This window comes from Alishewanella maricola (assembly GCF_016343785.1).
Lineage (GTDB): Bacteria > Pseudomonadota > Gammaproteobacteria > Enterobacterales > Alteromonadaceae > Alishewanella > Alishewanella maricola.
Map to the genome: position 1 here is coordinate 288,108 of NZ_JAEINI020000005.1, position 49,038 is coordinate 337,145.

At 46.7% G+C, this 49,038-nt stretch carries 47 protein-coding genes (1 of these 47 cut by a window edge); 14 read left to right on the forward strand and 33 right to left on the reverse strand.

Going from position 1 to position 49,038, the window contains the following annotated elements; all coding sequences use genetic code 11:
* From JAO78_RS10125 to leuS, 10 genes are all read right to left on the reverse strand, one after another.
* Positions 1-85, reverse strand: the 5' end (the start) of a protein-coding gene (locus JAO78_RS10125) for a serine hydrolase (RefSeq protein ID WP_226751226.1). The gene continues 1,079 nt to the left of window position 1, outside the view; only the first 85 of its 1,164 coding nucleotides appear in the window; the start codon lies at positions 83-85; its stop codon lies off the left edge, out of view.
* Between the two features lie 39 nt (positions 86-124).
* Complete coding sequence (locus JAO78_RS10130) at positions 125-985, reverse strand: septal ring lytic transglycosylase RlpA family protein (protein WP_226751227.1); 861 nt, start codon at positions 983-985, stop codon at positions 125-127.
* 1 nt (position 986) lies between these two features.
* Positions 987-2,108, reverse strand: a complete 1,122-nt coding sequence (gene rodA, locus JAO78_RS10135; protein ID WP_226751228.1) for a rod shape-determining protein RodA — start codon at positions 2,106-2,108, stop codon at positions 987-989.
* Complete coding sequence (gene mrdA, locus JAO78_RS10140; RefSeq protein WP_226751229.1) at positions 2,101-3,972, reverse strand: penicillin-binding protein 2; 1,872 nt, start codon at positions 3,970-3,972, stop codon at positions 2,101-2,103. The genes rodA and mrdA overlap by 8 nt, the downstream gene beginning before the upstream one ends.
* A 2-nt stretch (positions 3,973-3,974) precedes the next feature.
* Positions 3,975-4,445 carry a 23S rRNA (pseudouridine(1915)-N(3))-methyltransferase RlmH gene (gene rlmH / locus JAO78_RS10145; protein WP_226751230.1) on the reverse strand — a complete coding sequence of 157 codons (471 nt, stop codon included), beginning with the start codon at positions 4,443-4,445 and terminating at the stop codon, positions 3,975-3,977.
* A 6-nt stretch (positions 4,446-4,451) separates the two neighbouring features.
* A complete protein-coding gene (gene rsfS / locus JAO78_RS10150; RefSeq protein WP_226751231.1) occupies positions 4,452-4,772 on the reverse strand; it encodes a ribosome silencing factor in 321 nt (106 codons plus the stop codon).
* A gap of 63 nt (positions 4,773-4,835) precedes the next feature.
* On the reverse strand, positions 4,836-5,474 hold the full coding sequence (gene nadD / locus JAO78_RS10155; protein WP_226751232.1) for a nicotinate-nucleotide adenylyltransferase: 639 nt from the start codon (positions 5,472-5,474) through the stop codon (positions 4,836-4,838).
* A complete protein-coding gene (holA, locus tag JAO78_RS10160; protein ID WP_226751233.1) occupies positions 5,464-6,504 on the reverse strand; it encodes a DNA polymerase III subunit delta in 1,041 nt (346 codons plus the stop codon). Before holA ends, nadD begins: the two co-directional genes overlap by 11 nt.
* Positions 6,504-6,917 (reverse strand): LPS-assembly lipoprotein LptE, encoded by a 414-nt coding sequence (locus JAO78_RS10165; RefSeq protein WP_229586371.1) that lies wholly within the window; start codon positions 6,915-6,917, stop codon positions 6,504-6,506. The genes holA and JAO78_RS10165 overlap by 1 nt, the downstream gene beginning before the upstream one ends.
* A 64-nt stretch (positions 6,918-6,981) precedes the next feature.
* Positions 6,982-9,567 carry a leucine--tRNA ligase gene (gene leuS / locus JAO78_RS10170; protein ID WP_226751235.1) on the reverse strand — a complete coding sequence of 862 codons (2,586 nt, stop codon included), beginning with the start codon at positions 9,565-9,567 and terminating at the stop codon, positions 6,982-6,984.
* A gap of 152 nt (positions 9,568-9,719) precedes the next feature.
* Here leuS and JAO78_RS10175 point away from each other — a divergent pair, with 152 nt between their 5' ends.
* From JAO78_RS10175 to JAO78_RS10200, 6 genes are all read left to right on the forward strand, one after another.
* Complete coding sequence (locus JAO78_RS10175) at positions 9,720-10,184, forward strand: zinc ribbon-containing protein (RefSeq protein WP_226751236.1); 465 nt, start codon at positions 9,720-9,722, stop codon at positions 10,182-10,184.
* Positions 10,185-10,425: 241 nt separating this feature from the next.
* Complete coding sequence (locus JAO78_RS10180) at positions 10,426-11,910, forward strand: SulP family inorganic anion transporter (RefSeq protein WP_226751237.1); 1,485 nt, start codon at positions 10,426-10,428, stop codon at positions 11,908-11,910.
* A gap of 13 nt (positions 11,911-11,923) precedes the next feature.
* The gene (locus JAO78_RS10185) at positions 11,924-12,772 is read left to right on the forward strand and encodes a universal stress protein (RefSeq protein ID WP_226751238.1); all 849 of its coding nucleotides are present in this window, start codon (positions 11,924-11,926) and stop codon (positions 12,770-12,772) included.
* Positions 12,773-12,938: 166 nt separating this feature from the next.
* Complete coding sequence (nhaD, locus tag JAO78_RS10190; protein ID WP_226751239.1) at positions 12,939-14,390, forward strand: sodium:proton antiporter NhaD; 1,452 nt, start codon at positions 12,939-12,941, stop codon at positions 14,388-14,390.
* Between the two features lie 56 nt (positions 14,391-14,446).
* A complete protein-coding gene (locus tag JAO78_RS10195) occupies positions 14,447-14,797 on the forward strand; it encodes a putative quinol monooxygenase (protein ID WP_226751240.1) in 351 nt (116 codons plus the stop codon).
* Complete coding sequence (locus JAO78_RS10200) at positions 14,742-15,185, forward strand: DCC1-like thiol-disulfide oxidoreductase family protein (RefSeq protein ID WP_226751241.1); 444 nt, start codon at positions 14,742-14,744, stop codon at positions 15,183-15,185. Before JAO78_RS10195 ends, JAO78_RS10200 begins: the two co-directional genes overlap by 56 nt.
* On the opposite strand, the gene JAO78_RS10205 is transcribed toward JAO78_RS10200, so the two are convergent.
* The 6 genes from JAO78_RS10205 to JAO78_RS10230 form a co-directional block, all read right to left on the reverse strand.
* Positions 15,182-16,138 carry a hypothetical protein gene (locus JAO78_RS10205; RefSeq protein ID WP_226751242.1) on the reverse strand — a complete coding sequence of 319 codons (957 nt, stop codon included), beginning with the start codon at positions 16,136-16,138 and terminating at the stop codon, positions 15,182-15,184. The genes JAO78_RS10200 and JAO78_RS10205 overlap by 4 nt on opposite strands.
* Positions 16,139-16,711: 573 nt before the next feature.
* Entirely contained in the window at positions 16,712-17,494 is a 783-nt protein-coding gene (locus JAO78_RS10210) for an HvfC family RiPP maturation protein (RefSeq protein ID WP_226751243.1), read from the reverse strand.
* Entirely contained in the window at positions 17,491-18,330 is an 840-nt protein-coding gene (locus JAO78_RS10215; RefSeq protein ID WP_226751279.1) for an HvfB family MNIO-type RiPP peptide maturase, read from the reverse strand. Before JAO78_RS10215 ends, JAO78_RS10210 begins: the two co-directional genes overlap by 4 nt.
* A 13-nt stretch (positions 18,331-18,343) precedes the next feature.
* Complete coding sequence (locus tag JAO78_RS10220; RefSeq protein WP_226751244.1) at positions 18,344-18,898, reverse strand: HvfA family oxazolone/thioamide-modified RiPP metallophore; 555 nt, start codon at positions 18,896-18,898, stop codon at positions 18,344-18,346.
* Between the two features lie 149 nt (positions 18,899-19,047).
* Positions 19,048-19,770, reverse strand: a complete 723-nt coding sequence (locus JAO78_RS10225; protein ID WP_226751245.1) for a cytochrome c biogenesis CcdA family protein — start codon at positions 19,768-19,770, stop codon at positions 19,048-19,050.
* Between the two features lie 15 nt (positions 19,771-19,785).
* Positions 19,786-20,190: a thioredoxin family protein gene (locus JAO78_RS10230; RefSeq protein WP_226751246.1), complete on the reverse strand. Its 405-nt coding sequence runs from the start codon at positions 20,188-20,190 to the stop codon at positions 19,786-19,788.
* A gap of 175 nt (positions 20,191-20,365) precedes the next feature.
* Here JAO78_RS10230 and JAO78_RS10235 point away from each other — a divergent pair, with 175 nt between their 5' ends.
* Complete coding sequence (locus JAO78_RS10235; RefSeq protein ID WP_226751247.1) at positions 20,366-20,884, forward strand: sigma-70 family RNA polymerase sigma factor; 519 nt, start codon at positions 20,366-20,368, stop codon at positions 20,882-20,884.
* Positions 20,885-20,902: 18 nt separating this feature from the next.
* Positions 20,903-21,532, forward strand: a complete 630-nt coding sequence (locus JAO78_RS10240) for an NrsF family protein (protein WP_226751248.1) — start codon at positions 20,903-20,905, stop codon at positions 21,530-21,532.
* Positions 21,533-21,546: 14 nt separating this feature from the next.
* Here JAO78_RS10240 and JAO78_RS10245 read toward each other — a convergent pair whose 3' ends face one another.
* Positions 21,547-21,822: a hypothetical protein gene (locus tag JAO78_RS10245; protein ID WP_226751249.1), complete on the reverse strand. Its 276-nt coding sequence runs from the start codon at positions 21,820-21,822 to the stop codon at positions 21,547-21,549.
* A gap of 131 nt (positions 21,823-21,953) precedes the next feature.
* Between JAO78_RS10245 and JAO78_RS10250 the strand changes: the two genes are divergently transcribed.
* A complete protein-coding gene (locus JAO78_RS10250) occupies positions 21,954-24,344 on the forward strand; it encodes a Lon protease family protein (protein WP_226751250.1) in 2,391 nt (796 codons plus the stop codon).
* A 129-nt stretch (positions 24,345-24,473) separates the two neighbouring features.
* Here the strand turns inward: JAO78_RS10250 and JAO78_RS10255 are convergent, their stop codons facing one another.
* From JAO78_RS10255 to JAO78_RS10305, 11 genes are all read right to left on the reverse strand, one after another.
* A complete protein-coding gene (locus tag JAO78_RS10255) occupies positions 24,474-26,138 on the reverse strand; it encodes a S8 family serine peptidase (RefSeq protein ID WP_226751251.1) in 1,665 nt (554 codons plus the stop codon).
* A 300-nt stretch (positions 26,139-26,438) separates the two neighbouring features.
* Positions 26,439-27,983, reverse strand: a complete 1,545-nt coding sequence (gene lnt, locus JAO78_RS10260) for an apolipoprotein N-acyltransferase (protein ID WP_226751252.1) — start codon at positions 27,981-27,983, stop codon at positions 26,439-26,441.
* Between the two features lie 5 nt (positions 27,984-27,988).
* Positions 27,989-28,858: a CorC family transporter gene (locus JAO78_RS10265; RefSeq protein WP_226751253.1), complete on the reverse strand. Its 870-nt coding sequence runs from the start codon at positions 28,856-28,858 to the stop codon at positions 27,989-27,991.
* 33 nt (positions 28,859-28,891) lie between these two features.
* A complete protein-coding gene (gene ybeY, locus JAO78_RS10270; protein ID WP_226751254.1) occupies positions 28,892-29,353 on the reverse strand; it encodes an rRNA maturation RNase YbeY in 462 nt (153 codons plus the stop codon).
* On the reverse strand, positions 29,350-30,384 hold the full coding sequence (locus JAO78_RS10275) for a PhoH family protein (RefSeq protein ID WP_226751255.1): 1,035 nt from the start codon (positions 30,382-30,384) through the stop codon (positions 29,350-29,352). The genes ybeY and JAO78_RS10275 overlap by 4 nt, the downstream gene beginning before the upstream one ends.
* 29 nt (positions 30,385-30,413) lie before the next feature.
* Entirely contained in the window at positions 30,414-31,838 is a 1,425-nt protein-coding gene (miaB, locus tag JAO78_RS10280; protein WP_226751256.1) for a tRNA (N6-isopentenyl adenosine(37)-C2)-methylthiotransferase MiaB, read from the reverse strand.
* A 96-nt stretch (positions 31,839-31,934) separates the two neighbouring features.
* Complete coding sequence (locus tag JAO78_RS10285; protein ID WP_226751257.1) at positions 31,935-32,783, reverse strand: DMT family transporter; 849 nt, start codon at positions 32,781-32,783, stop codon at positions 31,935-31,937.
* Positions 32,784-32,889: 106 nt separating this feature from the next.
* Positions 32,890-37,383, reverse strand: coding sequence for an EAL domain-containing protein (locus JAO78_RS10290; RefSeq protein ID WP_226751258.1), 4,494 nt, complete (start codon positions 37,381-37,383; stop codon positions 32,890-32,892).
* Between the two features lie 141 nt (positions 37,384-37,524).
* Positions 37,525-38,472 carry a cobalamin biosynthesis protein CobD/CbiB gene (locus tag JAO78_RS10295; RefSeq protein WP_226751259.1) on the reverse strand — a complete coding sequence of 316 codons (948 nt, stop codon included), beginning with the start codon at positions 38,470-38,472 and terminating at the stop codon, positions 37,525-37,527.
* A 12-nt stretch (positions 38,473-38,484) separates the two neighbouring features.
* The gene (gene mtnN / locus JAO78_RS10300; protein ID WP_226751260.1) at positions 38,485-39,195 is read right to left on the reverse strand and encodes a 5'-methylthioadenosine/S-adenosylhomocysteine nucleosidase; all 711 of its coding nucleotides are present in this window, start codon (positions 39,193-39,195) and stop codon (positions 38,485-38,487) included.
* A gap of 100 nt (positions 39,196-39,295) precedes the next feature.
* Positions 39,296-40,180: a pirin family protein gene (locus JAO78_RS10305; protein ID WP_226751261.1), complete on the reverse strand. Its 885-nt coding sequence runs from the start codon at positions 40,178-40,180 to the stop codon at positions 39,296-39,298.
* Between the two features lie 187 nt (positions 40,181-40,367).
* On the opposite strand from JAO78_RS10305, the gene JAO78_RS10310 reads away from it, so the two are divergent.
* A complete protein-coding gene (locus JAO78_RS10310) occupies positions 40,368-40,907 on the forward strand; it encodes a porin family protein (RefSeq protein WP_226751262.1) in 540 nt (179 codons plus the stop codon).
* A gap of 136 nt (positions 40,908-41,043) precedes the next feature.
* Positions 41,044-41,394 (forward strand): HopJ type III effector protein, encoded by a 351-nt coding sequence (locus tag JAO78_RS10315; protein WP_226751263.1) that lies wholly within the window; start codon positions 41,044-41,046, stop codon positions 41,392-41,394.
* A 60-nt stretch (positions 41,395-41,454) separates the two neighbouring features.
* Here the strand turns inward: JAO78_RS10315 and JAO78_RS10320 are convergent, their stop codons facing one another.
* Both JAO78_RS10320 and JAO78_RS10325 read right to left on the reverse strand, forming a co-directional pair.
* Positions 41,455-41,649, reverse strand: a complete 195-nt coding sequence (locus JAO78_RS10320) for a hypothetical protein (protein ID WP_226751264.1) — start codon at positions 41,647-41,649, stop codon at positions 41,455-41,457.
* Between the two features lie 150 nt (positions 41,650-41,799).
* Positions 41,800-42,462, reverse strand: a complete 663-nt coding sequence (locus JAO78_RS10325; RefSeq protein ID WP_226751265.1) for a DUF2726 domain-containing protein — start codon at positions 42,460-42,462, stop codon at positions 41,800-41,802.
* 189 nt (positions 42,463-42,651) lie between these two features.
* On the opposite strand from JAO78_RS10325, the gene aceB reads away from it, so the two are divergent.
* On the forward strand, positions 42,652-44,253 hold the full coding sequence (gene aceB / locus JAO78_RS10330) for a malate synthase A (RefSeq protein WP_226751266.1): 1,602 nt from the start codon (positions 42,652-42,654) through the stop codon (positions 44,251-44,253).
* Between the two features lie 40 nt (positions 44,254-44,293).
* Here aceB and JAO78_RS10335 read toward each other — a convergent pair whose 3' ends face one another.
* Complete coding sequence (locus tag JAO78_RS10335) at positions 44,294-45,232, reverse strand: LysR family transcriptional regulator (RefSeq protein WP_226751267.1); 939 nt, start codon at positions 45,230-45,232, stop codon at positions 44,294-44,296.
* Between the two features lie 196 nt (positions 45,233-45,428).
* On the opposite strand from JAO78_RS10335, the gene JAO78_RS10340 reads away from it, so the two are divergent.
* Entirely contained in the window at positions 45,429-47,021 is a 1,593-nt protein-coding gene (locus tag JAO78_RS10340; RefSeq protein WP_226751268.1) for an isocitrate lyase, read from the forward strand.
* A gap of 120 nt (positions 47,022-47,141) precedes the next feature.
* Here the strand turns inward: JAO78_RS10340 and JAO78_RS10345 are convergent, their stop codons facing one another.
* Positions 47,142-47,834: a tRNA-uridine aminocarboxypropyltransferase gene (locus JAO78_RS10345; protein WP_255654558.1), complete on the reverse strand. Its 693-nt coding sequence runs from the start codon at positions 47,832-47,834 to the stop codon at positions 47,142-47,144.
* Between the two features lie 126 nt (positions 47,835-47,960).
* Between JAO78_RS10345 and JAO78_RS10350 the strand changes: the two genes are divergently transcribed.
* A complete protein-coding gene (locus JAO78_RS10350) occupies positions 47,961-48,869 on the forward strand; it encodes a pseudouridine synthase (RefSeq protein WP_226751269.1) in 909 nt (302 codons plus the stop codon).
* Positions 48,870-48,878: 9 nt separating this feature from the next.
* Here the strand turns inward: JAO78_RS10350 and JAO78_RS10355 are convergent.
* On the reverse strand, positions 48,879-49,038 hold a 160-nt coding region (locus tag JAO78_RS10355; RefSeq protein WP_226751281.1), incomplete at its 5' end, for a DUF188 domain-containing protein.

The window sequence follows — 49,038 nt, forward strand, 5'->3', positions numbered from 1 at the left end:
CCGTTTGTGCTGTTAATGAGGCAGTAAAACAAAGGCTGCTAATAGCCAGCGTAGCGGCAGTAATAAATTGTGGGTAACTAGTCATGGCACCTGTTCTTTGAGTTGGGTTTCCGGGTTACACATCTTAGCCGCATTGGCGGCCATCGATAAAAAAGGCTTCCGGGTAACTTGCTGACCGGAAACGGTTAAGCCAGTTTTGCGCTAATTGCAGATCAGCGGTTGGGCCAACTAACAGTCGATACAAGCCATTGCCGGCTCGCACTTCAGTAGGTACTGACCATTGCTTTGCTACCTGCTGCTGCAATTGTGTCGCTTTTTTGTTATCACTGCTGGCAAACAGTTGAATATAACATTGACGGTTAAGTACAACACCCGTGCTAATAGCACTGCTTGATTGCTGCGCCAGCATCGCCGGCGATTTTAACAGTTCAAGCTTAACCCTAGCTGTACCGCGCTGCAACATGCCTATTTTATAAGCAGCGGAATAAGACAAATCAATCACACGGTCTTGATGAAATGGGCCACGATCATTCACTCGAACAATTGCACTTTGTTTCGTGTCTAAATTAGTGACTCGAACATAAGAGGGTAAGGGCAGCGTTTTATGTGCGGCGGTCATGGCAAACATATTATAAGTTTCACCATTTGACGTGTAATGACCATGAAACTTGTTGCCATACCAAGAGGCAATACCGATCTCTTCATGCTCGGTGGCTTGTGCCATCGGTAAGTAATCGATGCCAAAAATGTTGTACGGTTTATTCCCCCCGCGACTTAATGGTTCCGCATTGGGGGTGGGATCGGTCATTTCTAATAGCGTCGGTAACCTATCGGGTTTGCTGTCGCTATCTTGCTGATAACGGCCGGCATTCGGCGACATTTGTTTTTCGATGCCGGATTGATTGGATGGCGGCGACTTGCTGCTACAAGCATTGAGCAGCAAGCTGCTTAATATTATTAAACTAACTAGGCGAATAGTGTTCATATTAGGTCTTGGCTATACTACGTTTATGCGTACTAACGGACATGATAATACCGAATGCGGCCATCATGGTTACCATGGATGTTCCACCGTAACTCACCAGGGGTAAAGGCACGCCGACTACGGGCAACAAACCTGACACCATCCCGATATTTACAAAGACATAAACAAAGAAGGTGAGAGTAAAGCTGCCTGCGACTAACTTACTGTAATTATCCTGTGCGCGGGCTGCGATTAGCAAGCCCCGGCCAATAATAAAAAGATAGATGGCTAACAACACTAAAACGCCAATTAAACCAAACTCTTCACTGAGTACTGAGAAGATAAAGTCGGTATGGCGCTCGGGTAAAAATTCCAGTTGCGACTGGGTTCCTTGCATCCAGCCTTTACCATCCACACCGCCAGAGCCAATCGCGATTTTTGACTGGATAATATGATAGCCCGAACCGAGCGGATCGCTTTCGGGGTTGATAAAAGTCAGTACGCGCTTACGTTGATAATCATGCATTAAAAATAGCCACATCACTGGGGCAAAAGCCGAGATCAGGGCCGCAATAAAACCGATTAATCGCCAGCTCATACCGGCCATAAACAACACAAAAATGCCCGCGGTAGCAATCAGGATCGAAGTGCCGAGATCCGGTTGTTTCGCGATCAGTAGTGTAGGGATCAAACACATCAGAAAACCCACCAGCAAATGATGCAATCGTGGGGGTAAGTTATGCGACGAAATAAACCAAGCAATAGCCATTGGCACTGCCAACTTCATAACTTCTGAAGGCTGAAACTTCATAAAACCCAAATCTAGCCAACGTTGCGCACCTTTACCCACGTGGCCAAACAACAATACACAAACCAATAGAAGGGTGCCGAAGATAAATAATGGAAATGACCAGCGCCGAATAGTTTGAGGGTTAATTTGTGCAAATGCGATCATCACGGTTAAGGCTAAGCCAAGCCGAATTAACTGACCTTCTAGCATGCCTTCGTTTTGCCCTGAGGCGCTGTAAAGTACAATCAAGCCGTAGCTCATTAAGGTCAGCAAGCCTAACAATAACGGCGTATCAATATGAAAAAAAGCCAATTTACTGATGCGATTAGGTGGATTCACTAAACTATTATTCATCGTTATTATTCACCTCAGCGCTAAAATAATAGTCGAGCATTTGCCTAGCGATGGGCGCTGCGGTACTGCCACCACCACCGGTATTTTCTACTGTTACCGCAATGACGATAGTGGGTGCGTCCGCAGGGGCATAACCAATATACATGGCATTATCGCGCAGCCTTTCGTCTAACTTATTCGCATCGTATTTTGCATCTTGCGCGATGCTAACGACTTGGGCGGTACCGGTTTTGCCCCCTGAGGTATAGGTGGCACCTTTAAAAGCATTAAAAGCCGTACCTTTTTGTGTGGTCACAGTTTGCTGCATGGCATCGCGTACCACTTGCCAATTACGAGGGTTCACAACCTGCATCACCTCTTGTGGTGTAGTGTCGATCGATTCTGTGCCCAAATCATTACTAAGTTCCCGCACAATATGTGGTGTGGGCTGCAGGCCATTATTGAGCAGTACGGCAGTCGACACTAATAGCTGTAGCGGTGTGATGGTCCAATAGCCTTGGCCGATACTGATGGCCACGGTATCACCATGGTACCAAGGTTGGTTATGCCGGGCGCGTTTCCAACCGCGAGAGGGCATTATCGTGTTTGATTCTTCATGAATATCAATACCACTTTTTTCGCCAAAGCCCATCTTTTGCATATAGTCAGATACCCGATCAATACCTAACTTAACGCCCATGTCATAGAAAAAGGTATCACAGCTTTCGACTATCGCGGTATAGACATCAACCCAGCCGTGGCCCCAACGTTTCCAGTCGCGATAGCGATGTTCCACGCCGGGTAATTGAAAGAAACCCGGATCCCAAATGCGCGTGTTGGCTGAAATCGTATTGGTTTCTAGCCCGAGTAGTGCTAAATGTGGTTTGATGGTCGATGCTGGCGGATAGACACCTTGGGTAACACGGTTAATCAGCGGCCGATCGGCTGAGTTGAGCAAAGCATTATAGTTTTTACTGCTAATGCCATGCACAAATAAATTCGGATCGTAACTTGGGTTACTGTAAAAGGCCAAAATAGCGCCATCTCGCGGGTCCATGGCCACAATGGCGCCACGTTTTTCGAGTAAAATTTGTTGTGCGGTTAATTGCAAGCCAACATCGATATTCAGCTTAATGTTTTTACCTGAGCTTGCGGGGACAGAGCGCAGCACGCGGATCAGTCGACCACGGTTATTCACTTCAACTTCTTGATAACCCATAATGCCGTGCAATTCTGTTTCGTAATAGCGCTCTAAGCCGATCTTACCAATATCACGAGAAGCAGCATAATTGGCCAGTTGATCGTTTTCTTCTAACTGTTTTAAATCATTGGTATTAATGCGGCCGATATAACCGAGTGCGTGGGTAAATAAATCGCCGAAAGGATAATAGCGGCTTAAGCGGGCTTCAACGGTCACCCCGGGTAAGCGGTGCAGGTTAACCGAGATGCGCGCTACTTCTTCGTCATTTAATTGCTCTTTTAAGGTAATGCTATTAAATCGACGTTGTTGGCGAACCTCTTTTAAAAAATTCGTTTGTTGCTCTTCACTGATTTCAATTAAGGCACTGAGTTCTTGCAGTGTGGTCGGCATATCACTGATTTGCTCGGGCACTAGCTCTAACGAGAATACTGGGCGGTTTTCTGCCAATAAGATGCCATTTCGGTCGGTGATTAATCCGCGATTGGGTGCCAGCGGCAATACTTTAATGCGGTTGCCTTCTGAGCGTGTTTGGTAAGCTTGATAAGAGGTGACTTGCAAGTGATACATATTGACCACGATCACCGCGAACATCAGCACCACAAACACCATAGCAAACACGGCTCGATGATTAAACAAGCGATGTTCAGCTTCGACATCCTGCATGGCCACGCGTTTTTTTAACATGCTTACTCGCGATGATAAGGGTGGTTGGTACTGATACTCCAAGCGCGGTACAAGGCTTCAGCCATAACCACACGCACCATGGGATGGGGCATGGTTAGCGCCGACAATGACCACTTGGCTTCACTGGCATCGATACAGGCAGGAGACAGACCTTCAGGTCCGCCGATCAGAAAACAAACATCACGGCCATCATGTTGCCATTCTTGTAGTTTGCCCGACAACTGCGGGCTACTCCAGTTGGCACCGGTAACCTCTAAGGTCACAATCCGACTACCTTTAGGCACGGCAGCCAGCATTTTTTCACCTTCGAGTTCTAAAATACGTTTGATATCCGCGTTTTTACCACGCTTGCCGGCACTGATCTCAATTAATTCAAAAGGCATATCACGCGGAAAGCGCCGCGCATACTCCTCAAAGCCGCTTTGCACCCAACTCGGCATTTTGGTGCCAACGGCGATCAGGATTAACTTCATACTAAGTTAACCGCCCCAGAGTTTTTCCAGTTGATAAAAGTTACGGCTTTCTTCCAACATAACATGGACGACAACATCTCCAAGATCGAGCAGCACCCATTCGCCTGATGCTTCACCTTCTATGCCTAGTGGCTGCACGTCGATTTTTTTCACTTCGGCGGCCAAGTATCCAGCAATAGACTTGGTATGGCGGCTAGAAGTTCCTGAACAAATTACCATAAATTCAGTGACGCTTGATTTACCGCGTACATCTAACGTGACAATGTCACGGGCTTTCATGTCGTCGATTTTGTCAGTAACAAAAGCAACCAGTTCGTTTGTTTGCACCCTTGATCCTCAGTAGCAATGAAAAAGCGGCATTTTACCACATTTTATCCAGGTAAACAGAACTCAACAGCCATAGAGTGCGTGTTGACGAATATATTCTAGAACTTCGGCAGGTAACATGGCTTGCACACGACGATCACTGGCAAGTTGTTGTCTGACAAAGGTGGCGCTTTCGTAAAAATCAGGGTTATCTAAAAGTAAAATTTTTCCGGCATCTTGTTGTTGCAGCTGGCTCAGCGTGGCGCCATAGCGTGCGAGTAACATGGGGGCATCACCTTGATCGGCGCTATACCCTGGGCGGCGACAAACAATTAAATGCGCCAGCTCGAGGATTTGCAACCATTGATGCCATTTCGTGAAATACTGTAAAGAATCCATGCCAATAATAAATGCCAGCGTGGTATCGGGTTGCTGTTGTTTCAACGCTCTTAAGCTATCGACGGTGTAACTTGGGCTAGTGCGGTTGAGCTCTAAGCGCTCCAGACGCATAGTCGGTTCGTTAGCAATAGCCAACTTTACCATAGCGGCCCGTTGTTCACTGCTCACGCCGGGGGTCGCACGATGCGGCGGCAAATGGCAAGGCATCAGCGCTAATTGCTTTAAAGCACAATGTTCAACAACGTAGCGGGCACAAGCCAGATGGCCTCGATGGATCGGATCGAAAGTGCCACCAAAGATACCGAGTAGGGGCTTAGTCATCATGCTGCTGCAAAGAAAAAGCGCGTGAAAGTGGATGACAGAATAAGGTGGCCAGATGGGCCAGCGCTAAACTGGGATCGCTCATTTTGCCGGCTTTATATAAACGATCAAAGGCTGCCAGCTCTTGCAGTAAATAATCTTGCCAGCGCAGCGTCAGCCTTTTTATCGCTTGCAGATACAAAGGTTGGCGTTTTGGCCAAATAGCGAGTTGTTTAAACATGGCGTTAGTATGACCACTTTGCTGTGCTACCGAGAGTTGGCGTAACTGCAGTAACTCTTTTTGTAATTGCCAGGCAATAATCACTGGCTCGGTATCTTGATCGAGCAGCCGAGTTAAGCGATGTAAGGCATCGGCACTGTGCCCTGTTAGCAAAGCATCGACCAATTGAAATACGGTAAAACTGGAGTGGTCAGCTAAAAAGCGACTAAATTGCTCGGCATCAATCCGTTCATGGGGATGGGTAAGGCAAAGCTTTTCTAATTCCTGGCGAGAAGCCAGTAAATTACCCGCACAATGTTGTTGTAATAATTGCAGGGCGTCACTGGTCAGTTGCAGATTTAACTGCTGGGCTCGTTGTTGTAACCATTGCCGCTGCTGCCGCTCATCTAAAGCATATATCGGCACTTGTACTGCGCTGTTCTGGAGTTGTTTAAACCAAACCAGTTTACTCACTTCACTATGATTACGATTGCCGTGCACGACTAAAATAATATCAGGGTGCAATTGTGCCGCGAGCTGTTTTAAAGCGTCATTGGCCGCAGCCGCTAATTTATTTTGCGCCAGTTCAAGCTCAATCAGTCGCCGCTCGGCAAACAGCGACATCGCGCTTAATTCATTTTGTAAATCTTGCCAATCAAATTGCGCATCGGCACTAAAGCTCAAGCGTTCTAAATAGCCTTGCTGTTTAGCGGCAAGACGGATTTGCTCGATGGCTTCGAGTTTTTGCAGTGGCTCTTCACCAAACAACAAATAACAGGGTGCGAGACCCTGTTGCAGTTGTGCTGGCAGTTGATTCGCGTAGAGTTTTTGCATTAGCCCAAACGCGCAAGCTGACGAATAATCCGGTTAGCCGCTTGTTGTCTCAGCTCCTTAAGCAGCAACTCAAGCTCTTGCGCTTTGGCTAAAGCCTGATTCGGATCGTCTTGATAATCGCGGAACAGTTCAAACTGATATTTTTGTGGTTCTTGATCTGGTAGTTGGATCTGATACTCCACTTTGTAGATCAGTTCGTATTCGGCAACCTGACCATTGGCAAACAGCGATAGGGTTCGACGCTCAAGTGTGTCTTGCTGTAAAACCAATGACGGCCGATTGCTTTGATAGCTGCTCAGCAGTTCAACGTCGTTTTGTTGAAAACGCTGATTAAGCAAAGCGGCTAACTCAGAATGCGCATCGCTTTGCAGGTAAATAGCCGGAAATTGACTTAACGGCAAGTTACCGCGCAAGTGAAAACCGCAGCCCGTGAGCAGACTTGCGATGAAGCAAAGGCACAGCAGACGGGCCCACATATTACGCTACCACCAAGTTAAGTAACTTACCGGGAACGTAAATGATTTTACGCGTTTCGCCTTCCGCTAAGTAACGTTGCACATTGTCATCTAACTTGGCCATCTCGAGCACTTGCTGTTGGCTGGCATCGGCAGGCACGGTGATTTTTGCCCGTACTTTACCGTTTATTTGTACCACTACCAGTTTTTCATCTTCAACCAGAGCCGCGTTATCAACTTGTGGCCAAGCGGCTTGCTCAATAGCTTGCTGATGGCCCAACTGCGCCCACAAGTATTGTGCAACATGAGGGGTGATCGGGTTAAGCAGTTGCAATAACGCAGTGCAGGCTTCGCGCATAACGGCGCGGTCTAGCGGGCTGGCTAAACTGGCTTTTTGTAATTTATTGGTCAGTTCCATTACCGCTGCAATTGCCGTGTTAAAGGTATAACGGCGGCCGATATCATCGGTCACTTTGGCAATGGTTTTATGCAGTTCACGGCGCAGTAGTTTTTGTTGGTCATTCAACGCACTGATCTCTAATGCACCTGGCTCCCCAGCCGCTTGCACATCGCTAATTAAGCTGTATACCCGTTTAATAAAACGGTGCGCACCTTCAACGGCCGAATCAGACCATTCTAACGTTTGCTCTGGCGGGGCGGTAAACATCATAAATAAGCGCACGGTATCGGCACCATATTGGTCGATCACTTTTTGCGGATCGATGCCGTTGTTTTTCGACTTTGACATCTTGCTCATACCGGCAGATAACACGGGCAGGCCATCGGCTTTTAGTGTCGACTGAATGATCCGGCCTTTTTCATCCCGCTCAATGAGCACATCTTGCGGTGAGAACCAGATTTGGCCGCCATTTTCAGCTTCGCGATAAAAGGTTTCAGCCAGAACCATACCTTGACATAACAGGCGTTTGAAAGGCTCATCACATTGCACTAAGCCAACGTCACGCAACAGTTTATGGAAGAAACGCGCATACAATAAATGCAGGATAGCGTGTTCGATACCGCCAATGTATTGATCGACGGGCAGCCAGTAGTTGGCTTTTGCAGGATCAAGCATGGCTTGATCGTAATCAGGGCTGCAATAGCGGGCGTAATACCAGCTCGATTCCATAAAAGTATCGAAGGTATCGGTTTCATGAAACGCAACCTGACCCTGATAATCGGTTTTTGCCCACTCGGCGTCAGCTTTGATGGGTGAGGTCACACCATTCATTACCACGTCTTCGGGCAAAATAACCGGTAAACGATCGGCCGGAACCGGCACAACAGAACCGTCTTCTAGGTTCAGCATCGGGATCGGTGTGCCCCAATAACGTTGCCGTGACACACCCCAATCGCGCAGGCGATAGTTAACCTTAACATCACCCTTACCCAGGGTGGCTAACTTGGCAGCAATGGCGTTAAAGGCTTCTTGAAACGCTAAACCATCAAACTCGGCTGAGTTTACCAAAATGCCTTTTTCAGTATAGGCTTGGCTGTTTAGATCGGTCACACTGCCATCGGCAGCCGTGACAACTTGTTTAATTGGTAGTTGATACTTGCTGGCAAATTCATAATCGCGCTGATCATGCCCTGGCACTGCCATGACAGCCCCTGAACCGTAGTCCATTAAAACAAAGTTAGCGACCCATACTGGGACTTGCTCGCCCGTTAACGGATGTATCGCGAAAATACCGGTTGCGCAGCCTTTTTTCTCCATGGTTGCGAGTTCGGCTTCGGCCATCTTGCCGCCTTTGATTTCTTCAATAAAGGCTGCCAAGGTGCTATTAGTTTTAGCGGCTTGCTGCGCTAAAGGATGCTGTGCCGCCACAGCCACGTAGGTAACGCCGTAAAGGGTGTCTGGGCGTGTGGTGTAAACTTCTAATTCACCGTCTTGACCGGCAATATCAAAACGAATGTTGATACCTTCAGAACGACCAATCCAGTTTTTCTGCATGGTGCGCACTTGCTCAGGCCATTCGGTCAGCTGCTCTAAATCTGCTAATAACTCTTCTGCATATTCGGTAATGCGGATAAACCACTGAGCCAGTTCGCGTTGCTCTACCAGCGCGCCTGAACGCCAACCGCGACCGTCAATAACTTGTTCGTTAGCCAATACACATTGATCAACGGGATCCCAGTTAACCGTGGCCATTTTTTTGTAAACTAAACCTTTTTCATATAGCTTGGTAAAAAACCATTGTTCCCAGCGGTAGTAATCCGGTTTACAGGTCGCCACTTCGCGATCCCAGTCGTAGCCAAAACCTAAACGCTTCAGCTGCGTTTTCATATAATCAATATTTTCGTACGTCCACTTAGCCGGTGCCGTTTTATGGTTAATCGCGGCATTTTCGGCCGGTAAACCAAACGCATCCCAACCCATAGGCTGCATAACGTTTTTACCTTGCATCCGCTGAAAACGGCTGACAACATCGCCGATGGTGTAGTTACGCACATGGCCCATATGCAAACGACCACTGGGATAAGGAAACATCGAGAGACAGTAAAACTTTTCTTTATTAGGGTCTTCCGTTACTTTAAAGGCGTTAGTGTCTTGCCACTGTTGTTGCAAGGTGGTCTCAATTTGCTGAGGATTATATTGCTGTTGCATTTACGTCTTCCAGAAAAGTCTTAGTGCGGGCCTGAGCGGTTGCAGTTCGCAAGGTTCGGGCAAAATTCGCTATAGCATACCTTAGGCGGGTTTTGACAACAATAACCAGCATCTTGTCTATACTTGATTTAACGCGCTAAAAGGAGTTTGAAATGGCTGAATTTAAAAAGAAGTACCAACAATGGCTGGCCGAGCTAACCGACACCCTTGAACAAGCCGGTCAACGTCAGCTCGATAATATGCTGGAGTTCAGTGAAATATTGCAGGCCTATCTTAAAGCCGGTAAGGATCTCAGTGCTTATGAAAGCCAATTGTTTGTCGAAACACTGAAACAACAATGGCAAGCGGCGAATACAGCGGAGCAGGCGCCATCGATGTGGAGCGAGGAATTATGGCAGCAACTTAGCCAAATTACTGATCGCACTCAGGTCGAATGGGTTGAATTGTTAGAAGATTTCAATCATCAAGGTGTTTATTATCAAGGAGAATATGTTGGCATGGGGCGCTATCGTTGTAGCCAGTGTCAGCAGAGTATTGATTACACTCACCCAGCTGAATTGCTGTGTTGTGCCACGTGTGGTGGTGTGCAATTTTTCCGAGATGGCTTGCCAGTTTAACCCGTATGGTCATGCCATAGCCTTTAACGGCAAAAAACGGTACAATCTCGCCCCTATTTTAATCTTGAGCTGCGTGTTACATGGGGCGAGCGAACGAGGATAGACCGGTGTAACACAGATCAATTGAAGCTAAGCAGCGCTAATCTGCTGTTTCAACGTTAACACTCGCCATAGGTGGCGCGACATTGTTACAACAGACAACTTAGTCTGTTCCCTCTTATTATTTCTGTTGGATATTTCTATGCTAAGTTCAATTCGTCAAAACTGGTTTTCGAACACCAGAGGCGATGTGTTATCTGCGTTAGTGGTTGCACTGGCTCTGATCCCTGAGGCGATCGCCTTTTCTATTATTGCCGGTGTGGATCCTAAAGTCGGTTTGTATGCCTCTTTTTGTATAGCGGTAATAACGGCTTTTGCCGGTGGTCGTCCGGCGATGATTTCTGCCGCTACCGGTGCCATGGCACTGTTAATGATTACCTTGGTGCGTGAGCATGGTTTGGAATATTTGCTGGCCGCCACTTTATTAACGGGTGTACTGCAAATTGCCTTTGGCCTTTGTAAGTTAGGTGAGTTGATGCGTTTTGTCTCGCGCTCGGTGGTGACCGGTTTTGTGAATGCCTTAGCTATTCTTATTTTTATGGCACAACTGCCTGAGCTGACTGGCGAGCATGGCACCACCTTGGTGTACGGCATGACTGCGCTGGGCTTGGCGATTATTTATTTGTTTCCTTACGTTACCAAGGCCATCCCCTCGCCATTAGTTTGTATCGTGGTATTAACCGCCATTGCTGTGTACTTTGGTTTAGATATTCGTAATGTGGCGGATATGGGCGAACTGCCAGACAGCTTGCCTATTTTCTTATGGCCTGATGTACCGCTAAATATTGATACGCTGGTTATTATCTTCCCATACGCGTTAGCCTTGGCCATTGTCGGTTTATTAGAGTCACTGATGACGGCCACCATCGTTGATGATTTAACCGATACCAGCAGTAACAAAAACCGTGAATGTGTCGGCCAAGGTGTGGCAAACATTGGTGCAGGTTTATTAGGGGGTATGGCCGGTTGTGCGATGATTGGTCAATCCGTTATTAACGTCAAATCAGGTGGGCGCACTCGTTTATCTACCTTATTAGCAGGTGTTTTCTTATTGATTTTTATCGTATTTCTGAGTGATTATGTTGGCATGATCCCAATGGCAGCCTTAGTGGCGATTATGATTATGGTATCCATTGGTACCTTTAGTTGGGCTTCGGTAAAAGATCTGCAAAAACACCCGAAAAGCTCATCAGTGGTGATGATTGCCACGGTTTTGGTGGTGGTATTTACCCATAACTTGGCTTACGGTGTGTTAGTGGGGGTGTTGTTAAGTGCGCTATTCTTCGCTAATAAAGTGGGGCAAATTCTGGCGATTACTGCTGAGTTATCAGCCGATGGTCATCAGCGTACTTACCGTGTTGTTGGCCAAGTGTTCTTTACCTCTGCGGAACAATTTATTGCCGGTTTTGACTTTAAAGAAGCCATAGAGAAGGTGCAGATTGATGTTAGCCGCGCGCATTTTTGGGATATTACCGCCATAAGCTCTTTAGACAAAGTGGTACTCAAATTCCGCCGTGAAGGGACTGAGGTCGAGTTGCTCGGTTTAAATGCTGCCAGTGCGACACTGGTTGATAAATTTGCGGTACATAATCGTCCTGATGCCATAGAAAAGTTGATGGGTCATTAACAGGAGTAATTTCATGACACAATTTGTTATCGCTTGTATCGATCCTTCGCCTTATGCTGAAGCCGTTTGTGATTATGCCGTCTGGGCCGCCAAACAACTGCAAGCACCCTTAACGATGTTGCATGCCATTGATAAAGCGCAGCATACGCAAACGCCTGATCTGAGTGGCAGTATTGGTTTAGGTTCGCAAGAAGTGTTATTGCAGCAATTAGCTGAGTTAGATGAAAAACACAGTAAGTTAGCGCTAGAGCGTGGCCGTTTAATGTTAGATGCGGCCAAAGCCCGTGCAGAGCAAGCCGGCGTTGCCAGCGTTGATGAACGTTTACGTCATGGCAGCTTAGTCGAGTCGTTAAAGGCAACTGAAGACGACACGCGGCTAGTGGTGATGGGTAAGCGGGGCTTAAGCAGCGCCGATGCGCACGGTCAATTGGGCTTACATGTTGAGCAAGTGATTCGCAGTTTGCAGCGGCCTATTTTGCTCACCCAACAACACTTTAAAACGCCGCAGCGCATTATGTTAGCGTTTGATGGGAGTGCCACTGCGCAGAAAAGTTTAGACATGCTCGCTGCTAGCCCATTGTGTAAAGGTTTACCGGTGCATTTAGTGTTTGCCGGTATGCCTGAGCAGGCCCCAGCGTTAGACGAAGCCGCAATCTTGCTGCAACAAGCGGGTTTTGAGACGAAAACCGCACTGGTTGCTGGGGATCCAGAAGAAGTACTGCACCAATATCAGCAAGAGCATCATATCGATTTGTTGATTATGGGTGCTTATGGTCATTCGCGGATCCGTCAGTTTATCGTCGGCAGTACCACGACCGCGATGTTAAGTAAGGCGAAATGCTCGCTACTGATCTTGCGCTAAGGGTGAGAGATCAAATCCGTTAAGACTAAAAGCTAACTACAATTTAGCGTGCAGAGCAGAATAAGCTCTGCACGCTATGAAAAAAGGGCGTATCATATGTCCTCAATACCAGCGCTGAGGCGCAGGTAGAGACCACCCGCATAAATTGACCTAAATAGAAGCCATCATGTTAAACCTCAGATCCCTTTTGGTGTTATTGAGCTGCCTTGCCCTTTACCCATCCACAGCGTTAGCCGAGACAGGACCCATAAATTTAACTGCAAGCCCGATTGGTATTATTGCCTTAGGACTATTCTTTTTAGCTTATTTACTTGTTATGGCTGAAGAGAAAATTCAATTACGCAAATCGAAACCGGTATTAATAGCTGCTGGTGTTATTTGGGCCATGATTGGCTGGCGCTACATGGAAGCTGGTTTGGCTGTTGAATCGGAGTCTGCGTTTCGACATACCCTATTAGAATTTTCAGAGTTAATGCTGTTTTTATTGGTGGCGATGACTTACATCAACGCCTTAGAAGAGCGACGTTTATTCGATGGTTTACGCGCTTGGCTTATTCGCTCTGGCTTTAGCTATCGCACCTTATTTTGGATCAGTGGTATTTTAGCCTTTGGTATCTCTTCTTTTGCCAATAACATGACTACCGCTATGCTGATGTGTGCCGTGGTAATGAAGGTGGCTGAGGGTGATAAGCGTTTTATCAACTTGTCCTGCGTGAATATCGTAGTGGCCTCTAATGCCGGTGGTGCGTTTATTCCGTTTGGTGACATTACTACGTTGATGGTGTGGCAGGCGGGGATTATTACGTTTAATGAATTTTTTACCTTGTTTATTCCGGCCGTGGTCAACTTTTTGTTACCTGCGGTCATTATGAGCTTTTTCGTCGAGAAACGTTCGCCCAGCGGCCACTCTGAAGCGGTAGAATTAAAGCGTGGTGCTTTACGTATTATGTGCTTGTTTCTACTCACCATCGCTACTGCGGTGGCCTTTCACTCATACTTCGGTTTACCACCGGTACTTGGCATGATGACGGGTTTGGGTTACTTACAGTTTTTCGGTTTCTTTTTACGTAAAACCTTACCAGGTTCTTTGGCCCGCAAAAAAGCTATGGCGGAAAGAGCCGGCGATATCGAACGGATCCGTTCACTGGGTCAAGTCGTACCTTTTGATGTGTTTAGCCGGGTTGCCCGCGCCGAATGGGACACGTTACTCTTCTTCTACGGGGTAGTGGTATGTGTCGGTGGTTTAGGTTTTATTGGTTACCTCGAGTTATTATCGACGGCACTTTATACTAACTGGGATCCAACATCGGCTAACGTGGTATTAGGCCTGATGTCGGCCGTAGTGGATAATATTCCAGTGATGTTCGCTGTATTAACAATGAACCCTGAGATGTCGCATGGTCATTGGTTGCTGATTACGCTAACAGCGGGGGTAGGCGGTAGTTTATTGTCTATCGGCTCTGCGGCAGGGGTAGCGTTAATGGGCCAAGCTCGGGGTAATTATACCTTTGTTGGTCATTTAAAGTGGGCGCCAGTCATTTTATTGGGCTACGCTGCCAGCGTGATGTGCCATCTATGGCTTAATGCTGAGTTGTTTACTATTTTCGGTCGGCCTTAATGTTAGCCGCCTCGCCTGATGTTGCGGGTGAGGCGGTTTTTTACAGCGAGTGAGTTATGTCAAAAAAAGTTTATTGTGTGGCACAGTTTCTGCCAAAAGCGGGTAAAGAAGCTGCTTTATTTAAGGTATTACAGAGCCTTGAGCCAAACACGCTGCGTGAGGATGGGTGCTTGCAATACATTGTGACACGTCAATTAGCTAGCCCCTTTGCTGAAGGTAAAAGTTTCCCTATTGCCTTTAATGAAATTTGGGCGGATATAGCCAGTTTTGAAGCGCATTGTCAGCGAGCAGAAATCAAACATTTCTTTGAAACCTACTGTGTTGCAGATGATGGGTTAGCCGCAGATTGGAATGTCTGTATTTATACCGATGAGCCTGCTGAGTATGACGCCCCCCAACTTGGCTGAAGCAGTGCTTGCTGAGTCAGTTTCAAGCTTAGCACTGTTTTATGATGAAGGCTGCCCGGCGTGTCGGTTTTACAGTCGGCGTGTGCGGTTACAAGCTACTTTGGGGCAGTTGCAGCTCATCGATGTAAGAGCTGAACCCCACTATGCACAGTTGTTAGCTGGCGCGGGGTATCAGATTGAGCAGGGGATGGTGCTACGCGTTGCTGACAGTTGGTATGGTGGGGCAAATGCCTTGCAGATGCTAGCACTACTCAGTAGCCGTAGTAATGTTTTTAATCGGTTTAATTTTTGGTTATTTAAATCGCCACGTCGCGCCAAAGTGTGGTACCCCGTGCTGCGCAGTGCCCGTAACAGCTTGCTTTGGCTGTTACGGTTGCCAAAAATTTAGGCCACTTGCTTTTCTGCTAAATGTAACTCCATCATCGCTTTCAATAACCGGAATAAACGAATAGCGGCATCAATTTCTTCGCGACGATTGGTTAGGCTTTCCACGTTCAAACCCAAAGGTAGGTCAAGTGCTGCACAGTGATGCAGGATTTGTTGCAGGTTATCGCGGCAAATTTTAATCGATTCGTTCAACGGATTGGCCGCATCTAAAATACGATACTTACTGCCCTCAGGCACAGAAATACCTAGCCACTGCATAAATGTTAAAGTTTGCTCACCGCCACAGGGGGTAAAAGTCAAAATAATACGTTTGGGGCTGATACCTTGTTGCTTACAGCTTCTGGCATAGCTGGTGAGTAAATCAATAGTGGCTTGCGCGTTATACACCGCTTGCGAAATAAAGAACTGACAACCTTGTGCCGATTTTTCAATCAGCCGCAAATGTTCGTTGCCTTTTTTAGCATGGCGCTCAGCAATGGCCACACCGCCTAAATGAAACTGGGCATCGTGTGCGGCTAACTGCTGATAAGCTTCTGGCAAGCTGAGTTTGATATCACCATTAGAAGAGGGACTACCCACTAACACAAGATTACGTAAAGCATATTGCTGCTCTGTTTCGGTGAGCCAGGTATGAAATTCCGCCGCATCACGCTGGGCCACACTTTTATAGGTGATCACATCTTGCTGTGCGAGTTCACGTAGTAATACGCTGTAATCGCGCGGATCTAAGGTACTGTGAAAAGGAAAAGGCCGCTCTGCAGCTACGCGGCTGCTTTCATCTTGAATATCATAAACAATTAACCCGTCGTACTCGATTTCGTTTAAACGGGCCAACAGCTTTTTAGCGATACGTGTGGTTTTTTCGATATCCGTACCGGCTTTTGGCGGTGTGGTGCCAATCAAATAGACACCCTGTGCCGGATCAGTGATTTTTTGCTGTAAGGATAATGCCATGGTACTTATACCCCAAATTGCGATACCGTTAGTATACACCTATATGGACGTCTGGCCATCTAAATTTCTAGGTTTTTAACTTTTGATATCATTAGGCTGCGAAGGTTTGTATTTACGTTTGTATCTGACAGCGAAGCTTGCAGCTTGCAAAACGTTAAACGCTGCGTAAAGCTTCGGCTGGAGCACGCTGTAAATACCTCCTTGTACGCTCCTCTTTTTCATCCTTGAAAAAGACGTCTCCAGCCAAAGTTTACTTCGCTATTAACTCGTTCAGCATCAATCCGAAGTGTTTGTGCTTTTAATCCCATTACGTTGCAAGCCGGGCAACCTGGCGCGGCTAAGGTTTTAAGACGAGGGGTGTTTGAGCGAGGCAAGGTAGTGCCGAACGAGTTACCTCGTCGCCTTGGTCGTGTTAGGTTGAGCCGGGCTTTCGCCGCAATGTAGGGTCGCATTTTCTTTGGATACTTTCTTTTGGCGACGCAAAAGAAAGAATCTCGCCGCAAGGTGAAATACTGACTAGCAGTTAAGGCTTAGTTATTGAAATTATTAAATTAACAGTTAGAAACTGAGTATTCAGCTGATTTGCTCGGAATCTGACCCCGAAGCTATGTCTGGAGCACGCACAATTGCGCCAGCCGCTGCCCATTGCTGCATTAACGGCAAAGCCGCTGCCGTTAACTGGGTAGGGCTAAGTTGCGGCAGCATTGGAGCAAGCTGCTGAATATGCTCGGATAGGGACTGCCCGGGTTGTTGTTGGATATTATGTAATAACAATAAGGTAGCCTGATTTAAACTGACAAAAATCACCTCATCAGCCAAATCGCGATAGATCAAAAAACACTGTAGCTCAGCTGGCGTGCTGGGTTGAAAGTCTTTACTAATTTGCTGTACCGGAAATTGATAGGCGCTCAGTAGTACCAGTTCTGACAAGGCCAGTGCTGCCGTACCGACGTCATCTGCAGCAAGTGGTTCAACCGTTTGGGTGGCTTTGACGGTGCCGACATAGAGTTCTGCCCATTCATAATGCGCTAGCTCAGCCAGAAATGGCGGATCCTCGGCAGTCAGTGTGTATTGTTGTAAAAAGCTGACAAATTGCTCGGCGATATGCAAAAAATAAGGTGAGTGACAGGCATAGTCACGAAAAAATGCGGTTTGTAACGCCAGCCAGGCTTTAGCTGGGTACAGGCTGTGTAATACCGGGAAGGCATTATCAATAAAGCCGCGCACATTATTAAAAAACAATTCTTGGTAAACCTGTAAGCGCTCAGGCGCTAAGGTTGCTACGGCACTAGGTGGTTTATCAGGATTGCGGATCGCCTTAGCAAAATCTCGTTGCGTTTGAGCTAACTGGCTCATGAGGCTTGCCGCTCTAATTGACGCTGTGTGTGTTGCAATTGTTTGATATAGCGTAGTTCCTGACAAAGCTGTGTTATGGCCGGTACGTTAAAATCACGTTCATATAACGTTGGTTTTACCCCATGGTGTTGATAAGCCGCTTGCAGCAATTGCCATACTGGATCGGGCACATCGGCGCCATGGGTATCAATTAATAGGTTTGCTGTTTGCTGGTAGTGCCCGGCTACATGATAATAGGCAATGCGCTCAGTTGGCATCATTTGTAAAAAGGTATTGGCGTCATAACCATGATTAACCGCATTAACGTAGATGTTATTCACATCCAGTAACAGCTGACAGTCGGCTTCTTCTAATACTGCCTGTAAAAAATGCTGCTCGCTTAATTGCTGATCGGGTGCAACATAGTAAGAGACATTCTCTAAGATCAGCGGGCGCTCTAAAATATCTTGCACCTGCTTGATGCGGCCAGAAACATAATGGATGGCTTCTTCAGTAAAAGGGATTGGCATTAAATCGTACAGATGGCCATCGGCAGAGCAATAACTCAAGTGCTCGCTATACTGCAAAATCTGATGTTCATCCAAAAACTGTTTTACTTGCTTAACAAAGGCCACATCTAAGGGATCGGGGCTGGCAATCGATAGCGATAAGCCATGACAAAAAAACGGATACTGTTCGGTTAAGCGCCGAAAATCGCGTTGCAGTTTACCACCGTAAGGTAACCAGTTTTCTGGTGCCACTTCAAAGAAATCAATGTCTGCCGGTTTTAGCTGAAGCAATTCCGGCAGCATTTCACGGCGCAGGCCAAGGCCCGCGCTGTGCTTGTCGAGTGACAAGGGCAGGCGTGACTTAGATAGAGCCACACTTACCTTCGCCACATTTCATTTCTTGTGCTTTATCACTGGCTTTTTTCTTGGCATCCATGGCCTTGTCAGCACCCGCCGCTTTCGCTGCGTCAGCTTTATCATGGGCGTGTGCTTTCATCTCTGCACCACACTTGCCTTCACCACACTTCATTTCTTTGGCTTTGTCGGCCGCGGCTTTTTTCATGTCGCCACCACATTTGCCTTCACCACATTTCATTTCTTTGGCTTTATCAGCAGCGGCTTTTTTCATGTTTTCGCCACATTTACCTTCGCCACACTTCATTTCTTTGGCTTTATCGGCCGCGGCTTTTTTCATGTCTTCGCCACACTTGCCTTCTCCGCACTTCATTTCTTGCGCTTTATCTTTAAGTTTAACCTTTACGCCTGTGCCGGTTTCGGTGTGATTGTGCAGTTGATAGGCCATGGTCAGTTGTTGTGCTTGAAACGGGTTATTGTTCGTTTCGGCATTTACAGTAGCGGAACCCAGTGCTAAAGCACCTAGGGCTAGGGTAAGTTGTGTTTTGGTTAAGCTGTTCATGTGAGATCCTTGTTGTGTGTTTCATCAGCGCCCGTTGCGGCACTTTTTATCGCCACTCTGTTTTGTCTTAGCCTAAACAGAAGCGGGTTATCTGTAAAGTATAGCTTGATCGTGTCTCAATGGTTTTGCTGTGCCACGATTCAAACCAATTAATAGGTGGTAATTAAATTTAACCAGGTGTCAGGCAGGTTATCCGTAGCCCAAATCAGTATCATTTGATCGGCTCCCGTTAAAATCAGTAGACCCACCAACAATAAACTGTAGCCAAGAACTTGCCGTGCTTTTTCTCCACCAGCGGCGATTTTGGGTAAAAAACGTCGTGCGGAACCGGCAAACAGATAGGCGATAGCAATTAGCGGCAGTGCGGCGCCAATACCAAACACCAGCATTTGCACGCCCGCGTTAACTAAACTACCGGAGTTACCGGCGAGGCCCAATGCCGCACCGAGAATGGGGCCTGCGCATGGGCTCCAAATGGCGCCCAGCATTAAGCCTAACCAAAAGGCACCACCGGGTTTTTGTTCCAAGGTTGTAGCCAGTTGGTCCGCTTTAGCGGCTAAGGGCGCAAAAAAGCCGCTGCTGCCTTGCTTGAACCAAGGCAATACTAAGGCTAAACCAAATAATACCAATAAACTGGCAAACAATGGCCGGGTAACACTATCACTTAGCCCAAGCACACTGCCAAGACCATGCAGCAGCATGCCCATCAAAGCAAAACCAATGGCCAAACCCATACCCGTAAATACGGGAGCCAATTTATGTTTTGCTAAGCCAGAACTGGCCATTACGGGCAGCACCGACAAAATGCACGGTGATAACGTAATTAACATACCCGCCAGTAATAGCAGTGGTAACAGGCTAAAATCAATCATTAACCGACTCCCGTGTTATAGCGCTTTTAGCATTTCAGCTTTAATCGCTTGTTCGTCAGTTAAACCGCGAGTGAGTGACACTAATTCCCCTTTATTCACGACGATAATGGTGCTTTGTCCGGTAACGCCAAAGCGATTATTTAATGCCTTCTCTGTTACTTGGTTATATTGCAGCACTTTTAGATCGCTAAATGCAGGGTCCTTTAACAGCGCTTCAATGACAGGAACTTGTTTCGCACACACTGGGCAACCGGGTTTAGTAGCAACTAGTACAAAGCTACCTTGTTTTTCTGCCTCGACTAATTGTGCTGCAGAGTAAGCGGGTAAGACAAAGTTAGTGGCATTCACTTGCGGAGCGGTGAATAGCGCTACGGCGAAAGTTGCAGCTAGAGCAAAGGTTTTTAATGAAGTACTTAACATAATAACAATCCTATTGTGAGAGTAAAAACCGCAAAATGCGATGTGTTCAGGGGTAATTGGTGAGAAAACTAGAAAAGGTTACAGAAAAATAATTTTTTTTTGCTGTAACTTTTTGTCGTGTTATCGTCAATAACAAAGCAGTGGGCCGTCGATAGCCATAGAAACAGGATTAAACATGAACGACTGGCAGGTTCTGTTAGAACGAGCCCAGCAGGGAGATAAGCAAGCTTACAGTGCTTTTTTAAGCGCCATTGTACCGTTTTTGCGCATGCGAGCACGGCGCTATGTACCCGCGCAACATTTAGACGACTTTGTGCAAGAGACGTTATTAACGGTACACCGTATTTTGCATACGTATCAAGTTGGCTTACCCGTTGAACCCTGGCTTAGTGGCATTTTGCGGCATAAATATTTTGAAAGTCGTCGTCAAATTGCGGCAAATGAACATCAATCGTTAAGTGATGAAGACAGCTGGCAGCCTAGCGTGCCTTTGGATGAAGATGAACAATACCAAGCCGTTAGTCATTTACTGGCGCCGCTGAATGCGGCACAAGCACAGGTGTTGTATGCCACCAAGGTAGAAGAGTTGTCGATAGATGAAACCGCCAACCTGATGCAGCGCAGTTCGTCTTGGGTTAAGGTTAATGTGTTTCGAGCTATTCAGCTGTTACGCAGCGAATTACATGAAAAATAAATAAGGTTAATTAGTCAGATGGCTGATAAAACAGAGCAACTTATCGCGAAACTGGTCGACTCACATCAAGCGGTGCGGCCATTTCTAGCACCGCAAATTACCTATTTAACCTTGGGCATGGTGTTGATGTGCGCATTGCTATTGATGCTGCCTTTTGGTTTACGTTTTGATTGGCCGCTGGCGGGGATGCTGAAAACCGCTTCCTTATTAATGCTAGTGGTGACGTTGCTGCAACTGACTTTATTGCTTAGTCAGCCGTTGCTGCCACAATGGCGCAAAGCTCCACTCTTATGGTTGTCACTTGCTAGTAGCGTTGGGTTATTGATCTGTTTAGGTACAATGGGGGAGCCGCTGAGTTTCGGGCAAGCTGCCCAAGTTTCTTCATTTTGGGCCTGTATTGCTTGGATAGCGCCAGTGGGTATGGCGGCAGGCTGGATAATATCAAGAATGTTACGCCGAGCGCGGCCTTTGCACCGCATGGCTTTGCGGTTGGTGGTAGGAGGCCTAGCCGGTAGCTTAGCCGCCTTAGTGTATAGTTTGCATTGCCGCGTTGATGCCCTTGCATACTTATTGTTAGCTTATGGTTTAGCGGCAACCCTCGCTTTGCTGGGGAGCTTACTTAGCAGCCACCGGCTGTGGCGCTGGTAGCACCTACTGCATTATTAATGCACTCGATAATAACGGCAGAAATAATCCACCACACTATTCGCATCTAAATGAGAAAAGGTCAGATGATGTTTTGCCATAACGGCTTGCCCCAAGGTTTGTAAAATCTTCTCTAAACCGGCTCCACTTGGGCGTTCTAATTGGTGTTGCTGAAATAAAAAGTCTAAGGCCGCTGAAGTATAAGATTTACCTGGCAAAGGCTGAGTTAATTCCAGCTCATGAAGCCGTGCTCCTAAGTTGCGTATTTTTTGTAAACAGTTGCGTTCGTCCATTGCCGGCCCCCGAAATGCTAAATCATAGATATTTTGTTTATCGGCAGCCGCATAATAAACTTTAGCGCTGGGCAGAGCGCGACGCTTTTTGTTAGTATAGCGGCCAATACGTAACCCTTTTAAGGCGATGCATGACGCAGCTTAATCAGTCACTGGCGCTCCACCCGACACAGTTGTTTCCTCAATTAGATCCCCAATTAATTGCAGCAGCACTGCAACAACCGGCCTTGCCGTCGGCCTTTATTGGCCAAGACCGTGCGCGCTCTGCATTAGAGTTTGCTATTGGCATGGATATGCCAGGTTATAACTTGTATGTCATGGGGGAGCAGGCGTTAGGGCGTTCCACCCTAGTGCATGATATTTTGCAACAAGCCGCCAGTGAAAAAGCCACGCCAGATGAATGGTGTTACCTAAATAACTTTGATGATGAGCGCGTACCCAGTACCTGTCGTCTACTAGCCGGAGAAGGCCGCAAACTGGTCAAAAAACTCGAAGCGCTGATTGATGAGTTGATGGATACCTTTCCGGCCGCTTTTGATAACCCAGGTTATCAACGGAAGAAAAAAGCCATTCATCGTACCTTTGATAAGCGCTATGAAGAGGCTATTGATCGGGTTGAAAGTAAAGCGTTAGAAAAACAAGTGGTGTTGTACGAAGAAAACGGCGCCGTCAGTTTTTCACCGATCATTGATGGTAAACCTCTAGATGATCAAGAGTTTTCTAAGTTAACGGAAGAACAGCGCCAATATTTTTACGGTTTAGTCTCAGAGCTAGAAACCATCCTCAATGAAGAGTTATTAGAATTACCGCGTTGGAAACGTGAGCTCTCCGAGAGCTTGCGAGGGTTGTGTAAAGACACTATTGAGCAAGCCATTAAACCGATGCTGAAGCAGCTAGAACATGACTACAATGCTGAACTTGGCGTATTAAAATATCTGCGTGATATGCGTACCCCTTTAATTAAAGCGGTGCTGGAATTATTACCGGATGAATCAGACGGCGAAAAAAACGAAGAGCCGATTAGCCGTGAATTTTTTATAGAAGAGTTTGTGCCCAATGTGCTGGTGCATTATGAAAGCATGTCTGGCGCTCCCATTGTGTTTGAAGCTAATCCTAGTTACGGTAATTTGTTTGGCCGCGTCGAATATAACTCCTCTAGTGGTTCACTTTACACCAACTATCGGATGATCCGCCCAGGGGCATTACACCGAGCCAATGGCGGCTATCTTATTTTAGACGCCGATCGCTTATTGTCACAGCCAGCGCTTTGGGATGCACTAAAGTTAGCGCTAAAAGCGGGCGAAGTCGTGATAGACACCCTTAGTGAACATGCGGTAACTAACTCGACGATTATTACCCCCAAAGCGATCCCGCTGAATGTTAAAGTGGTGCTGCTCGGCTCGCGCGATCTGTATTATCTGGTACAAGATCTTGATGATGAATTTAACGAGCTGTTTCGCGTACTGGCCGATTTTGAACATTACTTGCCGTATCAAGCCGAAACGGTTAGTGATATGACGCAGCAAATTCAGGTACAGATGCGCCAAATGCACATTGCCCAGCTATCAGCTTGCGGTTTGCAACAGCTGTTGTTATTTAGTTTTCGTCAAGCTGAACATCAAAGCAAGTTATCGGCCCGTTTTGCCGATGTGTTGGAATTAGTGCGTGAGGCGTGTTATTTCGCGCAACAGCAACAAGCTGAAGAATTAACCGCTGAGCATGTTAAACAATCCTTAGCGGGTAAGCAATATCGTACCGGGCGTATTAGTGAAGCCTTTTTAGAAGATATTCAAGAAGGGCAGATCCTCATTGATACCGATGGTGCCGCCGTGGGTAAGATCAATGGTTTAACCGTATTAGAGATTGGCGATACAGCTTTTGGCACGCCTGCGCGGATCAGCGCGACCGTGTTTGCGGGCTCGAGTGGCGTGGTCGACATAGAGCGAGAAGTCGAACTCGGTAAAGCCATTCACTCGAAAGGCGTATTACTTTTAACCGGTTATTTGGGTTCTAAATATGCTAGAGACTTCCCGCTGACACTTAGCGCCAATATTGCGATGGAGCAATCTTACGGCCATATCGATGGTGATAGTGCTTCTTTAGCTGAGGTGTGTGCCTTAATTTCTGCTATTACTGAAGTGCCCATTTTGCAAAGCTTAGCGGTAACGGGGTCGATCAACCAATATGGTCAGGTACAAGCGATTGGCGGTGTTAACGAAAAAATTGAAGGCTTCTTCAGACTGTGTCAATCGCGTGGTTTGACGGGGCAGCAAGGTGTGATTATTCCTGCCAGTAACCAAATAAATTTAGTATTACGTCATGAAGTGGTCGAAGCGGTCGCGACAGGCCAATTTCATATTTACGCCGTGCGTACTGTTGATGAAGCACTGGAGCTGTTAACGGCGCAATTGGCCGGGGAGCGAAATGCACGTGGACAATACCCGAAAAAATCAGTCAATGCCAAGGCACGAGCGCGTTTAGCCTTGTTGGCGGAATTAGTTAATGGCAGTGCCGAAGAGTAAGCTATCGACGGCGTGCTGCATAGCCGTTAGCTCGCTTTTAAAAAAGAACACTGACTTAAGTTACAGAAAAAGGTGATAACACAAAATAAGAAAGCCGCTTAACAGCGGCTTTCTTTATTTAGCGCGGGCTTAACCGCATTTTCTTGGACCGCCTTTACATGGCTCTGGTTTTGGCTCTGGATCACCGCCACCTGAACCCCCACCGTTGCCGGCACAACCATAAGTGGTGAGGTAATCATAAGCCGCTTTGGCTTTAACAATACCTTTACCAAATTTCTGTGGATCGCCACCGCTAGGTAAGCTGGCTGTTGCTTTCAGTGCACTGCGGATTTGCGTACCAGTACATTGTGGGAAGTTAGACCATACACGCGTGGCTAAACCGGCTACTGCTGGCGTGGCCATCGAGGTACCGCTCATATAACCGTAATCTGAAGCTCCTACGTTGATACTGGCTGTGGCGGCACTCAGTAAGGCTGAACGATCTTCAAAGGCTGCGCCCACGGCAGGGATTGACGTAGTATTCGCAGTGCCCGCTCCTAAAGTACCGTATAACATGCCCGGCGCATTATTAATTAAAATAGCACCGATACCACCGGATAACTGGCAGTTTTTCACTTTGTCATGGAAAGAAATAGTGCCACGGTCAATCATACAGACCTTACCCGACGCGCCGCTGTTAGTGGCAGTGGCTTCACCCATAAAGAAAGTACTGCCTGAAGCTTCGCCGGTATTTTCCATGGCAGAGGCGGCATAACCATTATTGCCTGCGGTCAAAGCTGCCATGGAGGCACCGCCAGAAGGGTAGGTAGAAAGCGTATCTATACCGCCTGCGGCTACTTCAACACAAAAGCCTTCATTAGTGACACTGCGTTTACCTGAGCCTGAGCTACAAGAGGGGTATTGCGAGAACGAAGCAATTTGATTATTGGCATCATTAGCGCCAATCATCATTACCGAGGCATAACCTGCCGGATAAGAGCGCACTGAGTTTCCGTCGTTACCGGCTGCCGCTAACACTAAGCCGCCATTATTGGTAAAGTTATTAAAGGCGTTTTCTTCGGTGCTGTTGGCGCCGCCACCGCCTAAACTCATGTTAATCACTTTAGCGCCATTCGCTGCACAGAGGTTGGCCGCTTGTGCCAAATCAGAGGAATAACCCCAACCTGCATCATTAAATACTTTGATGATATGCATCGGTGTGCCTGGCGCCATACCCACTACGCCTACGCCATTATCAGCAGCGCCAATGGTGCCGGCAACGTGTGTACCATGCGGGCCGCCATCGCGGAACCAGTCATTGGTGCCTGAGTTACTCGTACCGGTAATGCTACCCCAGTTAAAGTCTGGGTTGTAACCGCCGGTTTCACCGTTATCACGGGCAATACCGGAATCGATGACACAGACCTTTGGTGAAGTACCCAAGCTGAACGGTGTGATATTCGCTTGTGATTGGTAAAATGCATAAGGTGTTAATTGCTGCTGCGTTGGGTTACCCGCATCATCTTGAAAGAGGGCCAACGGGTAACGTTTAACATCTTGTTCAATTAATTTGATATGTGGGTTATTTAATAACCCTTTGACTTCGCTTAGATCTTTATTAGAGAAAGTGGCGGCAATAAAGCCATCAGAATCGACATGGATTTGACCACCGAGCTTAACGGTCAGAGCTTTGACAATACCCTTTTTGTCGTTATCCACTTGGATGATGTAACGGTCAGAAGCCACGGCGTGGCCGGCTAAGCTCAGAGCAACTAAGGTTGCTAGCGCTAGAGGAGTGAGTTTATTGAGAGTCATGGTGCTTCCTTCACTGCTGTATGAATGGCTGTTAAATCAGCCTTGTAGTTTTTATCGCAATTAAATGGCTATTTATCGCAAATAGTAGCGATTTTAGTTTTGGCACGATATCACCAAAAAAGCAAACATAAATAATCTTTTGTATAAAATTAATCGCGAATGTACCTATAACCTAAACGCATAGCGGCATATTTGTTACAAGGTCACATTGGCTAAGAGCAAACCGATGTTAGCGTGTGGCAAGGGGTGGGGTGGGATTAAATAAAGATGACGGCGAGTGTAACAATCGCCAAGTTAAAGCTACAAACTGTGCTGTTGGCGACCACGCCAAGCTGCTGTAAGCAAGCTTAGTAGGCTAAGTAAAAACACCGGCAGATCTCCCAGCGTACTGTATAGCGTACGTCCGGTGGTTAAAGGTAACTGATCACTCACCAGTGCTTCGGTAAATTGGGGGGCGCGCTCCCGGATCTCTCCAGATGCGGCAATAGAAGCGGTAATGCCATTGTTGGTCGCTCGCAGTACTGGGCGGCCAAATTCTAAGGCGCGCATACGCGCTATTTGCAAATGCTGATGGGGGCCAATGCTGTCGCCAAACCAAGCATCATTACTGACCGTCAGTAATACCTGGGTATCGGCAGTAAAATTGGCACGGATTTGTGCCGGAAACGCAATTTCAAAACAGATAGCCGGTAATAAATGTACACCATTGGCGATAAGATTCGGCTGCACATAGCTACCTCGGCTAAAGGAGCTCATCGGGAGATCGAAAATCGGAGCGAGCTGACGTAATAGCTGCTCAAAAGGCACAAATTCGCCAATCGGTAACAAATGATGTTTGCTAAAACGATTAGTATGGCCATAAAAATAGTGACCGCGCTCAGCGTCGGGCTGTTGCTTACCCAGTACAATAAGATTATTCCAAGCTTCGCCGGTTTTATGTCGATAATCGATAATGCCACTGATAAGGGCAGTGTTGCTGTAGGTTGCAGAGCTATCGAGGTTCTCTAGAAAATCGATGGCTAATGGTTCTAATTGCGGTATCGCCGCTTCTGGCCAAATAATAATTTGATGTTCGCTTAAATGTGGCCGAGTGAGATCAAGGTATTTCAACATGGTCGGCCATTCTTGCTCTGGCGCCCAGCGCAAATCTTGTTTGATATTGCCTTGTACCAACAACACAGATACTGTTTGACCGCTTAACTGCCAGCCTTTTAGTGTGGCAAGTAGTGGGCTGATAGCAACCAGCATAACCGCAGTCATCAGAAAACTGGCTTGCTGCCAGCGTGCTAAGGAAGATTTGTACAACAAACTGGCGCTGGCGGCGATAAACACCATCAGCCAACTCAGTCCAATTTCGCCAATTAATGGTGCCCAATGCCGTAATAGTGAATCTGTTTGGCTGTAACCCATTGATAACCATGGAAAGCCAGTTAGCATCACACTGCGTAGCCATTCAGTGAAAATCCAGCTAGCCGCGAATAATAACGGCAAGGGCAGTGCATTGGCAAAACGGCGGGTTAACCAGGCTGCGAGGGCAGGGAATAACGCGAGGTAGCCCACTAACAGCGCCATCAAACCTAAACTGGCAATCAGCGGCAAGCCACCAAATTGATCAATACTGACATGCACCCAGCTAATACCGACACCAAACCAACCGATACCATAACTAAAGCCGGCAATAGCGGCTTGACGTGGTTGCTTACTGTGTTGAATGGCCAGCGCTAATAGCGCTAAGGTAAAAAACGGCAGCCACCACAAATGATAGGGCGTAAAAGCCAGGGTATTCAGTGCGCCTGCCGCCAGTAAAACCAGCGGCAGTGCCAAGCGAGATAAGCCAGAACGCAAAATGATTAGTTTCCTTCTTCTTCCGATTTGCGCGGTTGAATCACTTGAAGTTGCATTAAACGCCGGCTGTTGGCTTTGCTTACTTTGAATTTAAGATCGCCCAGCGTAATGCTTTCACCTCGGGCGGGCATATGTCCAAAAGCATGCAACACGATACCGCCGATGGTATCGGCATCTTCTTCGTCAAAAGAGGTGCCGAAGCTTTCATTAAATTCATCTAAAGGGGTTAACGCACTGACTTGAAATACCCGAGAAGCCATCTTTTTGATGTCATGATCTTCGTGATCATCATGTTCATCTTCAATTTCACCGACGATTTGTTCCAAGATATCTTCAATGGTTACTAGGCCTGAAACACCGCCATACTCATCAACCACAATGGCCATATGATAGCGTTTTTGCCGAAATTCACGCAGTAAGGCATCGACCTTTTTGCTTTCAGGAATAATCACAGCAGGGCGAACGAGGTTACTCCACTGCCAATCGTTATTCTTGTCATCCAACGCATATTGCAGGATATCTTTTACAATCAATATGCCTTCGATATGGTCTTTATCTTCATTGACCACCGGATAACGGCTATGATTATTTTCCAACAAAATGGGTAGCACTTCAGACAGGGGCTGCTCTATGTCAATGGTCGCCATTTGTGAGCGTGGGATCATAATGTCCCGAGCGCGCATTTTTGACACGTCCAAAACACCTTGCAACATATCCTTGGTATCGGTATCAATTAGCTCACGCATAGCCGCTTCGCTAATAATATCTTCCAAATCAGACAGATCTTGAGGCTCTGCGTTGAAAATGTTGGCGATACGTTCTAACCAACTGCGACTCGCAGAACCGCGACTAGAGTGGGGGTTGTCTTCACTCATCAGTGAACTTGTGCTCCGTTAAAATAATAAAAATTATTCGTCATCCAATAAATAGGGATTGGCTATGCCTAACTGCGCGAGGATCTGAATTTCTTCGGCTTCCATTTCAACGGCATCCTCATCATTTATATGGTCAAATCCCAATAAATGCAAGCACCCGTGCACTACCATATGGGCCCAATGTGCAAACAAGGGTTTTTCTTGTTCGCTCGCTTCGGCGGCCACTACGTCGGCAGCAATGATTAAATCACCGAGCAAACTTAATTCTACGCCCGGTGGACATTGAAATGGAAAACTCAGCACATTGGTGGGTTTATCTTTCGCGCGATATTGGGCATTCAGTTGTTGGCTTTCGGCATTATCTACCACACGAATGGTCACCTCAGCCTCAGCTTGAAATGGCATTACAGCTGCGTTTAGCCATTGTTGAAATTGCGCTTCGCTAGGTAAATTTTTTGCAGAGCTGGCCAGCTGTAAATCTAAGGTGATGCTCATTTTGCTCTAAATTCCCGCTGCTCAGGGCCATTCGGTTTTGGGTTTGCCGCTTCAAAAGCTTCATAGGCTTGCACAATCCGTTGCACAATAGGGTGGCGTACCACGTCTTTGGCATTGAAGAAGTTAAAGCTGATTTCTGGCACGGTAGACAGCACATCAATGGCATGTTTTAAACCGGAGTATTGGCCACGCGGTAAGTCGACTTGCGTTATATCACCGGTGATCACGGCTTTGGCACTAAAACCAATGCGGGTTAAAAACATTTTCATTTGCTCGGTGGTGGTATTTTGGCTTTCATCCAAGATGATAAAGGCATCATTTAAGGTTCGCCCACGCATGTAAGCCAAGGGTGCAATTTCAATGACGCCGCGCTCAAGGTATTTTTCAACCTTTTCAAAGCCAAGCATTTCAAATAGCGCATCATACAAAGGCCGTAAGTAAGGATCGACTTTTTGGGCTAAATCACCAGGCAAGAAACCGAGCTTTTCACCCGCTTCGACTGCGGGCCGCGTTAAGATAATGCGTTTAACCAGGCCGCTTTCTAGAGCATCAACGGCACACGCTACCGCTAAATAGGTTTTGCCGGTACCGGCAGGGCCAACACCAAAACACACATCATGTTGCAGCACATTAGCAACATAAGCCGCTTGGTTAGGATTACGCGGTTTAATCAGGCCTTTTTTGGTTTTTAAGCTAAATTCTTTCTGGCGGCTGCCGGGTTCAGTATCTTGATACTCAATTTCAACGTGTTCGCTGATCATCAAGTGCACTTGTTCTGGGGTAATACCGTCTTGTTGCTGCTCGGCATTCGCGGTCAGTAAATAGAGTTCTTGCAAGATGTCGATAGTGGCTTCGACATTCGGTTGTTGGCCTTCAATTCGCATGGTGCCATTACGGTGGCTAATATTAACCTGTAAGCGGCGTTCTAAGTGTTTCAGATTATCGTCGTACGGGCCACAAAGTAGCGTCAGGCGCCGGTGATCAACCGGCTCCATCAGCAATTCAGTGCTATAACTACTGTCACTATTCAATATAAATTTCTCTTTATTGTCCAGTTCGCTTAGGGAACAAAGTGAGTTACACCTAGGCCGTCAGTTTTTGGCTGACGTGCAAGAATTTGTTGCGGCGCAATTTCACGGCGCAGGCCCATCTCAGCCTCAGTACGAATTAAGGTGCCACGTAAAGAATTACTGAACACATCGGTAATTTTCACGTCAACAAAACCGCCAATCATATCGGGTGAGCCTTCAAAGTTTACTACGCGATTATTCTCGGTTCGGCCGGTTAATTCCATAATATTTTTCTTAGAAGGGCCTTCCACCAAAATACGCTGTTCGGTACCTAACATGCCACGGGCAATTTTCAGTGCCTGTTGGTTGATACGATCTTGCAGGATATATAAGCGCTGCTTTTTCGCGTCTTCGGTGACATCATCCGGTAAATCGGCTGCTGGCGTACCTGGGCGGGCGCTATAGATAAAGCTAAAGCTCATATCAAAGCCAATGGCCTGAATTAAATCCATGGTCGCTTGGAAGTCTTCATCGGTTTCACCTGGAAAGCCGATAATAAAGTCTGATGACATACTCAGGTTAGGCCGTATTTTCTTTAATTTACGGATCTGCGCTTTGTACTCTATGGCGGTATGGCCGCGTTTCATCAAATTTAACACCCGGTCTGAACCTGACTGCACCGGTAAATGCAGATGATCGACCAGTTCAGGCACGTCTTTATACACTTCAATAATATCGTCGGTAAATTCAACCGGGTGTGAAGTGGTATATCGAATGCGGTCAATACCATCAATGGCGGCTACTAAGCGCAGCAGCTCAGAAAAATGACAAATACTGCCATCATGGGTGGCACCGCGGTAACCGTTGACGTTTTGTCCCAGTAAGTTAACTTCGCGCACACCTTGTTGCGCCAGTTGGGCAATTTCAAATAACACGTCATCTAACGGTCGGCTGACCTCTTCACCACGGGTATAAGGCACCACGCAGAAAGTGCAATATTTAGAGCAGCCTTCCATCACAGAGACAAAAGCGCTTGGACCATCGGCTTTTGGCTCAGGTAAGCGGTCAAATTTTTCGATTTCAGGGAACGACACATCGACCACAGGAGAATGTGAGCCGCGCACTGAATTGATCATCTCGGGTAAGCGATGGAGCGTTTGTGGGCCAAACACGATATCGACATAGGGCGCGCGCTCACGGATCGCTTTGCCTTCTTGCGAAGCCACACAGCCGCCGACACCAATGATCAAATCGGGATTTTTTTCTTTCAGTGGACGCCAGCGACCTAACTGATGGAACACTTTCTCCTGGGCTTTTTCCCGAATAGAGCAGGTATTAAGCAGAATCACATCAGCTTCTTCTGCCTCTTCGGTCAAAGTGTAGCCATGCGTTGCATCCAGTAGGTCGGCCATTTTTGATGAGTCGTATTCGTTCATCTGGCAGCCCCAGGTCTTAATATGCAGCTTTTTACCCATTGTCAGTGGTTACCTGTGTTAATGCGTCTAAAAAAGGGAGCGTATTTTAGCCTGTCTGACCGCTCAGTGCCAGAGACAGCTGCAAAAGTCTTTTAATCAAATTAATCGCTGTCGGGTAGTGATGTAACCTGCATAAAAAATTACCAGCACGCCCGCTGCCCAACTCATGGTGACGGGCTCTTGCCAAATCAAATAACCAAAAGCACCGGCAAACACTACGCTGCTGTAGGTCCACATGCCAATATCACTTGCTGGGGCAATGGCATAGGCACGGGTCATCGCCAGTTGACCAATGGCGGCTAAGATGCCCATAGTAATAAAAGCAAGCCAAACGTCTTGGTTTAGTGGCTGCCAATAGAAAGGGAGCGGAATGGCCGATAAGATGGCGGTAAGCAGTGAAAAATAAAAGACGATACGCACAGCCGGTTCGGTATCCGACATATAACGAATGGTGGTTTTGGTAATGGCTACTAATACAGCCGAGCCAAGTGCAACGAGCAACACCGCATTTAACGCCGCATCGGGTGTCGGTAAAGCTAATACTACGCCGACAAAGCCCAATAAAATAGCAAATAAGGTCAAACGCGATGGGCGTTCCTTTAACCAAAAACGGGCAATGATCGGCACGACAAACGGCGAGAGTAATAATACCAACATGCCTTGTGCCAGTGGCAGGCGTGCAAGCACATAAAAAAAGCAATACATACCTGTAATGCCGGTTAACGCCCGGCTGGCATGCAGATACCAACGCTGCGTTTTCAGCATTTTAAAGCCATGTTTGTATAAAAAAGGCAGCATCAGCAGTAAGGCAAAAAAGTTGCGGAAAAACACCACTTGCGCTTCGCTAGCGGTTTCACTGGTAAATTTTACTACCGCACCTATGCCAGCAAAGCAGGCTTCAGCTAACAGCAAAAGTAGAGCACCTTTTAGCAGGTGAGGAGCCATGGCGTGTTCCATAAAACATCAAGGTGCTTAGTATAACGCGGTGACGACTTGAAAATCTGCTCGCGCTTTGCGAATCACGAAAAAATCAGTTTATATTCGACAGCGACTAACCGGCAAACCGACCCGAGTTAAGTAAGGCGATAAACTCAGCATTAGGTAGCGGTTTGCTGAATAAAAAGCCCTGTATTAACGAGCAATTACGTTGCCTAAAAAATGATAATTGTTGCTCGGTTTCAACCCCTTCGGCAACACAATACAGCCCAAGGCTGTAAGACATGCTCAGCATGGCATCGATAATGGCTTCATCGTTATGATCCACACCAATGTCTTGCACAAAGCTGCGATCGATTTTAATCGCATCCAGAGGCAACTCTTTTAAATATTTTAACGAGGAATAACCGGTACCAAAGTCATCCAAGGCCAATTTAATGCCGGCATCGCTTAACGATTGCATGGTCAGGATGGCACTTTGCTGATCGCGCATCAGCGCGCTTTCGGTAATTTCAAAGCGCAAGCATTGTACGGGTAACTGGTAATTGTTTAATAATTCGATCACAGTTTCCGCAAGTTTCGGTTGCTCTAAATGCTGCGTTGATAAGTTAATCGATAAGTAAACCTCATGCTTATCAGCTCGCCAGCTAACCATATCTTGCAAAGCCCGCTCGATGAGTTGCTGTGTCATATTAACGATTAAGCGTAAATCTTCTGCAAGTGGAATAAAGTCTGCCGGTGAAATCATGCCGTCTGGGCTTTGCCAACGCAACAGCACCTCAGCGCCGACTAGGCGATTGGTATTGGCATCGATGATGGGTTGATAGTAGTTAATAAACTCTTGTTTTTGAACCGCCTTACGTAAGCGTGATTCGCGAGCCAGTTGCATGTGGGCTTTTTCGTTCATCGCTTTCATAAAAAACTGAAAATTATTGCGACCGGCTTCTTTGGCATGATACATCGCCACATCGGCGTGTTTCATTAATTCCGTGCCATTTAAAGCGTCGTCAGGAAATACCGCTATGCCAATGCTGGGCGACACACCAATATTTTCTGAACCCAGTTGCATGGGTTCGCTAATCACCGCCAGCATTTTACGTGCAACATGGCTGAGGTTATCTGTAGATTTATAGCCTTCAAGTAACACGACAAATTCATCACCGCCCAAGCGTGCAACCGTATCGGTATCGCGCAGCGTTAATTTTAAACGTCGAGCCACTTCTTTTAGCATTAGGTCGCCAATATCGTGACCAAGAGAATCGTTAATATGCTTAAAGCGATCTAAATCTATAAAAAATAAGGCTAAAGAACGCTGTTCACGGCGAGTTTTATCAATACCGTGCATAATGCGATCCATTAACAACGCACGATTAGGTAGGCCGGTTAACGCATCATAGTTAGCCAGATAGCGTAGTTCAGCTTCGGCCGCTTTCTGTGCGGTGATATCGGTAAACACCAACACAAAGAAAGACAAGCCTTGCTCACCCACCGCACTGATATTGATTAAGGTTGGCCGTTCTTTGCCATCGGGCGTGATCACGCGCTCTTCGCCTTGCCAATGCTCGCCTTTTTGCATGTTACGTAATAAACGAGTGTAAAAGCGTCGCCGTACTAGGCTGATACCCAAATGATGCACTCGTGGTGTGTCGACATAAGTATCGACACTGCCAAAAGCCTGCGCAAAAGAATGGTTAGCGGCAATGATACGTTGCTGTGTATCGAGGATTACCACCCAATCCCGCGTTTGTTGGAAGGCTTCGCCAAAGAGTCGCGCTTTTTCTTTATTGGCTTTAGTTTCTGTAATGTTACTAAAGGTGCCTAAGATTTTTTTCGGTTTGTTGTCATCGTCTACTGCGGTAACCCGCGCTTGATCGCGGAACCATAACCAACGGCTATCTTGATGCCGGATACGGTAAGTGACATCTAGCATAAAACTAGGATCGTGTTGCAGTTTTCGCCATTGTTGTAAAAATTCTTGTCGATCATCTTGATGGATCAATTGACAATGTTGCTCTAAGTGCATGCTTTGCAGTGGATTTTCATATCCTAAAACCAGCGCGTAACGAGTCGAGATTAAGTGATTATGCTTAGCCAGCCACTCAAATACGCCAGCATTTACCGAGGCTAAAGCTTGTGTTAAACGTTGCTCACTCAGTTGGATCTGCTGATTGGCTTGGCGTAATAAGTTTTGCTGCTGCCGGCGTTTTTGCCAATATAATAAAAAAATACTGCCAAACAACAAGGCATACATAAAATAGGCAGGTGTCGAGCGCCACAGCGGGGGAGCGATAATAAAACTAAGGCTTGCCGGTGCACTCTGCTCTCCGGTTAATGGGGCAATAGCACTGACATAAAATTGATAATGACCAGGGGGTAACTGGGGAAATAGTACCTGATTGGTAAATTGTTCTGGATAGATATTATTTTGTTCGCCTTTGAGCCAATAGCGATAAGCAATTTTATGGTTATTATGAAAAGACATGGCGCTAAAATGAATTTTTAAGCCAGAATCATTATGTGATAACTGAAATTGACGATTATTTAACGAGCCTTGAATGGTTTGAAGCTTGCCTGATAACACGCTGAATTCTGTGATGGTCACTTTTAACGGAGCATTATTGGCGGTTAATAGCTTAGGCTCGACGATAATAGCACCGCGCATTCCCCCATAGACCAAACGACCATCCGCTAATTTGGTGTTAGCACCATCGTAAAACTCATTAAAAGCTAGGCCATCGGCTTGGTTAAAAAATTCCAGTTGTAGGTTGTCATGCTCCAGTCGAAACAAACCTTGTCGTGAGGCAAACCAAAGATCACCCGCTTCATCCAGTTGTAACGAAAAAACCTCATTACTCATCAACTTGTTATCAACCGAAAACAATTGCTGCATCGTTAAATTCTCTAAATTGAAACTGAGTAAGCCAATGCCTCGCATACCTACCCACAAGGTGCCGTTTTGATCAATTTGCATTGAAGTGGCATAACGATTTAGTTGTGGTTGATAATCACTGTGTTGATAAATTAAGCGCAGTTTTTCGGTATCAGGCTGATAATGCCAAAGTTGACCTGCCAGGCTAAGTAGCCAGCTTTGATCCGGTAATTGGCCGAGAATACGCCCCCAATAAGCCATCGGCAGTTGTTGGTTAAGCTGCTCTAGAGGCGTAATGAGCCCAGTATCAATGTGGTAACGATAAAGGTTTTTTTGTTGGCTAATAATCAGGCTATTATCGGCAGCATGATAAAGTTCTAATTGTGCACCTGAAGCGAGAAGCTTTTGCTGGCTGCTATCAGCCATACTAGGCACAGTCACACTGAGTGTTTGAGTATCAAAACGTCGGATCCCCCCGCTGACTTGTAACCATAGCTCACCTTGGCTGCCAGGCAAGAAATGGTGAATGTGACTTTCAGGCGTTCGGGTGTGCGGGCCGTCGGTTTTTAAAAAGCTTTGGCTTTCTTCGGTATCTAAATTGTAGCGATTAAGACCATTAAAGCTGCTAAGCCACAGATACTGATCTTGTTGCCATAGTTGCGTGATACGATCGTTACTAAAGCCACTACCTTTGCTTGACGCTAGATAACGAAATGCTTGGGTTTTCGGATGCCAATAATAAGCGCCATCTTCACGACTCGCCAACCAGATACCGTTTTGTTTATCGTGAGCAAAATCTATTACTGAGTGATCGGCTATCAGCAGATCACTGTCAGAAAAACGTAAAGTCAATTCGGGTTGCTTGGCAGAGGGCGCTAATTGGTAAAGCCCCTGATCGGTTCCGATCCAAACCTGCTTGTTGTGGTTTTTTAACTTCCAAATATTATGTTCAGCAAGCATCGGCGTTGCCTCAATGGGCGTACCTTGCTCAATATAGGCAGAAATGGCGCTAAGTGGCAGTTGAAATAAACCAGAAACCGTGCCCACATAAAGCTGCTCATCACTAATTAACAGGCTTTTGACATGAGATTGGTCTGCATTGATACTAGCTTGGTTCGCGGGCAAATAGGGAATAGAGTGATGCTCGTTGCTTTGCAAATCAAACAAGATCAAGCCGTTAAAAGCACCAATAAATAACTGCTGTTGCTGTAACGCGATATGGCGGATCCAACCTTGGTCTTGGCCTATCTGCGTTAAATCAAATATTTTCTGCCAAGATTTGTCACTGAGCTGTAATTGATAGACCGCATCATTGACGACCAATAATAGCCTGTCGGCATCGCGTTCGATCACGGTCATGATCGTCGATTTTGTGGAGTGTGTTAGCTCACGCGGTGGAGTGAAAAATAATTCGAATTGACCGGCTGCAGGGTCTAACAGATATAACCCGGTATGATTTGCACTGGCCCAAAGTCGCCCTTGGCTGTCTTCTAACAATTCACTAAAGGCAATTTCAGAAAGGCGATATTGTTTGGCGTGTAATTCGTGAACGCTATTGCCGTCAAAGCGGTTAATACCTCCGGCGGTGGCGAGCCAAAGAAAGCCGTCTTTATCTAAATGCAGTTTACGCACTGTGCCCTGAGATAAGCCTTGCTTTGGCGTTAACGACAAAAACTGAGTGTGTGCATTGAGTGCCAGACTGGTAAGCAACAGTAAAAACACAGTTAGGAGCCATTTCACAACACGATTTCCCTTACCCTTGTTAATTTTTTTGCAAAAAAACACTGATTGCTTAAGTTTATGCAACATATACCTTGCTAGCGTTGTTTGTCCAGTTTTGTTATTCGGTGCGGTAAGTCATCTTGAAAGAGTGTAGCAGGCTTACCCTAAGTTAAAGAACAAGATTAAACCGGCGATTGCCGCAAAACAGAGTAATAACAAATTAAACTGATGCTGTTGTAAACGCAAAATACGACGTAAATCGGCGATATCCGGTTCATAAGCTTGTTGCAAACGCGGGCGATCGACCCGTTGTTTGCGGTAATAGAGTGGCCCAGCTAAACTCACCTGCAAGGTTTGGCTTAGCCGAATTAATAACCCTAATTTCGCTTTGGGCATCGTTGCACCTTTAGACGCTAACAGTGTTGGCGCTCTGCGAGAATGACGCTGTAGCCAATACAGCGCAGTACTCAGCCAATAAGGTAACAGGTTCAACCCTTGTTGCACTTGCGCTGCGGCTTGGCCAAAATGTTGGTACTGCTCTAACTTAACGGACCATTGCTGGCTGGCTATTTGACTCAATCGATAACACAGCACCCCCGCGGCACCGGCGAGCAGATACCAAAACATGATACCGATGATTTGCTGGCTAAACCTCAGGCAAAGGCTTTCGAGTAATGCTTTGACTAAGCCCATTTGGCTTAACTGCGCGGTATCTCTGAGCAGCAATAAGCGCGCTTGAGTTTTCGCTAAGCTAAATAAAGACTTTTCCAAGCTGATGATGATTTTTTCGGTTTGCCGCACATAAGGTTGCCAGTTTAAACAACAAAGTAACACGATCACATCAATCAATGGCGGCCAACTGGCCAATAAATATAAGCCAACCAGCAAGGCTAAAGGGATGCTAACGGCGACAAATAAAGCCAAGCCACCGGAGAGACGTTGCTGACTGCTGGCACGTGTTGGATCAGGATGAACCTTGCGCGCTAAGGCTCGGCAAAATGCGGCATAAAAGCTGAGTGGATGATAAATCAGTGGAATAGGTAGCAGCCGAGCAAGCAGCAGGGCCGCGACCAGTATGATCAGCGATAGAGCAAATTCGTTTGCCATCAGCAACGCAGGTTACAGGTTTAAGTCAGCGATAGCGCCCAACATTTCCATTACCATGGCTGAACTGTTTTTGGCTGCAACTTCTAAGTAGGCTTCGAAAGAATCGGGTGATTCTTTACCGGCAATATCACTAAGGCTGCGGATCACCACAAAAGGGGTATTCAGCATATGACAACTTTGTGCAATGGCCGCGCCTTCCATTTCAACTGCTAGCATGCTGGGAAAATGTTGTCGTGTTTGGGCAATCCGTTCAGGATCACACATAAAGCTATCACCGGTGGCAATTAAGCCTTTTTTGGTTTTACAAAAGCCTAACGCAGCAATGCTTTGTTCAGCGGCCGCCATTAACGCGGGGTGCGCTTTGTAGGCGGCTGGCATTTGTGGTACTTGGCCCATTTCATATCCAAAAGCGGTCACATCAACATCATGATGCCGTACTTCGGTACTGATCACGACATCGCCGACGCTTAATTCAGGATCAAAACCGCCAGCCGACCCCGTATTGATGATGCAGTCAGGTTTAAATTGGCAAATCATTAAGGTTGTGGCCACGGCTGCGGCAACTTTACCAATACCTGATTGCACTAAAACGACATTTTTACCGGCTAAAGTACCGATGTAAAAAGTATAGCCGCCTAACTTTTCTGTACGATTTAATTCAATTTGTTGCTGTAACAGCGCAATTTCAGGTTCCATTGCGCCAATAATGCCGATTAATTGCATGGTCCCGCCTAGGCAAGTAAAAAAACGCTAGTATAAACGGGGTGGCAGTGAAAAGCATTGCCTTTCCTGCCAAACGTGCGGATTACGCTAAAACAACCGGTTATTGCTGCAACGGGATCGGCTGCATGGCCTGACCAGAGGTCAGGCGACCATGTTGATAATCGCTAACCGCCTGTTGGATCTCAGCCATGGTGTTCATTACAAAAGGACCATATTGCACAATAGGTTCAGCAATGGGCCGGGCGGCGAGCACAAGAAAGCGTACCGAGGTTTTTGCGCTGAGCGATACCGCACCTTGTGTTGATAATACTGCAGCTTGATGCTCAGGTAAGGTAATCTGTTGCTCAGCGCTGTGCAGCTCTAAAGTTCCTTCATAAGGATACAGTAAGGCGTTATGACCATCAGGCAGCGGTAACTGTAGCTGAGCACCAGGCGATAAATGAATATCAAAATAGACGGGTTCCGTACTTAATCCTTGGATCGGACCTTGCACCTGTTGGTCTTGATAACAAAAGTTGCCAGCAATCACTTTAACGCGAATACCGTCAGCGGCTTGTACTACCGGTATTTGCGTAGGGTTGATATCAACGTAAGCGGCTTCTTTCATTTTTTCTTTGGCGGGCAAATTAATCCACAGTTGAAAGCCGCGCATCAATCCAGATTCTTGCTGCGGCATTTCCGAGTGAATAATGCCTCTTCCGGCACTCATCCATTGTACACCGCCGCTTTTTAGGTGACCTTGATTACCCAAGTGATCTTTATGCAACATATGGCCATCAAGCATATAAGTCACCGTTTCAAAACCGCGGTGAGGGTGTGCGGGGAAACCGGCAATATAATCATCCGCTTGTTCCGAGCCAAAACAGTCGAGCATTAAAAAAGGATCCAACCTGAAGTCAGCAGATTGTCCTACGCTGCGTTTTATTTTTACCCCAGCACCGTCTGATACTGTCACGGCAGGTATAAGCGTTTTTAATTTACGCATAATGTCTCCTTAAATAGTTAAGATGATTAAACCGGATAAGCAATCGAATGAAAATTGCAAAAAGTGCCGACTAATCTTCAATAAAGTAGAACGATGGCAGTTCAGTTAGCATTAAGGCGTGAGCGCTAAAGTGCCAGTCAGTAACCTTGCTGTATCGGTCATGCCGATAAGATGATTGGAGATTGTCATGAAAAAACAACTAATTTGTATAATGTTATTCAGTAGTGCTGCGGCCACCGTACAAGCGAACTCAGATATTCGTTGGGATTATCTTGGTTTAGGTTATACCGATGCGGCAGGAGACGGACCTTATATAGAAGGGTCATTACGCGTAGCGCCATCCTGGGTATTACAGGGCGAGTTCAGCCCACAAACGGTGGCATCACAAGACTTCAATGCCTTTCGTTTCGGCGTGACTTATCTCAGTGGGTTTAAACTCGACTTTACACCGAACAGCCAAACTTACTTGCAAGCGGGTATTGATGGCGTCAGCGGTGATCGTGATGATACCGGTGCTTTTTTCGGTATAGGCGCTCGCCATCCGTTAACGCCACAAGTTGAGTTATTAACAGAAGCCAGTTATCACACCTTAGGCGATAACTATGGCAGTGCTACGGCCGGAATTGCTTATTACTTCAGCCCAGACTGGGCCCTAAGAAGTACGTTGTCGTTAAATAGCGGTGACACGAAAAACGTTTTTCGTTTTGGTATGACCTATCAGTTTTAAATCAGCCCACAGTTAGCCGTTGTTGCCCGCAGCTTGCACAGAATATATTTACCCGTGGCTGGCGCAAAGCATTGCAGTTGCGTCAGCCAACTCTTAATATTGAGTACTTGGCTAGCGCGACAGCGGAAGTGATACTATGTTAGACGATTTTTTTATCCAGTTAAGTACCGAGCCTGACAGCATTAGTTTTGCGCAAACTATGGCCGTTATTGATAAACACTATGATTTTACTGCCGTGGCTTTTGAAAATGGCGAAGTGACTAATGCCGCCGATCAGAACAACGGTTCCTGCAAAATCTTTGCATTTGGTCTGTTACACCAGTTATCGGAACCGCAAACCTTACAGTTATTTGGTGAGCATTATCGCCAGGTAATGGCCACTCCTAATGGTGCCGATCATCAAAATATTCGCAATTTTTTGATCACCGGTTGGAATGGCATTCGTTTTTCAGGTAACGCCTTACAGCTAAAAAGCACCGCTGTTTAACTCAAAAAATAAGGCCAGCATCTGCTGGCCTTATTACTTAACCGCTCTTCCTGAGCTGCGTTATACCGTCACATTAATGTTCTGGCCAAGATTTCCAACAGATTGTGCAGCGGCAGTAGGCTCAATACTTTGCATAGCATTTTGTACTAAGCTCGTGGCCATTTGCCCTTGCTGTTCTTGTTGTTTCTTTGCCATCACAGCGCCCAGCACTTCAAAAGCCTGAGCAGACGCAAGTGCGCCAACGGATTGACTCATAGAACCTCCTATTAGCAACAGGTCATCTGGTTATCGGCAAGCGGTTGGCAAACTTTAGGCATTTTTTTGCCTTATTAAAAAAGGTGAATGCCGCCTGTTGCAGCAGGCGGCATTCGATCTTAGCGCGGAGTGACTCATTTCTCCAAAGCGTTAAGAAACTTGGACTAGCGCGGTAGATTGCGCTTTAATTTGTGACTTTGATAAAGCCGGTGACATTAAACGGCCTGATAGGGCGGTATTCACCAAAGCCGGCTTAACAGTACGGATTGGCCGGGTAGGGCCTTTTTTCACTAAACCTTTTAATAAGGGTTCCACTTTCGGTGCCGGTTTACCCAGTTTAACCGCGAGTGCCGCTTGTAATTCGGTTACGGTGTAACCTGCCTTAATAGCAATACGTAAATAAGGCACGCCAGCTGCATCAAGCGCACCACTTACAAACCAATCTGGTACGGCTTTGTGCCCTTCTTTATTTTGTGGATTAACTAAGTCAAGTACAGCCACCACTTTCATCGTTTCAGGTTCGCACAAGACATAATCGAGATATTTGGCATTAAGCTTTAACTGGGTGCTGCGCCGGTTTTTGTCAGAGACACTGGCCTTGATATCTAAGACATCGGCTAAGCGCACTCTGTTCATAATACGATAGTCATTTTGTACTGCTTTATCTAATAAACCCAAAAAAGAACGTTCAACCGGACTAAACAACGCAGCCTTCCGCTGCACTTGGAACGGGTTACTATTGTCAATAAAACGACTGGCAACCAAAGCAATAACCACGACCAGTAGCACTAATAACAGCATGATAAACTCCATGCTTACCTCCGACAAAGAATTGACAGCAAGAACGATGAGTTCAAACAAGCATAAGCTGTGCCAATATTTTTAATGCGGTGCTAACAAGGTTATTTTTTGAATTGATGCCAGCCATCATCTTCATTAATGGTATTTATATGTAATTTAGGCTTATAGTTACTGCATCTGAAATAGTACAAGGACACGATCATGGCAGCAGTAACAACTTGTGGCGCGCTGACTATCAAAGGCGCAATGCCTGAAGCCTATCAAGAAATTTTAACGCCAGCGGCTTGCGAATTTGTCGCAGAGCTTGCTCAATTATTCCGCCCGCCGTTAAAAGAGCTGTTAAGCGCACGGCAACAACGCCAAGCCAAATATGATGCCGGTGCTTTACCTGACTTTTTAGCAGAAACGGCAGCGATCCGCCATGGCGATTGGCAAGTGGCCGCTTTACCCGCTGATTTACAAGATCGTCGTGTCGAAATTACTGGGCCGGTAGAACGCAAAATGATCATAAACGCGTTAAATGCGGATGTTAAAGTGTTTATGGCGGATTTTGAAGATTCGCAAACACCCAGTTGGGATGGCATGGTGGAAGGGCAAATCAATTTACGCGATGCTAACCTTGGCACGATCAGTTATACCGATCCACAAAGCGGCAAACATTATGCGCTAAAAGAGCATCCCGCTTTATTAATTGCCCGTGTGCGTGGCTTGCATTTATGGGAAAAGCACATTGAATTGGCAGGTGAACCGATCCCCGGTGGCTTGGTCGATTTTGCTTTGTATTTTTATCATAACTATCGCACCCGCCTGAAAAATGGCACCGGGGTGTATTACTACGTACCCAAATTACAAAGCCATTTAGAAGCGAAATGGTGGGATGATATCTTCCGTTACACCGAGCAACGTTTTGCTGTGCCTATTGGGACGATCCGCGCGACCGTGTTGATCGAAACGCTGCCAGCGGCTTTTGAAATGGACGAAATCCTTTATATGATGAAAGACCATATCGTGGCATTAAACTGTGGTCGTTGGGATTATATCTTCAGTTATATCAAAACATTAAACAACCATCCGGATCGCGTGTTACCCGATCGGCAGGTCGTTTCTATGCATAAGCCGTTTTTAAGTGCTTACTCTCGCTTACTCATTAAAACTTGTCATAAACGTGGCGCTTTAGCCATGGGCGGCATGGCGGCCTTTATTCCGGCAAAAGATCCGGCGGTGAATGCCGCGATTTTAGAGCGCGTGACCGCGGATAAAGAATTGGAAGCGAGTAATGGCCATGATGGTACTTGGGTGGCACACCCTGGTTTAGCCGCTACGGCTAACGGTGTGTTTGCCAAGTACTTAGGTGATAACACTAACCAGTTAGCCGTATCACGTGCTGACGATGCACCGATCACCGCTGCCGAATTACTCGCGCCCTGTGATGGTGATCGTACGGAAGAGGGCATGCGTACTAACATCCGCGTTGCCTTGCAATACTTAGCGGCGTGGATCAGCGGCAAAGGTTGTGTGCCCATTTATGGCTTAATGGAAGATGCCGCCACAGCGGAAATCTCTCGCACTTCCATTTGGCAATGGATTAAACATGGTAAAGAGTTAAGTAACGGTAAACTTGTTACCAAAGCCCTATTTGCTTCTTTTTTAGAGGAAGAGGCAAAGGTGGTGTTAGCAGAAGTTGGGGCAGAAGTGTGGCAAAGCCAGAATTTTGCTCGGGCGCAAGCCTTATTGCTAGACATTACCACAGCTGATGAACTGACAGATTTCCTAACCCTGCCGGCTTATCAGTTGCTTGATTAACCTGACGTAACCATTTTGGGGCGCGATTTAGCGCCCTTTTTTATTTGAGCTCTTCGGCGGTTTCGGCAATTAAGCGTCGAAACCAGATATGGCTGGCATCCTGGTGTAACAGGGGGCTCCAGATCATCTTCAGTTCAATCGGTGGGATAGCAAAGGGCGGATCCATGATGGCCATGTTAGCGTCGTTCTCATATAGTCTAGCGGCTCTACTGGGCAAGGTGGCAATTAAATCGATACTGACCGCTAAATGCATGGCAACATGATAGTTACGGGTAAAAACGGTAATATTACGCTGCTTACCTAATTTGGCCAGCGCTTCATCAACCCAACCGAGCTTCTGTACGTCTTTTGGATCCATCCCTACGCCAACACCAAAACCGGTTTTACTGACCCAAATATGTTGGGATTTTAAATAGCTATCCAAATTGAAGCTCTGTAACACAGGATTTTGGCGGTTGATTAAACAAGAAAAACTATCTCGCCAAACGGTTTTTTGATGGAACGACTGCGGTAAATGATCAAAGCGGTTAATCGCCATATCGACCTTACCATTTTCCACATCATGAAAGTTAACATCTGACGGTGTCATAATATCTAAGCTGCTGAACGGCGCTTGTACGCGTAGCTTTTTCAACAAGGCGGGGATCAAGGTTGAGGCCGCATAATCACTGGCCATAATACGAAAAACCCGTTGGCTTTGTGACGGTTCAAAATCTTTATTGGGCTGTAAGGTTTCTTCTAGGGTGAGCAATACACCACGCACTATAGGCGCTAATTCGCGGGCGCGTTCAGTGGGCACCATACCTTCTGAGGTGCGCACTAATACTGGATCGTTTAACAAATCACGTAAGCGTTTTAAACCATTACTCATCGCTGGCTGAGTGATGTTTAATTGGTTCGCCGCCCGAGTCACATTTTGTTCTCGCAGCAATACATCCAAGTAAACCAACAGGTTTAAGTCCATCTTATTAATATTCATCAGTAAAATACTCAGCAGCAATATTATTCGTGTTCTGAATCATAACATTGGCCAGAGCAAGACCCAAGCTGTGGTACTAACATTCACAAAATAAATGACGAGCATCATAAAAATCAGCTTTATGAATTAAAGTTTTGTTGGCTATAGTGAAAGCACACCAACCCAGTTACGAAAAATTGTTTAAGAGGGAAACACTATGTCAGCTTACTCAGAGCACGTGCAACAAGTCGAAGCGTTATGTGGCAAAGAAAAAGGCTGGAATGCTATCAGCCCAGAGTATGCAGCTCGCATGCGTTTGCAAAATCGTTTTCACACGGGTTTAGATATTGCGAAATACACCGCAAAAGTTATGCGTGAAGATATGGCCGCTTACGATGCAGATAGCAGCCAATACACCCAGTCATTAGGTTGCTGGCATGGTTTTATTGGTCAGCAAAAACTGATCGCCATTAAAAAGCACTTTGGTAGCACCAAGCGTAAATACTTATACTTATCCGGTTGGATGATTGCAGCACTGCGTTCAGAGTTTGGCCCGTTACCTGATCAATCTATGCATGAGAAAACTTCAGTACCGGCTTTAATTGCTGAATTGTACAACTTCTTAAAACAAGCTGATGCGCGTGAGTTAGGCGGCTTGTTCCGTGATCTAGATGCCGCACGTGCTGCCGGTGATGCCGCTAAAACTGCCGCAGTACAAAACAAAATCGATAACTTTGAAACGCACGTAGTACCGATCATTGCCGATATCGATGCCGGTTTTGGTAACGAAGAAGCCACTTACTTACTCGCGAAAAAAATGATCGAAGCCGGTGCTTGTGCCATTCAAATTGAAAACCAAGTATCGGATGAGAAACAGTGTGGTCACCAAGACGGAAAAGTCACCGTGCCGCATGCCGACTTCTTATCAAAAATTAATGCCGTACGTTACGCTTTCCTAGAGTTAGGGGTAGATGACGGTGTTATCGTTGCCCGTACCGATTCATTAGGTGCCGGTTTAACCAAGCAAATTGCCGTGACCAACGAGCCAGGCGACTTGGGCGACCAATACAACAGCTTCTTAGATGGTGATTACATTAGCAGCGCTGATGATATCGCCAACGGTGATGTGGTGGTTAAAGCCAATGGTAAGCTGTTAAAACCAAAACGCTTAGCCAGTGGCTTATTCCAGTTCAAAGCCGGTTCAGGTGTGGATCGTGTGGTACTAGACTGTATCACATCACTGCAAAACGGTGCTGACCTACTGTGGATTGAAACTGAAAAACCACATATCGGTCAAATCAAGGAAATGGTTGACCGGATCCGTGAAGTGGTTCCTGGTGCTAAGTTGGTTTATAACAACAGCCCATCTTTTAACTGGACGCTTAACTTCCGTCAACAAGTGTTCGATGCATGGAAAACTGCAGGTAAAGACGTCTCAGCTTATGATCGTGCCGGCTTAATGGCAGAGCAGTATGATACAACGGAATTAGCTCTAGAGGCCGACAACCGTATCCGTACTTTCCAAGCTGATGCGGCGCGTGAAGCGGGTATTTTCCACCACTTAATTACTTTACCTACTTATCATACAGCAGCGCTGTCGACAGATAACTTGGCGAAAGAGTACTTTGGTGCCGCCGGTATGCTGGGTTATGTTGCAGGCGTACAACGTAAAGAAATCCGTCAAGGTATCGCCTGTGTGAAACACCAAAACATGTCAGGTTCTGATATTGGTGATGATCACAAAGAGTACTTCTCTGGTGATGCTGCCTTAAAAGCCGGTGGTTCGCATAACACGATGAACCAGTTCTAAGCGTCAAATTGTGTCTTACTTTCGCAACGTGGTCAGGTTAATCTGACGTTGGGCGGCCAGTGGCTGCCCTTTTTTATGCCGCTAATCACAGCGCAAGCAGATAAAACGCTAATGCTCACTTTAGAAACGGCTATCAGGCTCAGCCAGATGCGGCTTACCTTTTATATAGGCACGGCGAAACTGTACAAAGTAGTCACGCAGGGCTTTGGCTGCCAGCGGTTCAGCTGCCAGTTCTAACACGGCAATGGCGACCTCAGCGGTACAAAGTTGATGTAAATGAGCGGCTTCACGCAGCACATAATCACTGGCTTGAGTGGGTTGAATACCCAGCACCGGTAATGTTGCTAAATACGGGCTGCGAAACATTTTTTTGGCTTCGCGCCAAGTGCCATCTAGCATCACAAACAGCGGAATGCGCTCAGCGGTGGCTTGCGCCAGCGCGTTGGCGTCAGCTATACAGCGCTCTGGCGCAGCATATTGTTGTGGGAACACCACAATAGGCACATATTTGGGATCGTGGAGTAGTGCTAATAAAGCGGCATCTGGCTGGGTGCGATCCCAAACAAAGGCATGGCTATCGGCGGCAATATCACAAATCAGTCGGCCGGTATTGGTGGGTTTGTAACATTCGCCGGTGTACATAATAAAGCAGAAAGCCGCGCGCGCTTGTGGCGCGGGGCGAAGCGCACAAATACATGCGGTCGCGGGCAATAAACAGTTTTCACAGCGGCGCACCTTACTCCCCCGAGCATTAAACACCCGCGTGGCTTTAAGTAGCTCACGTTGTCGTAATTCTAAGATGGCGTTGGCCATGATGGTGCATCCTCTTGCGCGCGTGTTTGCGGTGCTGTGCTTGCTAACGGGCGCGTATTGTACGGGCTTTTATGCTAAAATTCGCGCTCTTTTTGTGAACGGCAGGCCTTAGGCGCGAGTGACTTTGTGAGTATTGCAACCCAAGCTTCAGAAATTACCCTACCGGCAAATAATGCGGGATGGCCGACGGTATTGGCATTTTTAATCGCGAAGTTTCCAGGCGTCTCGGCTGCAATTTGGCAACAGCGCATTCAACAGGGTAAAGTGCATTGGTATCAAGGCGAGTGTATTAACGAGCATACCGCTTTTTTACCCAGTCGGCGGCTTTGCTATTACCGCGAAGTCGAAACCGAGCCGGTGGTCCCGTTTGCACATCGTATTATCTATCAAGATGCGCACCTATTAGTGGCCGATAAACCGCATTTTTTGCCGGTTACCCCAGGGGGCAGCTTTGTTAATGAATGCCTGTTGCAACGTTTAAAAACAGACACCGGCAATCAAGATTTAGTGCCTCTGCATCGTTTAGACCGCGATACCGCGGGTTTGGTGTTATTTAGCCTGCAAGCCGACAGCCGTGCGCTTTATAGTCGGTTATTTAGTGCTGGGCAGATCAGTAAAACCTATTATGCGGTGGCAGAGGTGGCGCAGTTTCATGATGCACTGCCGCAACAATGGCAGCTGCATAATCGGATTGAGAAAAGCCAGCCCCGGTTTTTAAATAAAATTTGTGCTGGCGAGCCAAACGCCTCATCAACGATCCGCTTGCTTAAGGTTGAGGCCGGTTTAGGGGTGTTCCAGTTACAAGCACATACCGGTAAAACGCATCAATTACGCTTACATATGCAAAGTTTAGGCTGGCCGATTTTACACGATGCCTATTATCCCGTGTTAAAACCTAAAAATAGCGGCGATTTTAGCCAGCCGTTGCAATTATTAGCCGCTGAAGTCAGTTTTATCGATCCGATCAGCGCCGAGTTACGGCGCTTTTCCTCTGAGCAAAAACTCGCCTTTGGCCCCGCTTTAGCCGCAGATTAAGCCAAGGTTTTAGAGCGTGCGGCTTTGTAAAATGCGATCTAATTGATTGGCAAAGGCTTGTCGATCAGCCTGATTGAGCGTGGCGGGGCCACCCGATTGAATACCACTGGCGCGCAGCGTTTCCATAAAGTCACGCATAGTGAGTTTTTGCTTGATGGTATCGGCGTGA

Excerpts from the sequence above, each read along its gene's own strand:
- mtnN (WP_226751260.1), bottom strand. The coding sequence starts at position 39,195 with ATGCAATTAATCGGCATTATTGGCGCAATGGAACCTGAAATTGCGCTG.
- JAO78_RS10230 (WP_226751246.1), bottom strand. The coding sequence starts at position 20,190 with ATGTTAAGTACTTCATTAAAAACCTTTGCTCTAGCTGCAACTTTCGCC.
- JAO78_RS10245 (WP_226751249.1), bottom strand. The coding sequence starts at position 21,822 with ATGGACGAACGCAACTGTTTACAAAAAATACGCAACTTAGGAGCACGG.
- JAO78_RS10185 (WP_226751238.1), top strand. The coding sequence starts at position 11,924 with ATGACACAATTTGTTATCGCTTGTATCGATCCTTCGCCTTATGCTGAA.
- JAO78_RS10255 (WP_226751251.1), bottom strand. The coding sequence starts at position 26,138 with ATGACTCTCAATAAACTCACTCCTCTAGCGCTAGCAACCTTAGTTGCT.
- miaB (WP_226751256.1), bottom strand. The coding sequence starts at position 31,838 with ATGGGTAAAAAGCTGCATATTAAGACCTGGGGCTGCCAGATGAACGAA.
- rlmH (WP_226751230.1), bottom strand. The coding sequence starts at position 4,445 with ATGAAGTTAATCCTGATCGCCGTTGGCACCAAAATGCCGAGTTGGGTG.
- nadD (WP_226751232.1), bottom strand. The coding sequence starts at position 5,474 with ATGATGACTAAGCCCCTACTCGGTATCTTTGGTGGCACTTTCGATCCG.
- JAO78_RS10180 (WP_226751237.1), top strand. The coding sequence starts at position 10,426 with ATGCTAAGTTCAATTCGTCAAAACTGGTTTTCGAACACCAGAGGCGAT.
- JAO78_RS10310 (WP_226751262.1), top strand. The coding sequence starts at position 40,368 with ATGAAAAAACAACTAATTTGTATAATGTTATTCAGTAGTGCTGCGGCC.
- ybeY (WP_226751254.1), bottom strand. The coding sequence starts at position 29,353 with ATGAGCATCACCTTAGATTTACAGCTGGCCAGCTCTGCAAAAAATTTA.
- JAO78_RS10265 (WP_226751253.1), bottom strand. The coding sequence starts at position 28,858 with ATGAGTGAAGACAACCCCCACTCTAGTCGCGGTTCTGCGAGTCGCAGT.
- JAO78_RS10200 (WP_226751241.1), top strand. The coding sequence starts at position 14,742 with ATGTCTGTATTTATACCGATGAGCCTGCTGAGTATGACGCCCCCCAAC.
- JAO78_RS10340 (WP_226751268.1), top strand. The coding sequence starts at position 45,429 with ATGTCAGCTTACTCAGAGCACGTGCAACAAGTCGAAGCGTTATGTGGC.
- JAO78_RS10205 (WP_226751242.1), bottom strand. The coding sequence starts at position 16,138 with ATGGCATTATCCTTACAGCAAAAAATCACTGATCCGGCACAGGGTGTC.
- JAO78_RS10315 (WP_226751263.1), top strand. The coding sequence starts at position 41,044 with ATGTTAGACGATTTTTTTATCCAGTTAAGTACCGAGCCTGACAGCATT.
- JAO78_RS10225 (WP_226751245.1), bottom strand. The coding sequence starts at position 19,770 with ATGATTGATTTTAGCCTGTTACCACTGCTATTACTGGCGGGTATGTTA.
- rodA (WP_226751228.1), bottom strand. The coding sequence starts at position 2,108 with ATGAATAATAGTTTAGTGAATCCACCTAATCGCATCAGTAAATTGGCT.
- JAO78_RS10250 (WP_226751250.1), top strand. The coding sequence starts at position 21,954 with ATGACGCAGCTTAATCAGTCACTGGCGCTCCACCCGACACAGTTGTTT.
- aceB (WP_226751266.1), top strand. The coding sequence starts at position 42,652 with ATGGCAGCAGTAACAACTTGTGGCGCGCTGACTATCAAAGGCGCAATG.
- JAO78_RS10195 (WP_226751240.1), top strand. The coding sequence starts at position 14,447 with ATGTCAAAAAAAGTTTATTGTGTGGCACAGTTTCTGCCAAAAGCGGGT.
- JAO78_RS10345 (WP_255654558.1), bottom strand. The coding sequence starts at position 47,834 with ATGGCCAACGCCATCTTAGAATTACGACAACGTGAGCTACTTAAAGCC.
- JAO78_RS10175 (WP_226751236.1), top strand. The coding sequence starts at position 9,720 with ATGGCTGAATTTAAAAAGAAGTACCAACAATGGCTGGCCGAGCTAACC.
- JAO78_RS10285 (WP_226751257.1), bottom strand. The coding sequence starts at position 32,783 with ATGGCTCCTCACCTGCTAAAAGGTGCTCTACTTTTGCTGTTAGCTGAA.
- mrdA (WP_226751229.1), bottom strand. The coding sequence starts at position 3,972 with ATGTTAAAAAAACGCGTGGCCATGCAGGATGTCGAAGCTGAACATCGC.
- JAO78_RS10240 (WP_226751248.1), top strand. The coding sequence starts at position 20,903 with ATGGCTGATAAAACAGAGCAACTTATCGCGAAACTGGTCGACTCACAT.
- leuS (WP_226751235.1), bottom strand. The coding sequence starts at position 9,567 with ATGCAACAGCAATATAATCCTCAGCAAATTGAGACCACCTTGCAACAA.
- JAO78_RS10325 (WP_226751265.1), bottom strand. The coding sequence starts at position 42,462 with ATGGAGTTTATCATGCTGTTATTAGTGCTACTGGTCGTGGTTATTGCT.
- JAO78_RS10320 (WP_226751264.1), bottom strand. The coding sequence starts at position 41,649 with ATGAGTCAATCCGTTGGCGCACTTGCGTCTGCTCAGGCTTTTGAAGTG.
- JAO78_RS10305 (WP_226751261.1), bottom strand. The coding sequence starts at position 40,180 with ATGCGTAAATTAAAAACGCTTATACCTGCCGTGACAGTATCAGACGGT.
- JAO78_RS10130 (WP_226751227.1), bottom strand. The coding sequence starts at position 985 with ATGAACACTATTCGCCTAGTTAGTTTAATAATATTAAGCAGCTTGCTG.
- JAO78_RS10235 (WP_226751247.1), top strand. The coding sequence starts at position 20,366 with ATGAACGACTGGCAGGTTCTGTTAGAACGAGCCCAGCAGGGAGATAAG.
- JAO78_RS10220 (WP_226751244.1), bottom strand. The coding sequence starts at position 18,898 with ATGAACAGCTTAACCAAAACACAACTTACCCTAGCCCTAGGTGCTTTA.
- holA (WP_226751233.1), bottom strand. The coding sequence starts at position 6,504 with ATGCAAAAACTCTACGCGAATCAACTGCCAGCACAACTGCAACAGGGT.
- JAO78_RS10335 (WP_226751267.1), bottom strand. The coding sequence starts at position 45,232 with ATGAATATTAATAAGATGGACTTAAACCTGTTGGTTTACTTGGATGTA.
- JAO78_RS10210 (WP_226751243.1), bottom strand. The coding sequence starts at position 17,494 with ATGAGCCAGTTAGCTCAAACGCAACGAGATTTTGCTAAGGCGATCCGC.
- nhaD (WP_226751239.1), top strand. The coding sequence starts at position 12,939 with ATGTTAAACCTCAGATCCCTTTTGGTGTTATTGAGCTGCCTTGCCCTT.
- JAO78_RS10295 (WP_226751259.1), bottom strand. The coding sequence starts at position 38,472 with ATGGCAAACGAATTTGCTCTATCGCTGATCATACTGGTCGCGGCCCTG.